This window comes from Saccharibacillus sacchari DSM 19268, from assembly GCF_000585395.1.
GTDB classification, from domain to species: domain Bacteria; phylum Bacillota; class Bacilli; order Paenibacillales; family Paenibacillaceae; genus Saccharibacillus; species Saccharibacillus sacchari.
In genome coordinates, this window is sequence record NZ_KK073875.1 from 2,091,821 (window position 1) to 2,147,742 (window position 55,922).

General features: G+C 53.5%; 57 protein-coding genes and 1 pseudogene. 30 read left to right on the forward strand and 28 right to left on the reverse strand.

From position 1 onward, the window contains the following. The coding region (locus SACSAC_RS08900) for an ATP-binding protein (RefSeq protein ID WP_169833763.1) at positions 1-1,025 on the forward strand (1,025 nt) is incomplete at its 5' end. A 406-nt stretch (positions 1,026-1,431) separates the two neighbouring features. On the opposite strand, the gene SACSAC_RS28295 is transcribed toward SACSAC_RS08900, so the two are convergent. Together SACSAC_RS28295 and SACSAC_RS28760 are read right to left on the reverse strand one after the other, a co-directional pair. Further along, positions 1,432-1,596, reverse strand: coding sequence for a hypothetical protein (locus SACSAC_RS28295; RefSeq protein ID WP_211251335.1), 165 nt, complete (start codon positions 1,594-1,596; stop codon positions 1,432-1,434). 30 nt (positions 1,597-1,626) lie between these two features. Next, positions 1,627-1,851 (reverse strand): annotated as a pseudogene (locus SACSAC_RS28760) (anthrone oxygenase family protein); the annotation flags it as partial. A gap of 241 nt (positions 1,852-2,092) precedes the next feature. Between SACSAC_RS28760 and SACSAC_RS08905 the strand changes: the two are divergent. From SACSAC_RS08905 to SACSAC_RS08915, 3 genes are all read left to right on the forward strand, one after another. Further along, complete coding sequence (locus SACSAC_RS08905; RefSeq protein ID WP_037285426.1) at positions 2,093-2,794, forward strand: response regulator transcription factor; 702 nt, start codon at positions 2,093-2,095, stop codon at positions 2,792-2,794. 89 nt (positions 2,795-2,883) lie between these two features. Continuing rightward, the gene (locus SACSAC_RS08910; protein WP_037285429.1) at positions 2,884-3,306 is read left to right on the forward strand and encodes a MarR family winged helix-turn-helix transcriptional regulator; all 423 of its coding nucleotides are present in this window, start codon (positions 2,884-2,886) and stop codon (positions 3,304-3,306) included. A 41-nt stretch (positions 3,307-3,347) separates the two neighbouring features. Beyond that, the gene (locus SACSAC_RS08915) at positions 3,348-3,701 is read left to right on the forward strand and encodes a DoxX family protein (RefSeq protein ID WP_037285431.1); all 354 of its coding nucleotides are present in this window, start codon (positions 3,348-3,350) and stop codon (positions 3,699-3,701) included. A 53-nt stretch (positions 3,702-3,754) separates the two neighbouring features. On the opposite strand, the gene SACSAC_RS08920 is transcribed toward SACSAC_RS08915, so the two are convergent. Further along, entirely contained in the window at positions 3,755-4,096 is a 342-nt protein-coding gene (locus SACSAC_RS08920; RefSeq protein WP_037285433.1) for a winged helix-turn-helix transcriptional regulator, read from the reverse strand. 139 nt (positions 4,097-4,235) lie between these two features. Between SACSAC_RS08920 and SACSAC_RS08925 the strand changes: the two genes are divergently transcribed. The 4 genes from SACSAC_RS08925 to SACSAC_RS08940 all read left to right on the forward strand — a co-directional run bounded on the left by SACSAC_RS08925 (position 4,236) and on the right by SACSAC_RS08940 (position 7,850). Beyond that, positions 4,236-4,793: an NADPH-dependent FMN reductase gene (locus tag SACSAC_RS08925; protein ID WP_037285435.1), complete on the forward strand. Its 558-nt coding sequence runs from the start codon at positions 4,236-4,238 to the stop codon at positions 4,791-4,793. 36 nt (positions 4,794-4,829) lie between these two features. Further along, positions 4,830-5,735, forward strand: a complete 906-nt coding sequence (locus tag SACSAC_RS08930; RefSeq protein WP_342666453.1) for a DsbA family oxidoreductase — start codon at positions 4,830-4,832, stop codon at positions 5,733-5,735. 41 nt (positions 5,736-5,776) lie between these two features. Beyond that, complete coding sequence (locus SACSAC_RS08935; RefSeq protein ID WP_037285439.1) at positions 5,777-6,079, forward strand: monooxygenase; 303 nt, start codon at positions 5,777-5,779, stop codon at positions 6,077-6,079. 409 nt (positions 6,080-6,488) lie between these two features. Continuing rightward, positions 6,489-7,850, forward strand: a complete 1,362-nt coding sequence (locus tag SACSAC_RS08940; protein ID WP_037285442.1) for a glucoamylase family protein — start codon at positions 6,489-6,491, stop codon at positions 7,848-7,850. A gap of 482 nt (positions 7,851-8,332) precedes the next feature. On the opposite strand, the gene SACSAC_RS08945 is transcribed toward SACSAC_RS08940, so the two are convergent. Further along, positions 8,333-8,590 (reverse strand): DUF6953 family protein, encoded by a 258-nt coding sequence (locus SACSAC_RS08945; protein WP_037285444.1) that lies wholly within the window; start codon positions 8,588-8,590, stop codon positions 8,333-8,335. A gap of 84 nt (positions 8,591-8,674) precedes the next feature. Continuing rightward, positions 8,675-9,022, reverse strand: coding sequence for a DUF4870 domain-containing protein (locus SACSAC_RS08950; RefSeq protein ID WP_037285446.1), 348 nt, complete (start codon positions 9,020-9,022; stop codon positions 8,675-8,677). A 277-nt stretch (positions 9,023-9,299) separates the two neighbouring features. Here SACSAC_RS08950 and SACSAC_RS08955 point away from each other — a divergent pair, with 277 nt between their 5' ends. The 3 genes from SACSAC_RS08955 to SACSAC_RS08965 all read left to right on the forward strand — a co-directional run bounded on the left by SACSAC_RS08955 (position 9,300) and on the right by SACSAC_RS08965 (position 10,868). Next, positions 9,300-9,725: a MarR family winged helix-turn-helix transcriptional regulator gene (locus tag SACSAC_RS08955; protein ID WP_037285448.1), complete on the forward strand. Its 426-nt coding sequence runs from the start codon at positions 9,300-9,302 to the stop codon at positions 9,723-9,725. 132 nt (positions 9,726-9,857) lie between these two features. Then, on the forward strand, positions 9,858-10,496 hold the full coding sequence (locus SACSAC_RS08960; protein WP_037285450.1) for a nitroreductase family protein: 639 nt from the start codon (positions 9,858-9,860) through the stop codon (positions 10,494-10,496). 75 nt (positions 10,497-10,571) lie between these two features. Further along, positions 10,572-10,868 (forward strand): putative quinol monooxygenase, encoded by a 297-nt coding sequence (locus SACSAC_RS08965; RefSeq protein WP_037285452.1) that lies wholly within the window; start codon positions 10,572-10,574, stop codon positions 10,866-10,868. A gap of 136 nt (positions 10,869-11,004) precedes the next feature. Here the strand turns inward: SACSAC_RS08965 and SACSAC_RS08970 are convergent, their stop codons facing one another. From SACSAC_RS08970 to melA, 5 genes are all read right to left on the reverse strand, one after another. Then, a complete protein-coding gene (locus tag SACSAC_RS08970) occupies positions 11,005-11,331 on the reverse strand; it encodes a hypothetical protein (protein ID WP_037285454.1) in 327 nt (108 codons plus the stop codon). Positions 11,332-11,510: 179 nt separating this feature from the next. Next, positions 11,511-12,545, reverse strand: a complete 1,035-nt coding sequence (locus SACSAC_RS08975) for a C40 family peptidase (protein ID WP_037285456.1) — start codon at positions 12,543-12,545, stop codon at positions 11,511-11,513. A 40-nt stretch (positions 12,546-12,585) separates the two neighbouring features. Continuing rightward, the gene (locus SACSAC_RS08980; RefSeq protein ID WP_037285458.1) at positions 12,586-13,350 is read right to left on the reverse strand and encodes a DUF3226 domain-containing protein; all 765 of its coding nucleotides are present in this window, start codon (positions 13,348-13,350) and stop codon (positions 12,586-12,588) included. Beyond that, positions 13,350-14,474: an AAA family ATPase gene (locus tag SACSAC_RS08985; RefSeq protein WP_037285461.1), complete on the reverse strand. Its 1,125-nt coding sequence runs from the start codon at positions 14,472-14,474 to the stop codon at positions 13,350-13,352. Before SACSAC_RS08985 ends, SACSAC_RS08980 begins: the two co-directional genes overlap by 1 nt. Positions 14,475-14,676: 202 nt before the next feature. Further along, a complete protein-coding gene (melA, locus tag SACSAC_RS08990) occupies positions 14,677-16,002 on the reverse strand; it encodes an alpha-glucosidase/alpha-galactosidase (RefSeq protein WP_037285463.1) in 1,326 nt (441 codons plus the stop codon). 288 nt (positions 16,003-16,290) lie between these two features. On the opposite strand from melA, the gene SACSAC_RS08995 reads away from it, so the two are divergent. Further along, entirely contained in the window at positions 16,291-17,130 is an 840-nt protein-coding gene (locus tag SACSAC_RS08995) for an AraC family transcriptional regulator (RefSeq protein WP_037285465.1), read from the forward strand. Positions 17,131-17,665: 535 nt separating this feature from the next. On the opposite strand, the gene SACSAC_RS09000 is transcribed toward SACSAC_RS08995, so the two are convergent. Next, the gene (locus SACSAC_RS09000) at positions 17,666-18,445 is read right to left on the reverse strand and encodes a helix-turn-helix domain-containing protein (RefSeq protein WP_037285467.1); all 780 of its coding nucleotides are present in this window, start codon (positions 18,443-18,445) and stop codon (positions 17,666-17,668) included. Positions 18,446-18,756: 311 nt separating this feature from the next. Here SACSAC_RS09000 and pyk point away from each other — a divergent pair, with 311 nt between their 5' ends. After that, positions 18,757-20,172: a pyruvate kinase gene (gene pyk, locus SACSAC_RS09005; RefSeq protein WP_037285469.1), complete on the forward strand. Its 1,416-nt coding sequence runs from the start codon at positions 18,757-18,759 to the stop codon at positions 20,170-20,172. 298 nt (positions 20,173-20,470) lie between these two features. Further along, entirely contained in the window at positions 20,471-21,763 is a 1,293-nt protein-coding gene (locus tag SACSAC_RS09010; RefSeq protein ID WP_051506996.1) for an N-acetylmuramoyl-L-alanine amidase family protein, read from the forward strand. A 312-nt stretch (positions 21,764-22,075) separates the two neighbouring features. Here SACSAC_RS09010 and SACSAC_RS26990 read toward each other — a convergent pair whose 3' ends face one another. Both SACSAC_RS26990 and SACSAC_RS09020 read right to left on the reverse strand, forming a co-directional pair. After that, entirely contained in the window at positions 22,076-23,746 is a 1,671-nt protein-coding gene (locus SACSAC_RS26990; RefSeq protein WP_051506997.1) for an ATP-binding response regulator, read from the reverse strand. Between the two features lie 223 nt (positions 23,747-23,969). Further along, entirely contained in the window at positions 23,970-25,484 is a 1,515-nt protein-coding gene (locus tag SACSAC_RS09020) for a methyl-accepting chemotaxis protein (RefSeq protein ID WP_037285472.1), read from the reverse strand. A gap of 317 nt (positions 25,485-25,801) precedes the next feature. Between SACSAC_RS09020 and SACSAC_RS09025 the strand changes: the two genes are divergently transcribed. Next, entirely contained in the window at positions 25,802-27,523 is a 1,722-nt protein-coding gene (locus tag SACSAC_RS09025) for a DEAD/DEAH box helicase (protein ID WP_084777984.1), read from the forward strand. A gap of 187 nt (positions 27,524-27,710) precedes the next feature. Here SACSAC_RS09025 and SACSAC_RS09030 read toward each other — a convergent pair whose 3' ends face one another. The 5 genes from SACSAC_RS09030 to nirB form a co-directional block, all read right to left on the reverse strand. Beyond that, positions 27,711-28,199, reverse strand: coding sequence for a DinB family protein (locus SACSAC_RS09030; protein ID WP_037285474.1), 489 nt, complete (start codon positions 28,197-28,199; stop codon positions 27,711-27,713). 153 nt (positions 28,200-28,352) lie between these two features. After that, complete coding sequence (gene cobA, locus SACSAC_RS09035; protein WP_037285477.1) at positions 28,353-29,117, reverse strand: uroporphyrinogen-III C-methyltransferase; 765 nt, start codon at positions 29,115-29,117, stop codon at positions 28,353-28,355. Continuing rightward, positions 29,114-29,977, reverse strand: coding sequence for a formate/nitrite transporter family protein (locus tag SACSAC_RS09040; protein ID WP_037285481.1), 864 nt, complete (start codon positions 29,975-29,977; stop codon positions 29,114-29,116). The genes cobA and SACSAC_RS09040 overlap by 4 nt, the downstream gene beginning before the upstream one ends. A gap of 469 nt (positions 29,978-30,446) precedes the next feature. Then, on the reverse strand, positions 30,447-30,803 hold the full coding sequence (gene nirD, locus SACSAC_RS09045) for a nitrite reductase small subunit NirD (RefSeq protein ID WP_037285484.1): 357 nt from the start codon (positions 30,801-30,803) through the stop codon (positions 30,447-30,449). Beyond that, positions 30,800-33,286 carry a nitrite reductase large subunit NirB gene (nirB, locus tag SACSAC_RS09050; protein ID WP_037285486.1) on the reverse strand — a complete coding sequence of 829 codons (2,487 nt, stop codon included), beginning with the start codon at positions 33,284-33,286 and terminating at the stop codon, positions 30,800-30,802. Before nirB ends, nirD begins: the two co-directional genes overlap by 4 nt. Before the next feature lie 404 nt (positions 33,287-33,690). Here nirB and SACSAC_RS09055 point away from each other — a divergent pair, with 404 nt between their 5' ends. The 6 genes from SACSAC_RS09055 to SACSAC_RS09085 all read left to right on the forward strand — a co-directional run bounded on the left by SACSAC_RS09055 (position 33,691) and on the right by SACSAC_RS09085 (position 38,282). Further along, entirely contained in the window at positions 33,691-34,287 is a 597-nt protein-coding gene (locus tag SACSAC_RS09055) for an ANTAR domain-containing response regulator (protein ID WP_037285488.1), read from the forward strand. Positions 34,288-34,299: 12 nt separating this feature from the next. After that, positions 34,300-35,403, forward strand: a complete 1,104-nt coding sequence (locus SACSAC_RS09060; protein WP_037285491.1) for an anthranilate phosphoribosyltransferase — start codon at positions 34,300-34,302, stop codon at positions 35,401-35,403. Positions 35,404-35,527: 124 nt separating this feature from the next. Continuing rightward, on the forward strand, positions 35,528-35,842 hold the full coding sequence (locus tag SACSAC_RS09065; RefSeq protein ID WP_037292483.1) for an ArsR/SmtB family transcription factor: 315 nt from the start codon (positions 35,528-35,530) through the stop codon (positions 35,840-35,842). A gap of 131 nt (positions 35,843-35,973) precedes the next feature. Then, a complete protein-coding gene (locus SACSAC_RS09070; RefSeq protein WP_037285493.1) occupies positions 35,974-36,402 on the forward strand; it encodes a DMT family transporter in 429 nt (142 codons plus the stop codon). A 78-nt stretch (positions 36,403-36,480) separates the two neighbouring features. Then, a protein-coding gene (locus tag SACSAC_RS27605; protein WP_156950979.1) for an IS630 family transposase occupies positions 36,481-37,604 on the forward strand; the annotation gives its coding sequence in 2 pieces (ribosomal slippage) (positions 36,481-36,904 and positions 36,904-37,604; 1,125 coding nt in all). 207 nt (positions 37,605-37,811) lie between these two features. Continuing rightward, entirely contained in the window at positions 37,812-38,282 is a 471-nt protein-coding gene (locus SACSAC_RS09085; protein WP_037285497.1) for a DMT family transporter, read from the forward strand. Positions 38,283-38,363: 81 nt separating this feature from the next. On the opposite strand, the gene SACSAC_RS09090 is transcribed toward SACSAC_RS09085, so the two are convergent. Continuing rightward, positions 38,364-39,056, reverse strand: coding sequence for an SMI1/KNR4 family protein (locus SACSAC_RS09090; RefSeq protein WP_051506998.1), 693 nt, complete (start codon positions 39,054-39,056; stop codon positions 38,364-38,366). A gap of 360 nt (positions 39,057-39,416) precedes the next feature. On the opposite strand from SACSAC_RS09090, the gene SACSAC_RS09100 reads away from it, so the two are divergent. From SACSAC_RS09100 to SACSAC_RS09115, 4 genes are read left to right on the forward strand one after another with little or no spacing between them, the layout of a single operon-like run. Then, on the forward strand, positions 39,417-40,487 hold the full coding sequence (locus SACSAC_RS09100) for a D-alanine--D-alanine ligase family protein (protein WP_037285500.1): 1,071 nt from the start codon (positions 39,417-39,419) through the stop codon (positions 40,485-40,487). Next, positions 40,484-41,701, forward strand: a complete 1,218-nt coding sequence (alr, locus tag SACSAC_RS09105; RefSeq protein ID WP_037285502.1) for an alanine racemase — start codon at positions 40,484-40,486, stop codon at positions 41,699-41,701. The genes SACSAC_RS09100 and alr overlap by 4 nt, the downstream gene beginning before the upstream one ends. Beyond that, positions 41,668-42,369: a D-alanyl-D-alanine carboxypeptidase family protein gene (locus SACSAC_RS09110; protein WP_051506999.1), complete on the forward strand. Its 702-nt coding sequence runs from the start codon at positions 41,668-41,670 to the stop codon at positions 42,367-42,369. The genes alr and SACSAC_RS09110 overlap by 34 nt, the downstream gene beginning before the upstream one ends. Next, positions 42,359-43,480, forward strand: coding sequence for an acyltransferase family protein (locus SACSAC_RS09115; RefSeq protein ID WP_051507000.1), 1,122 nt, complete (start codon positions 42,359-42,361; stop codon positions 43,478-43,480). Before SACSAC_RS09110 ends, SACSAC_RS09115 begins: the two co-directional genes overlap by 11 nt. Positions 43,481-43,504: 24 nt before the next feature. Here the strand turns inward: SACSAC_RS09115 and SACSAC_RS09120 are convergent, their stop codons facing one another. Beyond that, complete coding sequence (locus SACSAC_RS09120; protein ID WP_245608731.1) at positions 43,505-44,686, reverse strand: AbrB family transcriptional regulator; 1,182 nt, start codon at positions 44,684-44,686, stop codon at positions 43,505-43,507. Positions 44,687-44,906: 220 nt separating this feature from the next. After that, on the reverse strand, positions 44,907-45,356 hold the full coding sequence (locus SACSAC_RS09125; RefSeq protein WP_037285504.1) for an SRPBCC family protein: 450 nt from the start codon (positions 45,354-45,356) through the stop codon (positions 44,907-44,909). A 156-nt stretch (positions 45,357-45,512) separates the two neighbouring features. Between SACSAC_RS09125 and SACSAC_RS09130 the strand changes: the two genes are divergently transcribed. Further along, complete coding sequence (locus tag SACSAC_RS09130) at positions 45,513-46,397, forward strand: AraC family transcriptional regulator (protein ID WP_051507001.1); 885 nt, start codon at positions 45,513-45,515, stop codon at positions 46,395-46,397. A 4-nt stretch (positions 46,398-46,401) separates the two neighbouring features. Here the strand turns inward: SACSAC_RS09130 and SACSAC_RS09135 are convergent, their stop codons facing one another. Both SACSAC_RS09135 and SACSAC_RS09140 read right to left on the reverse strand, forming a co-directional pair. Further along, positions 46,402-47,838, reverse strand: a complete 1,437-nt coding sequence (locus tag SACSAC_RS09135) for a Gfo/Idh/MocA family oxidoreductase (RefSeq protein WP_051507002.1) — start codon at positions 47,836-47,838, stop codon at positions 46,402-46,404. Then, positions 47,835-48,773 carry a LysR family transcriptional regulator gene (locus SACSAC_RS09140; protein ID WP_051507003.1) on the reverse strand — a complete coding sequence of 313 codons (939 nt, stop codon included), beginning with the start codon at positions 48,771-48,773 and terminating at the stop codon, positions 47,835-47,837. The genes SACSAC_RS09135 and SACSAC_RS09140 overlap by 4 nt, the downstream gene beginning before the upstream one ends. 173 nt (positions 48,774-48,946) lie before the next feature. Between SACSAC_RS09140 and SACSAC_RS09145 the strand changes: the two genes are divergently transcribed. Then, entirely contained in the window at positions 48,947-49,954 is a 1,008-nt protein-coding gene (locus SACSAC_RS09145) for an alpha/beta fold hydrolase (protein ID WP_037285505.1), read from the forward strand. Positions 49,955-50,070: 116 nt separating this feature from the next. Here the strand turns inward: SACSAC_RS09145 and SACSAC_RS09150 are convergent, their stop codons facing one another. Further along, complete coding sequence (locus tag SACSAC_RS09150) at positions 50,071-50,613, reverse strand: GNAT family N-acetyltransferase (protein ID WP_037285507.1); 543 nt, start codon at positions 50,611-50,613, stop codon at positions 50,071-50,073. A 124-nt stretch (positions 50,614-50,737) separates the two neighbouring features. On the opposite strand from SACSAC_RS09150, the gene SACSAC_RS28635 reads away from it, so the two are divergent. The 3 genes from SACSAC_RS28635 to SACSAC_RS09160 all read left to right on the forward strand — a co-directional run bounded on the left by SACSAC_RS28635 (position 50,738) and on the right by SACSAC_RS09160 (position 52,113). Next, complete coding sequence (locus SACSAC_RS28635; protein WP_281175769.1) at positions 50,738-51,049, forward strand: LysR substrate-binding domain-containing protein; 312 nt, start codon at positions 50,738-50,740, stop codon at positions 51,047-51,049. A gap of 149 nt (positions 51,050-51,198) precedes the next feature. Continuing rightward, the gene (locus tag SACSAC_RS28765; RefSeq protein WP_084777987.1) at positions 51,199-51,384 is read left to right on the forward strand and encodes a helix-turn-helix domain-containing protein; all 186 of its coding nucleotides are present in this window, start codon (positions 51,199-51,201) and stop codon (positions 51,382-51,384) included. 300 nt (positions 51,385-51,684) lie between these two features. After that, positions 51,685-52,113, forward strand: a complete 429-nt coding sequence (locus tag SACSAC_RS09160; protein WP_037285511.1) for a hypothetical protein — start codon at positions 51,685-51,687, stop codon at positions 52,111-52,113. Positions 52,114-52,245: 132 nt separating this feature from the next. On the opposite strand, the gene SACSAC_RS09165 is transcribed toward SACSAC_RS09160, so the two are convergent. Genes SACSAC_RS09165 through SACSAC_RS09180 form a run of 4 tightly spaced genes read right to left on the reverse strand, consistent with a single transcriptional unit; the run spans position 52,246 to position 55,840 of the window. Further along, a complete protein-coding gene (locus tag SACSAC_RS09165) occupies positions 52,246-53,019 on the reverse strand; it encodes an ABC transporter permease (RefSeq protein ID WP_037285512.1) in 774 nt (257 codons plus the stop codon). Then, positions 53,016-53,951: an ABC transporter ATP-binding protein gene (locus SACSAC_RS09170; protein WP_037285513.1), complete on the reverse strand. Its 936-nt coding sequence runs from the start codon at positions 53,949-53,951 to the stop codon at positions 53,016-53,018. The genes SACSAC_RS09165 and SACSAC_RS09170 overlap by 4 nt, the downstream gene beginning before the upstream one ends. Before the next feature lie 45 nt (positions 53,952-53,996). Continuing rightward, entirely contained in the window at positions 53,997-54,641 is a 645-nt protein-coding gene (locus tag SACSAC_RS26995) for a CPBP family glutamic-type intramembrane protease (protein WP_051507004.1), read from the reverse strand. 50 nt (positions 54,642-54,691) lie between these two features. After that, positions 54,692-55,840 (reverse strand): PdaC/SigV domain-containing protein, encoded by a 1,149-nt coding sequence (locus tag SACSAC_RS09180; RefSeq protein WP_037285514.1) that lies wholly within the window; start codon positions 55,838-55,840, stop codon positions 54,692-54,694. Positions 55,841-55,922 lie beyond the last annotated feature (82 nt).

Here is a 55,922-nt window from a genome sequence, read left to right on the forward strand (position 1 = left end):
CTTCGGAAAACCGATTTGCCGCCATCTTCGCCGCGAGTCCGCATCCGATGCTGATTACCACGCTTGAGGACCGCGAGATTATCGAAGCGAATGACGCTTTTCTGCTGCTGCTCGGCATCACGCGCCTTCAAATGGACACGCAGTACGGCGAGCTGATTCGCGGCAATGAACTGATGCTTCAGATTCCCGAGCCGGACGAACACTCGACGGTTCCCGAAGGGATCAGCCGCGAAGTGACGTTTACGAACCATGCCGGGGACGAGAGGGCCTGCATTTTGCGCACCGTAAGGCTCGACTTTAACGGCGAGTTGCTGCTGCTCACGATGATTAGCGACCTGACGGAGCATAAGCAGTACGAGCACGAACTTCAGCGCCTGTCCCAGCTGCATCTGGTCGGCGAAGTCGCGGCAGGCATCGGGCACGAGGTTCGCAATCCGATGACGACGGTGCGCGGTTTCCTTCAACTGATGCTCATGCAGGGCAAAAACACACTCGAACCCGCCTATCTTCAGGTCATGATCGAGGAGCTGGACCGCGCCAATCAGATCATCACGGAATTCCTGTCGCTGGCCAAAGACCATATGGTCCAGCTCAAGCGCGAGAATCTGAATGATCTGATCCGCAAAATCCTGCCGCTGATCGAAGCCGATGCTTCCGTCACGGGCAAGATCATCACGACACATCTGACCGATGTCGAGTCGATCGAGATGGATAACAAGCAAATTACGCAGCTGATCCTTAATTTCATCCGCAACGCGCTCGAAGCCACCGGGGAAAACGGCTGGATTCAGCTCAAGACGTATATGCAGGACGGACGCGCCGTACTGGTCATCGAGGACAACGGTCCGGGCATCCCGGCCGACGTCGTCGAACAGATCTGGAAGCCGTTCTATACCACGAAAGAAAACGGCTCCGGTCTCGGCCTTGCCGTCTGCTTCAGCATCGCGAACAAGCACGGCGCTTCGATCGACTTGTCGACAGGCAAGGAAGGTACGGCGTTTTACGTGCGGTTCCGAACAACTTGATCATTCATTAGCCTACTACTCTGTATCACCTCAAATAGTAGGTTTACGTTTGGCCGAAACGCACATGGGTCTAGTGCGTTTCGGACGAGCGTAACCGTACCTTCATCTGAGACAGAGTACTACGAAGCTTCCGTCAGAGCGCAAAAAAGCGTTCGAACGGAAGCTTTCTGCGTTCAAACGCTCAACGTTTCGAAGAAATGCACTTCGGGAGCTTATGCTGGTAATTTTCTCGGAGCCTTCTGGCTTCCGCCGCCGAAACAACTTCCTCGACAGCTTTAGCGAGCATTACAACACCTGCTCAAACTTCTCGAACCAGCCGCGACCAGCCCGGCTTCTTTTAAAATTGTTCAGATAAACGGTCACGGCATCCAGATACAGCAGCTTCACAGGACGTTCGCTTCGGGTTTCAGTCAGTTGCAGCTATTGAAGCATGGAAGGAGACGGCGTAATGGCGAACAAGCCCTACTGCCCGGCTTAAAGTGTGTACGCCTTCCGCTTCCTGATAACTTTCCTTGAAAAGCAATTCGTGTTTTTTGAAAATGGGGATTAGATTATTGGCGAGAAAACTCATCTTCCATCTCCCTTCATGATTGGTGTCCGGTCAGGCTACAATACTCCCTAAACAAGTAATCGTTCGAAGGTGGTTCAACAAAATCCAACGCGATTCAAAGTTTATTCGCAACTGTTTCCATGCTTCTGAAGTCGAAGGAATTTCAGCGTTGACAATCATTTTGTTCAGAGGAAAATTGCCTAAAAAAGTGATCTCTAACGTTGCCAAATAGCCGGTTGAAGAAATAATTCCCCATATCGTTCCGCTCTGATCCGCATGATTAGCGCACCATTCGACACAATTAAGGAGACCGGATTACCTACAGAAGCATTCAGAAGCCTCACCTCCAGTCCCATCAAAACTCATCTCCTTTTTTAAATGTTTTGGGACTTTAAGCATCTCTGTGCAGTTGACAAAAATACGATCCCCGCTTTAATATATGCTATAGCATATAAAATCCCAACTTTTGAATGCTTTTTTGATTCAAGCATTGATCTATAAGGAGGAGCGCCATGCAATGACCGTCCGACGCATCTTGATCATCGATAACGAACAGAGAATTCGGGAATTGCTTAGACGTTTGTTGGAAGAAGAAAATTATTCGATCAAAGAAACCGCAAGCGGCAGCGAGGGGCTGACTAACGGGCTTAACGAGCGCTACGACTTAATTCTGCTGAATCCCCTTTTGCCCGACCAAGACGGATTCGATGTATGCCGGGAATTGCGCAAATTCAAGCATACTCCAATCCTGATGATCAGTTCGAGAGCGCAAGAAAAAGACCGAATTCGCGGTTTTGAAGCCGGCGCAGACGATTATGTAAGTAAGCCCTTCAGCCCGCGCGAGCTACTTCACCGGATTCGAGTCATCCTGGACCGCACTCGTCATCGCAAAGAATTGCAGGCTCTCCCCGACAAAAGAATCAAACTTCCCCAGTTCGTAATCGAAGAAAACCATAGAGTCTCGAATGGAAAAGAAAGGGTCATTCTTACCCAAAAAGAGTACGACCTGCTCTATTACCTGGCAGAAAACCCAAACCGAGTTTTCTCGAGAGACCATTTACTGCGATGCGTGTGGAAGCATGAATTCGTTGGAGATATTCGAACCGTAGATACCCATGTCAAACGGATTCGCACCAAGCTAGGAACCCTGTCCTCGGAAGCCATGTCCGTTATCAAAACCGTCTGGGGCGTCGGCTATCGATTCGAGATCGTGGAGTAGGCACTTTTCTTGACAGTCCATTTTGCTTAAATTATGATTCAAGCAAAATTGGACGGCTGCAATGCCTAACAGAAAAGTGAGGGAATCACATGGACTTATATAGCGTGACGGGATTTCTCGTGCACCGGACGGATGTCAAAATGACAAATTACTTCATGAAAAGACTCAAACAATATGCGATCACCCCTGAACAATGGAGTCTGATCAGTTATCTGAACACCGAACATGCCCTAACGCAAAAAGAGCTGGCAATTGCCATCGATCGGGATCAGACGACCATCGTACGCATGATTCACTCGCTCGTCAAAAAAGATATGGTTCGCAAGGTCGTCAACGATGGCGATCGTCGTTCGCATGAATTGTATTTGTCTGAAAAGGGAGCCGCTCTGAAGGAACAATTGATCGAGACCGTGCGTGAAGCACATGAGCATATTACCAGAGGCTTAAGCGAACAAGAGATCGAACAGCTGCATGCCCTTTTGAACCGACTGTACATCAATGCAACGGAATAAGTATTCATACATCGTGATTCTACAGAAGGAAGTGAGTCGTCATCGGTATCGTAATCATTGTTTTGCAACTATTGCTCGGCGGATTTTTCATCATGACCGGGTTTAAGATTGCTTCCGGAAAAATGGCTGACGAGTTCAAACGATTCGGGTTCCCTCCTTTTTTCAATTTGCTGACAGGAAGTTTCGAGTTGATTGGCGCAATCGGCATGATCGTCGGTATCTGGGTTCCGGTCGTGGCTCTGCTTGCAGGGTTGCTGCTCGGCGGAACCATGCTAGTCGCAGCCTTTACGCTGATCGCCATCGCCAAAGACCCTTTTAACAAAGCGATCCCATCGATTGTGTTGACCTTAGTCAGCTTATTTATCGCTTATTATCATTTTGCCTATAGCCTGTAAACGCACAAAAAAGCCGAAGAAGCTCGTATACGCGACTCTTCGGCTTTCTCTATTCAAAATGGTTCAATCTCCGGCATATGCCTTCCGCCCCATGTCACGATCGCTTCGATCAGCGGAACCAGCTCCTTGCCCGACTCCGTCAACGAATACTCCACCCGCAGAGGCACCTCGGCAAAAGCTTCGCGACGAACAACCCCGTGAGCAATCAACTCCTTCAGTGCATTCGTTAGCGTAGTAGCCGTGATGCCGTCCAGCCTTCTTTTCAGATCGTTATATCGAATTGTCTCGTTCTCGGACAAAATCGCCATTAGCGGTAAATGCCACTTTCCTCCGATGACTTGAAAAGAGAACGTTGCCGGACACAGGTTCTTCATATCAAAATCGTACTTCATCATTCTTCGCTCCATTCCTGTAGGTATGTTTTTTGATACTAAGTACAAAAAAAGACAGTAATTGATGTTAAAATCCTAAGTCTTATAATAATACTATGAAACATAAATAAAGTTAATATACTTTAAAAAGGTGGAATAAATCATGTTGAAAATTGGTATCGTAACCGGAAGTACCCGTCAAGGAAGAGTAAGCCTGCAAGTTGCCGATTGGGTGAAACAAATTGCCGACCAACGCGATGATGCTTCTTTTGAAGTTGTCGATATTCTGGATTACGATCTTCCCGCATATAACGAACCTGTGCCTGCCGCTTTTTCCAAAGACTATCAAACTCCGCAAGCAGCAGCTTGGTCACGCAAGATTGAAGAGTTGGACGGTTTTATTTTCGTAACGCCCGAGTATAACCGCGCTATTACCTCTTCCCTAAAAAACGCACTGGATTATCTGCATCTGGAATTCCACAACAAAGCTGCCGGAATCGTGAGCTACGGCTCTGCAGGCGGAACAACAGCAGCAGGTCAACTACGCATGATCCTCTCGGTTCCGCAAGTGGCTGTCGTATCGACGCAACCGGCACTCAACTTGTTCACCGACTTCGAAGCGATGAGCGCGTTCAAGCCGGGCGAACATCATCTGCCAACTGTACAAAACCTGCTGAGCCAAGTTGTATCTTGGTCCGGTGCGCTCAAAACAATTCGCTAATCCGACATTCGTCCGATATCGAAAGGAGACTCAATCATGAGCGACAATCTGTTTTGTGATTTAAAAACGGGCGTTTGCGGGCCTGCAAATGAAGAAGAAACGAACGGTATCATCGATTTCGCGCCGCAAACGCCAAAAATGACACTCTACTACGTAACTGACCCGATCTGCTCGCACTGTTGGGCGCTGGAACCCGTACTGACTCGATTTATTCATCAATACGGTCAACACTTCAATTTCAACATCGTGATGGGCGGATTGCTGCCAAGCTGGAACGGCTTCGGGGACAGCGCCAACGGCATTCAAAAACCTTCCGACGTCGCCGGACATTGGAGAGAAGTCGGCGAGCATTCCCGGATGCCGATCGACGGAAGCGTCTGGCTCGAAAATCCGATCCAGTCTTCTTTCCCTCCTTCCCGTGTTTTCAAAATCATTCAAAGCAAGCATGCGGGCAAAGAACAGGAATTCCTGCGCAAAACGCGCGAGAAGCTGTTTGCCTTTAACGAAAATATTGCCGAAGACAGCGCCATGATCCGTATCGTCGACGAGATCGGCCTGGACGGAAAAGCGATCGTCGAAGAAGCAGCCACCGAAGCCGCTCAGGATCTGCTGGAAGAAGACTTCGCGCTCTCGTCCCGCCTCGGCGTGCGCGGCTTCCCAACGATCATCATCATGAACGAAGAGAATCAGGGCGTAAAAATCGTCGGCGCGCAATCGCTTGATACGTACGTCAAAGGTCTGGAATCGATACTCAAGGAAAAACCGGTTCCGGCCAAAGTCCCTGTTCTTGCAGATTGGTTCTCCGGCAACGAGCGTTTATTCGCCAAAGAAATCGAAGTGATGTACGATCTCCAGCCGGATCACACCGAAGCATTTATCGCCGAACAATTGAGCAACAAACCGCATCAGATTCAACGTGTACTGGGCGAACTGTACATCTGAAAATCATTCAACATGAAATGAACAAGTAAGGGGACATGGATATGAGCTTTGTACTGCAAATCGATTTCAAATTTCCGGGACCGTACGGTGATGAAATGACCAAAGGCTTCACGGAACTGGCCGAAAGCATCAACGAAGTGCCTGGCTTCCAAAAGAAAGTCTGGACCGAGAACGAAAAAATCGGCGAAGCCGGCGGACTTTACTTCTTCGATACCGAAGAAAATGCCGCTAGCTATCTGGATTTTCACCTGAAGCGCCTTTCCGGCTTCGGCATTCAGCAAGCCAATGCTAAAATTTTTAAAGTGAACGCAGCACTATCAGCGATCAATCACTTTAATTTTTAACCTTTTTCCCTCCTGACTTGACCGACCATGGACATGTTTAGCGGAGAAGTTCTATCCGGCGAAGAAGCAGAATCAAGAAAGAAGTTCATTCAAAATGCTGTCTCATCCGGAAAGCTGCCGGGCTGGGATGGCAAGGCGTGACTTTTCTAAAGCATGTACGCAAACTTCGAAGGCAACCAAAGATGCACATCGTCAAGTTTGCGTACGCGTCCTGGTTTGAAGGCGCCTTTTACTGAATGCTCCTTCCGCTTACGTTCTTCGACCGAAAACAGAATTTCCGAAAAACGTCACCGCCCATGGGCGGTTTTTTTTGTAGCCTTACAGATGTTTAGTTTTTAGAAGAAGAGGTTATTAGGTTATGATTACCATAAGAAACGTTTCGATTTCCAATTTGGAAAGGAGAAAAGTGATGAAAAAAGTGAAAATGTTCAGCTTTGTTCTTGCTTTCTGCCTGCTCGCCCATTTGTCGCTGGCGCCTCTCGCTTCTGCTCAAACATCAAACAAACCTGCCGGGTTCACTTCCGAATTGAAAGCGCTATCTAAAAGCACGTACAAGTATTTTAAGGATTTTACCGAAGAAAAGACCGGATTAACGTCCGACGAAGTCCGAATGAAAGGCAAAAACGACAAAGACGCAGAGGAAGCCAAGCGCACCTCGCCGACCAATATTGCCATGTACATGATGAGCACCGTTTCCGCCGAGGAGATGAAGCTTATTACGAAAAAAGAAGCCGTCTCCCGTCTGCAAACGACGCTTGCCACGTTGGAAAAGATGGATAAATGGAACGGCCTGTTCTACAACTGGTACAACACGGAGGACGCCACGGTCAAAAAAGACTGGGGACAGTTTATCTCCCAAGTCGACAACGGATGGATGTCCGCCGGTCTGATCGTGGTCGGGCAGGCTTATCCGGAATTGAACGCCCAGACGAGCAAGCTCGTGGACGACATGAACTATACGACGCTGTACGATCCCGAAGTCGGTCAATTCCGCGGCGGTTACGATGTCGCGAAAGGCGAGCTGACCGAGCACCATTACGGAACGTTCTATACCGAACCGCGCGTCGCCAGCTATATTGCGATCGGCAAAGGCGACGTTCCTCAAGAGCACTGGTGGAAAATGTACCGCACGATGCCGCAGGAATGGGATTGGCAGTCTCAAATTCCCGAAGGGAAGATCGTGAACTACGACGGCGTGGACGTGTTCGAAGGCAGCTACACCTATCAAGGCCAAAAATTTGTCCCAAGTTGGGGCGGCAGCATGTTCGAAGGCTTAATGCCGGGCATCGTGATCAAAGAACAAGATCTGGGCACGCAAGCATTGGGCTTGAACAACCAACGCCACGTCGACCTCCAGATCGCATTCGCCAAGGAAAAAGGCTATCCGGCCTGGGGCTTCTCGCCATCCGCGACCGTTGACGGATACAGCGAGTTCGCCGCCACTCCTCTCGGCATCTCGGGCTACGAAAACAGCTCGACCGTAACCGCTCACGCCAGCTTCTTGGCTTTGGATTACGCGCCGAAAGAAGTCCGCGAAAACATCAAAGCGCTGAAAAAGCTGAACATGTCCGGCAAATACGGCTTGTACGATTCCGTCAATCTGGAAACCGGCGACGTCGCCAAGGCTTACCTGGCCCTGGACCAAGGCATGATCATGGTCTCCATCGCCAACTACGTCAAAGACGGCGTCATCCGAGACTACTTCCATAGCGACCCCATCGCGCAAAAGCCGGAAGAATTGTTGAAAAAAGAAGTGTTCTCGATCCAATAATATTGCCAGCAACCCCGACCCCAAACCACATTGGTCAGAAAAAAGGATTTTCGAGCCATCGAAAATCCTTTTTTTCGTTCAAACCCGACCTCGACCCATTAAAATTTCAAAACGCAAATTCCCAGCACCAAAGCCTCTGTGACCCGTTAGGCTCCAAAAAGCCTGCCCAAGCACCTTGTGTCTTCTTCCCTTCCCGCCTCCCCCCCAACGAAGAATCAGCCTTTTCCCGCCGACTTTTCACTTTGTCTTGGAAAACGTCCCGCCCCCGCTAAACGTGCCTGGGGGCAGAGGGGGAGTTCGTGAAAGGAGCCTTTGCAATGGGGAAGCCTCCTCTTCATAATAATCAAGCTTCCCCATTGCAACACGCGACTGCACGAATTCCCCCGGCGCCCCATGCTCCCAATTGAATCCTTAACCGCAGCCCAGACGTTTTCCGAGACAAAACAAAAAGCCGCCGGGAACCCCCAGCGGCTTTCTTCGTGTCACCCAATCCACGCCCACATAAATCCGTCCCGATCCCAGGCAATCTGCCCGCGATGCAGCTTACGGAATTCCTTTTTCACTTCTTTCTCCAACGAAGCATTCTTGTTCTCATTGACGAAAATGAACGCTTCCCCGAAGTGTTCGCGAACGTCGGCGATCGCTTCTTCTTGCCTCAGGATGCCGCGGAAACGAATTTCCTCAACCATCCATTCGGCTACCTGCTTGGCGGTCGTTTCCGCCTGTTGATCGTCGCTCATGAAGCTCCTCCTGCACCCGTCCGCTGCTTTGTCGCTCGTTACGCTGCGGACGCCTTTTCCCTTTACTATACCAGCTATTCGGGATTACTTCAGAATATCGACTTTAGGCATGAACGGCAGCGGTTGAACTTTGCCGTTTACCGCATTCATGACGCCGATGATGATGTAGATAATACCGGCCAGGTTCAGGATCGGCAGCAGAATCCAACCGATGAAGGGAATGATGCCGAGCACGATATTACCGGCTACGATGGCCAACAGAAGCAGCAAGCCTTGGTTCGCATGATACATCGCGAAACGCGAATTGCGCGCCGCCAGCAAAGGCAGGAAGAACAGGATGTAAGACAGCGCAGCAATCGTCTTGTTCTCCTCGACGTCGCGCGAATGCGGATCGCCTTGAGGGTTGTACGGATTTTGATTTTGGTTTTGCATAATGTAATCTCCTCTCGATTTTGAAATGCTTCATCTGCGGAAGGCCTGGACGCGTAGTACGTTGCTTGGTTCAAGCGCAAGTATGTAGAAACAACGTGATGTTATTAGATCGTCGCCTGTTGTCTAAGCGGATATACGCCCAAATAATGGCATGGTTTCACTTGATCCGCAAGATTTTTTAATAAGGTACTTGCTTTTCTTCAGCAGACCCGTTATATTAATTGACAGATCAATGTTTGACCCGTCAATCATTTTATCAAGAAAGGGGAGGCTGCGAATGTGTTCGGTCACGCCTGAGACGTCCATTGTAGAGAGACTGCAATTGTTAAATAACCGGATCGGTACCGCTTTTTCCGGCTGTGCAGGGATAAGCGCGACTCGGTTCCGTCTGTTGCAAGAATTGTTTGCCGCTGAAGAGGTTGGCCAAACATCCCTTCAAAAGTCGCTCGGGATCGACGGTGCCGCCGTTACTCGCCATCTGAAGCAGCTCGAAGCCAAAGATTTCGTCAGTCGTCGCAATTGTCCTGACGATAACCGCGTGACGTTAGTTCATCTTACCGAACGCGGACGCGAGCATATCGAAGAATTCGTACAGGAAAAGTCGCGTTTGATCGAAGATCTGTTCCGTGGCTTCGACGCTGAAGAGCGCGAGATGCTGGCAACTATGCTGGAACGTATGCATCGCAACGCCGAGACCCTTTAATTCATTGCACGGATCGATACATTCGTCGCAATACGGGCATGTGCGTCAGCGGCGAACACATCGCCGACCCGCGCAGACGCTCAAGTCTTTCAACAAGCACCCATAATTCATTTGAAAAGGAGCTGCCAACCCATGAGCAGTGTACAAAAAACTCAAGATTTTCTGGATGTTCTGAAAAGCCGTCGTTCCGTTCGTTACTATGATTCCTCCGTTAAAATCAGCCGTGAAGAAATGACGCAAATGCTCGAAGAAGCTACTCTGGCTCCTTCTTCCGTGAACATGCAGCCTTGGCGCTTTGCCGTTATCGAAAGCCCGGAAGCCAAAGCCAAATTGCTTCCGCTCGCTAAATTCAACGGCAACCAAGTCGAGACGTCTTCGGCCGTACTGGCTGTATTCGGCGATCTGAACTTTGTCGAATTCGCGGACGAAATCTTCAGCAAAGGCGTAGAGCTGGGCTATATGCCGCAAGAAGTCAAAGACCAACAAATGGCAGCATACATTCCGTTGCTCAGCGGCATGCCGACTGAAATGAAACGCGATTCCGTCCTGATCGACGCAGGTCTGGTTTCGATGCAATTCATGCTGGTTGCTCGTGCACACGGCTACGACACGAACCCGATCGGCGGCTATGACAAAGAAAAAGTAACCGAAGCTTTCGGCTTCGATCCGGCCCGCCACGTTCCGGTTATGCTGATTTCGATCGGTAAAGCCGCTAAAGAAGGTCACTCTTCTTCGCGTCTGGACGTCGCTCGCACGACGGAATGGCACTAAGATTATCGCGATCCGGGACACGTCCCGAATCCAAAGCAATCCGAATTAATGAAATTCGACAAGGAGGAATGTGACATGATTATCATTCACGCAACTTTCCATGTGAATCCGGCCAAAGAAACTGAATTCGTAAACGAACTGGCTCCGCTGGTAAGAGCATCGCAAGCCGAGGAAGGCAACGTCGCTTACGATCTGCACAAAGCCGTAGCCAAAGAAAACGTCTATACGATGGTTGAAGTATGGCGCGATCAAGAAGCGGTCGGCCTGCACAACAGCAGCGCGCATTTCCAAGCCTTCGTGGCCAAAGCGAAGGATTACCTGACGGCTCCGCTTGATGTTCAAGCATTCGAAGGACAACCGCTTAACGCTTAAGCCGGGATGCGGAAAATGCTTTTAACGCAATCAAAAGAATTCCAAAAAAAGCCCCCATCGGCCGTAAATCGGCTGACGGGGGCTTTTCATTGGAATGAACCGTATAAGCGAGCTTTTCGGCCCGCAAGATCAAGTTTTAGTAAAAACGACGCTGCTCGTTGCCGCGAGTTTCACGTTGCTGTCCGCTCAAAGCGTTGATCACCAACACGATACCGCTCGCCAAGTGCATGACCCAACCCAAGATCGGAATCCATGCCAATGCCGAAGTGACCATACCCAAGATCGGGCCGTAAAAAGGGACGCGTTCGCGGGCCGCGAACACCAACGTAACCAGATGGAACAAGAACATAAATCCGAGCGCCGTATATCCAGTTCCCAGTACGAACGCTCCGCCCAAGACCGGAATCGCGAGCAGCAGCTCGAATACGGCTCCGACAAGCAGCAGAATTCTTGACAATTTCATGTGCATTCTCTCCTATCGATATAAAATAGAGTCGTGCGCGGGCGTCGAGTCGACTGACGGTTCCGCGCGCTTCCCAAATGAATGATCGCGACTTTTCATGCTTTCTACTACGAGGCACCGGGAGAAGAGTTTCTTTTTTCTTAAAATTTTATATTTTGCCGAGCCAAGCCGTGCAGCGACTACTCGTTCAGATAACGTCTGGCCCCTGCAAACTCGTTGGCATATCCGGCTGTGGCAATCGGAATGATCTCCACCGTTTTGCCTGCTTTCGGCGAATGCATCATCTTCCCGTCCCCGATATACATCGCGACATGATGAACCTTGCCTTTCCCGTTGTTATGCGCGAAAAACATCAAGTCACCCGGCTGCAAATTGGCCTTTGTTACGGCTTTACCCGCTAATGCTTGCTCCGACGCGTCACGCGGCAGCAAAATCCCGTAATACGCGTAAATCGCCCCCGTAAAGCCGGAACAATCAAACCCGTACGCCGACGTCCCCGCCCATAGATAAGGAAGTCCGAGGAACATCTTCCCCGTCTCGACCAGTTGAGGTCCAGTTGGTTGCGTTTCCGATTTGCCGACGGTTGCAACTTTCACGTCTTCGGCGCGCAGACGAGCAATCCCGTGCTGCGGCGTGCGTACCTCCATCCACTCGCCTTTCTCCGACGTTATGGGAAGACGCGTACCGAAGCTCAGATCCAGCAGCTTACTTTTTCCATCCGTCTTGTATAGGGTTGAGGTCTTCGCGCTCACGACCGCTTCCTTGCCGGAAGTACGCGACCATTCGGAGGCAGGCACGGATTTCAGTTGAACGGTCGGCAACCAACCCGGATAGCCGTAACGGCTTTTGGACGTGGATTGATCGGTCACGACGACCTGCGACCAGCTGCCTTTGGTTTGCACGATCTTGACCTCGCGTCCGTACAACGCTTGCGTCTCGGTCTTGCCCGTCAACCATCTGCGCTTTTCGGTCGTGTTCATCGCGGCGGTCCAGGTCGTCAGATCGACGGGCGCCGCCAAAGAAGGAGCATCCAGCTTGCGCGCGATTCCCGGCGATTTCCACAATGTGGCTACCGAGACGCCGATGACGGTTTTGGTTTTGGCTGAAGAGCTTGCGGATGCTGCCTCGGCAGTTCCGGTACCGGGAGCGGACAAGATCGGTAACAGAAGCAGGATCGCCAGCAGGGACAGGGACATTTTTTTGACGGTGTTCATGGAGTTGAAGTCCTCGTTTCCGGATTGATTTTGAAAAAAGTCATTCCATACCTATCAATTTTTTTAGAAATTGCTCCATTTGTTGAATAGAAGGTACTTGATTTCGCGTAGTTTCGGATATCCAATCATTATCTCCAATAGACACTTGATTGGCTTTACCAGGTTTATGAATGTTTGCGATACACCCTATAACGGCTTTATTTCGATCTGCGGGCTTCCACCCTGCCAATTCTTTGTAAGAAGGATCTGCTTCGTCCACGAACTTCTGTGCCGACTCCAATAAATCAGGATATATGACTTGTGCACCGTCTAATACCATACTTTCAAGCGTACCAGGATGTTCATTATCAGGAAGAACATAGACACCTATTCTGGGACTTCCATCTACTATTTCTCCTGGAGTACCTAATGCTGAAAACGTAAGTTGTTCATCTCCAATGTCTCTTATACATTTTTGGAAAGAGGGGACGAGATCCATATCAGCATCTATAACAACGCCAACAGCATCCAATTTCGTCTCTTTATCCGATTTGTTTAACAAAGTAGCATTTAATATCGCAGGGATTCGAGTCAAACTTCCAGCCGCATGCACTGCCACAGAGACGGATTCATTTTGAAAAAAGGCTGGAACCGGAACTCTTTTCATCAAGTCGCCATCTGGAGGATAATTCTTCGGAATCATATCAATCCAATAGTCTTCTAACTTTTTTAAAAGCTGGACTCTTCGAACCCCGTTCATCTTGAGTATTTTGCCGATCAACTCTACGTCGTGCGGACCTTCGGTTATGATATAGCAAAACTTCATTACCCTCTCACATCCTGACCCAGCTCTACTCTGATCGTATGTAGAGTTTCTCCGGTAAATCTTGTACTTTTTGTTTCTTCGGTATCCCGGTCTTTGTTTAAACGATATACAATTAATTCGCTAAGATGATTTGAATCTGCTGACACAATTCCATCGATCGCTTCAAGACTATGTGTAGTGGCAAACAACTGTACATTAAATTCATGACAACTACTCACTAGCCATTCAAAAAATATGTTTAAACTTTTTGCATGAATCGCGGTCTCGATCTCATCAATTAATAATATGCCATTTCGAGCTTGCAAAATAGCAGTTGCCACGGTTAGGACTCTACGAATCCCGTCACCGTATATAGAAACAGGCAAATATCCTTTGTACTTATGTTTAAAGTAAGGAACAGCCGTACGATCATCAGGCGATAGGATTTCAATGTCTTCAATATTCTCATCAAAGTCTTGAAGAAGTTGGATTAACTTTTCTTTGTTTCCTCCAAGAATGCTATCAGTCAAAGCTTTCGGAGATACAGGGATTAAACGGTGTTCAACAGGGGTGATCATTTTAGTATTATAGATGGGTTTCTTTGAATTACGACGCATGAGGGCCGAGGGGAATGTGACTACTTCTCTCCTAGAGTAGTATTTGCCGTTATTGTTTATATTAAAAATAAGACGTAGCGCACGAGCTTCAACAAATTCCTTCTCAACCTCCTCCGCTTCATCATTTATTAAAACTTTAGGTATTTCTTGATACTTTTCTACGAGAGTTTTAGTATCCTCACATGAGATTTTATAAGAAATATCCCTTTCAAATCCTTTCAATTCAATCACTATATCCGAATGAATTTGCTCATTAGCTTCCACGCCCGAAGAAACAGGAAAAGCCCATAACATTGAATCAAGTGTTAGCAATGAAGAACTAGTCACCAAAGAACGATCCCTTCCTCTGGCTGTCTGAACCATCTGATAAACATCACCCGGTGCAGAAATCAACTCAATAGCTTCCAAAATAGAAGTTTTTCCTGCGTTGTTCCTACCTACAAGAAGGTTAATTGCTCCCGTATTCTCAAGTCGAAGATTTTTTATTCCTCTATAGTTCCCAATATATAATTCATTAATTTGATTCATTACATATACCCTCCTATCATCAATATAGTAGCTTATCTCAAGTTAATAGCTTGATCTATAATCATTTTCGTTTTTAAATTCACGTATATTTTTTGTCGTATATCACCTATAGATACTATATCAAATAGAGTGTTGATTAAAACACGCAACATAAAAAGAGACTACACTCTCGTAGTCTCTTAAACACGATATAAAAATTAGATTAGCGTGAAGAAACCTTCAATCGTTCATCGTCGAATTGCGGCAGCCAGTCGCCGTGGGCTTCGATCAGGTCGTCGCAGAGCGATACGATGTCGTCGATCGACAGTTCGGCGGCCGTATGCGGATCGAGCAGAGCGGCGTGGTAGACATGCTCCCTTTTTCCCGTCAAAGCCGCTTCGATCGTCAGACGCTGCGTGTTGATGTTGGTTTGGTTAAGCGCCGCAAGCTGCGGAGGCAGGGCGCCCACATAGGTCGGATTTACGCCGGAAGCGTCAACCAGGCAAGGCACTTCGACGCACGCGTCCTGCGGCAGATTCGTGATCAGGCCGTTGTTCATAACGTTGCCCGCGATCTTGAACGGCTTGTCCGTCTCCATCGCTTCCAGAATATGCGAAGCGTATTCGAGACTGCGCGTATGCGTTAACGATTCGCTTTCCATCAAGCCGTCGCGCACCTCGCCCCACTCGCGGATCTGATTGATGCAGCGGCGCGGATATTCGTCGAGCGGGATGTTAAAACGTTCGATCAGCTCGGGATAATTCTTTTTGATGAAATACGGATGGTATTCGGCGTTATGCTCGGACGACTCCGTAACATAATAGCCGAACCGGTTCATCAGCTCGTAGCGCACCATGTCGTGATGTTTTTCTTTTTGCTTTTCGGCCGCGCGGCGTTTGATCTCCGGGTACAAATCTTCTCCGTCGCGCGTGACTTCGAGCAGCCAGGCCATATGGTTAATGCCCGCGATTTTGGCCCGTACGTTCGTCGTATCCATATCCAGGTTCTCGAACAAGCCCGGAATGCAGTGCTGAACGCTATGGCACAATCCGACGGTTTTGATGCCGCCTGCCGTGTTCATGACAGTCGTCAGCACTGCCATCGGATTCGTGTAATTCAGGAACCAGGCGTCCGGACACACTTCGCGCATATCGGCAGCGATGTCCAGCATGACCGGGATCGTGCGAAGATTGCGGAAAATGCCTCCGATGCCGAGCGTGTCCGCAATCGTTTGCCGGAGTCCGTATTTTTTCGGCACTTCGAAGTCGGTAATCGTGCAAGGATCGTAACCGCCGACCTGGATCGCGTTGATGACGTATTTCGCGCCTTGCAGCGCCTGCTTCCGATCTGTGTAGGATTTGATTTCGCATTGGCTGTCCGCTGTTTTTTTCATGGCACGAAGCAAGGTTTCGGATTCTTGCAAACGCTGCGGATTAATGTCGTACAGCGCCAATTCGAAATTTTGAAGCGCCGGCGTCAGCATGATATCCCCCAATACATTACGCACAAAAACCGTGCTTCCTGCGCCGATAAACGTAATTTTATTCATTTTCTTCCGCCTCCTTGTTGGTGGTTCGTCGATGTCTTCACTATAACGGTAACGCTTACAGGAAGACATGGAGTAATGGAAGGTTTATTTGTTATAATGTAAGAACAAAGATCGTCACCGCAATTAGCGACTTCAAATAACGAGGATCGAAGGCCGGACGGTCCAACCGGCTTTCGATCCTTTCCCGGGAGCGGATTCAATCAAACGATGTTTGTTCCCAAGTATACGCTTCGTCAAGCTCCCGGGAGCGATTCTAATCGAATTTGGCAAATGAAAGGAGCACCACTCATGCCAGCCGAACAATTCACCCATACTTCCGAGGAAACCCGCATGCAGAGCGAGCTTTCCCTCCTCTTCTACGGTCGCGAGGAATGCGCGCCCGCACATTCTTGGGGGCCCGCGCTGCGCGATGCTTTCATTCTTCACTATATCTATAGCGGCAAAGGCATCTTTCGCTCCGAAGGACGCGAATACCCGCTCTCGGCCGGGCAAGGTTTCCTGATCGTGCCCGATACGCTCGTTCACTACGAGGCGGACGCCGACGATCCGTGGGTCTACGCCTGGATCGGGCTGCGCGGACTGCATGTCCGCGCGCTATTGGAGCGGGCCGGGCTGACGGCCGGTTCGCCGGTATACGCGGCGGCGGACGTGTCGCCGTTCGAGCGCTTTTACGCCGGGCTGCTCGAGGCACGCGAGCAGCCCGGCGGCGACCTGCTGGTGCAGGCGGAGGTCTACCGCCTGCTGGCCGCGCTGGTCGCCGGCGCGCCGAAGCAATCGGCGCGCGCAAATACGCCTCCCCCGGCGAGGGAGGCGCATTTGTCCAAGGCGGCCGCCGTGATCGAGAACGGCTACAGCCGCAAGCTCGGCGCTGAAGATATTGCCAGCGCCGTGGGGCTTGACCGTACGTACCTGTCGAGCCTGTTCAAAAACGCCTACGGCGTTCCGCTCCAGACCTTCCTGCTGCAATACCGCATGCGGCGCGCACGAGAGCTGCTGCGCAATCCGTCGCTTTCCGTCAGCGACGTCGCGAGATCCGTCGGTTATCCGGACCCGTTTCTGTTCTCCAAGATGTTCAAACGCGTCTGCGGCGTGTCGCCGACTGCTTACCGCGAGCAGCCGGAGCCGTAACTCTTCGCAACGACGGCAGATGGATACCTGCAAATATCCATTTATTTTCGTCTTTTCTGTGCATTCACAGAAAATAAAAGCATATATCCATTTAAATAAGCCTTTTTAAACCAGATTGCGATGTATCGCTCTAAATAAATGGACCTATGCAGGTATTTGCTTTTCTCATTCTTATATGTTCGGATTAACTGGATTTTCGTATTTATTTCAACGTTATACGGCGCAGATGCGCATATGTCCGGCAAATGACTCGCACGCTGACCGTGTTTCGATATGAGGTTTACTTTCGAATATAGTCTTTCGGCTTTCAAAAAGGTCAACGGCGTCTGTCGCGGCAACGATAACCCACCTACCCAGCTCGAGTAAATACGCTATTCGTCGAGCCGCCCCGCCTACTCCTTATCAACGCTAAAAGTAAGGTTATGCCCGCCGGAGATTTCGTACCTAACACGTGCACGAAGTCTCCAACGGAAACCCGCCTAAAGCGTGTGGGTTTCCAGCGAACATCATCCTATGATTAAGAGTCGATAATGGACTACTCCCGCCGATCCTTCAACAGTGCCGAAGGCGAATCGCCCGTAATCTTTTTGAACATCCGATAAAAATACGAGGCATCCTTATACCCCAGAAACTCCGCGATCTCCGCCGCATTCAGCCTGGATTCCTCCAACATATAGACGGCGCGCTTCATTCGCTGCCGATGCACGCATTCGCTGATCGTACGTCCGGTCACTTCCTTGAACAGCGAAGCGGCGTAATTCGGCGTGCGGTTGATGACCTCGCCTAGCACTTCTTTCGTGATCTTTTCCCGATAATGCCGCTCCACGTGACGCTTCATATGCTCGACATGCCGCTGCTTCTCGCTCTGAATCAAACCGCGGTCGAATTCCCGGCTAATATCGATCAGCAGTTCCGTGAGAATCGACTGCGCCATCAGCTCGTAGTACGACGGCCGATCATTCCATTGTTCGCGCAAAACACGAATTCGCTCGTGAACCGACTCGTAGCGCCCCAACCGCCTTTTGTAAGGCCGATCGTGTCGAAGCAAGGGGAGCGCGCCGGCATCTTCCGCCGATACCGTGAAGCCGACAACCGTTTTCGTATGCGTCAGCGTCGGTACGCTTTTCCCGTAATAGGGAGTATGCGCCGGGATCAGCAGCACGTCGCCGCGTTCCATAATATTTCGTTCTCCGTCCACCCAGTAGATGCATTTTCCGTATGTCGCCAGTGTAAGCAAATAACAATCTTTTCCCGTCTCGGCTTGTTCGTACCATTCCGCCCCGTTGTCCTGATGCACGTCTTCCACTTTTGGCATAAGCGTTTCCCTCTCGTCGTACTATGTTTCCTACATTGTACTATATGTCATTTCATCCTGCCTGCCCCGGCGGTACAATAACTTTAAAAGGTTGTTGTAAGCGCCAATCAATCCGTGAATAACGGGTATACAATAAAAGAGCGAATCTGGTGCGTATTCCGTGTCGGTTGCTGCGTGCGTCTGTCGACCGCGTGCTTAATCGGACCGAAAACGCTCCAATCTTCCCGACGCCGAGCACGCGATGATCTTCAAGCTTCGGGAGGAACAACAACCCCCAAGCTCAAGAAAACCCGAGGAGGCTTTTACTGACTATGAAAACCAAGATTGTATGTACAATGGGACCTGCTTGCGACACTGTCGAAATGCTGAAGGAAATGATTACATCCGGTATGACCGTTGCCCGCCTGAACATGGCGCACGGCGAACCGGCCGACCATAGCGAACGTATTCGCAAAGTCCGTCAAGCCGCGGCAGAACTGAACACCTTCGTACCGATCATGATGGACATTAAAGGACCGGAAGTACGCATCGGCAAACTGCAAGACGAATTCGTTCAACTGGACGCGGGCAGCGAACTGATCCTCACGACCGAACCGGACGTTCTCGGCACGGCAGATCGCATCGGCGTTAACTATCCGAAGCTGAACGAAGACGTAAAAGTCGGAGACCGCATCCTGATCGACGACGGCCTGATCGCGCTGGACGTACTGAAAATCGAAGGCGGCGAAATCTACTGCACGATCTTGAACGGCGGACGCTTGAAACCTCGCAAAGGCGTGAACCTGCCGGGCGTTAAAACCAGCCTGCCGGGCGTAACCGAGCGCGACGTGATGCATATCAACTACGGCCTGAGCGAAAACGTTGAAATTATCGCGGCTTCCTTCGTGCGTAAAGGCGAAGACATTCGCGAGATCCGCCGCATCCTTGCCGAAAAAGGCGCCGAGCACGTTCAGATCATCTCCAAGATCGAAAACCAAGAAGGCATGGATAACCTGGACGACATCATCGAAGCCTCCGACGGCATCATGGTGGCCCGCGGCGACCTGGGCGTCGAAGTGCCGGTACAGGACGTTCCTGCCGCGCAAAAACTCATGATCGACAAATGTAACCTGGCAGGCAAGCCGGTTATCGTAGCGACCCACATGCTGGAATCGATGCAGGTCAACCCGCGCCCGACGCGTTCCGAAGTCAGCGACGTGGCGAACGCGGTTCTGCAAGGCGCGGACTGCGTGATGTTGTCCGGCGAATCCGCTGCGGGTAAATACCCGCTGGAATCGGTTCGCACAATGGCGGCCGTTGCAGCCAAAGCCGAAACCATGATCGACTACGACGTACAATTCAACAGCAAACGCGCTCTGCACCTGAACGACATCACTGAAGTGGTGAGCCAAAGCTCCGTTAACGCTTCGCTCGTTCTCGACGCGGCAGCCCTGATCATTTCGACGGAGTCGGGCTTTACGGCGCGCATGATCTCCAAATACCGTCCGAAAGCTCCGATCATCGCGGTGTCCCAACATGAAAAAACGCTGCCGAAAATGAGCCTGCTGTACGGCGTTCTTCCGGTCAAAGGCGAAGCCGTGACCAGCACCGACGAAATGTTCGAAGCGGCAACGAAAAATGCGCTCGAAGCGGGCTACATCAAATCCGGCGATACCGTGGTTCTGTCCGCAGGGATTCCGATCGGGCAAACCGGCAACACCAACGTGATGAAAGTTCAACAAGTCTAAGCTTAAACATATAGGTTTGATCCAAAGTCCTGTCGGCGCTTAGCCGATAGGGCTTTTTTTCTGCTGGTTATATCCAAAAAATGAGCGACTCCCGTTAGGATTCCAATTCCTCCTAATCATTCAGCCTCTTTCACACATTTTTTTGAGTATATCGAACCATTTTTGCTGAAAAGCGTATCTTTTCGCGTCGAAATGGGTACTATGAAATGAAACTATGGGCACTGACGATACCTACTTTTATAATCTTTGATTTTTGCGATCAATCCTTAATGAAAATGAACAATGCGGAGGTACATATATGAATTCAATCAAACGTTCGGTGAGCGTAAGGCGAGATATTCAGGCGAACGCGAGAAAAGTCGGCGAGCCGATTCCTGCTTTTCGCCACAAAGGTCTGGCCTCGCTGACGCTGGCAGCCGGTATCGGCGCGGCCGTCTTGGCAGTTGCACCAGGCGAAGCCCACGCAGGCAATGGCTATACCGCCAAAGTCTATACGGACTCACTGAACGTGCGCAGCACGGCAGGACCGGATACGCCGGTCGTCGGCTCGCTGCGCAGTGGCGATGTCGTAACCGTCACCGATGAAAATCTGGGCTGGCTTAAAGTTGAAAATGCTTCGACGTCGGGCTGGGTAGCCGGTTATTATTTGAAGCGCGAAAACGGCTCTTCGGCTTCGGCGACTGTAAACACGGCCTCTTCCACTTCTGCCGCTACAGGTTCGATCGCGGCTTCCAGCAGCGTATCGACCGGCAGCAAGGCCCTTGTAACCGCCAATTCCGTCATTATTCGCAGCGGACCCGGCAAAAGCCACGACCTGCTCGGCTCGGCGAACCGCAACGATGCCGTTACCGTATTGGATCAGCAAAGCGGCTGGTCGCGCATTCAAACGTCTTACGGCGCTTACGGCTGGATTTCCACCAAGTATTTGCAAGGCGGGAGCAGCGCAACGGTCAAGGCCGCCGTTCAAACCCAAAAGGCAGTCAACGTAAGTACGGCCGCAGCCCAAGCTCCAAAAGCCGATACCAGCTCGATTCAATCGGGCAGCCTGCAAGGCAAACTGATCGTACTTGACCCCGGACACGGCGGCAACGATCCCGGCACAATCGGTACCACATACGGACTGGTCGAACAGGAATTAAACCTGCAAACAGCGATGTACGTGCGCGACTATCTCGTTTCGCGCGGCGCCCGCGTCGAAATGACGCGTACCGAAAGCGGACAACGCCCTTCCCTGGCTTCCCGCGCCCAACTTGCCCCTTCATTGGGAGCAGACGCGTTCGTCAGCATCCACTACAATTCGGCGTTGAGCGCCTCGTCCAACGGAACGTTAGTCTGCTTCTATTCCGAATCGAAGGATTTGGAACTGGCCCGCGCTATGGAAGCCCCGCTCAAAGGCGGCACGGGCATCCGCAGCAACGGACTCGCCTTCGGCAACTTCAAAGTCATCCGCGAAAACAGCGTCCCGGCCGTCCTGCTCGAAATGGGCTTCTTGTCCAACGCTTCCGACGAAGCCACCATCTCCAGCGCCGAGTACCAAAAAAACGCCGCCAAAGCCATCGCCGACGGCCTCCAACTCTATTTTTCAAACTAAATAAAACGCCCCCAGCGCATTCTCTGCAAATCAAAAAGCCCGACTCCAAGGAGTCGAGCTTTTTGCGTGTCCCGAAAGCCAAACGTAGCTGGAAGCGAGAAGACGGAGAGAAAAATTCAGTGAAATACAGGATTTCGAAGAAAAACTGCGGTAACATTCAGTTCTATGTTGACGCCTTTGAACTTGGAAAACCTACAACTAAAATTTCAATCCAGTTTTTCAAGTGAGACAGCGTTTTGAACGAATTTTTCTCGCAGTCTGCTCGCTTCCCCGCCCACGTGACTTTCAAGACAAGCCGAAAGCCCGACTCCTTCAAGGAGCCGGGCTTTGTTTGATTGCCGATAATGCGCTGTACAACTGGAATCGGCGCAGCGGCTTGAACACCGTAAAACGCACGTTGTCCAAGTCTTGCAAATCCGGCACCGTTCCGAGCGGAGCCAGCAACGCCACCGGCGGCGCTTCGGGGAGCGCGGCAATTCGGCGGGCCAGATCGAAAAAGTGCACGTCGAGCAGCACCAGATCGAATTTGTCCCGCCCCAACCATTCCAAAGCCGCTTCCGCCGTGCGCACGCCTACGGAAAAAGCGCCCCATTCGGATAATAATCGTTCAAGCACGGACAAGGCCGAAGCGTTATCGTCGACGCTGAGCACGCGGAGTCCGTCCAACCGAAGAGGGGCGGCCGGCCCCATATCGAATTCCGCATACGGGGCAAAAGGCAGCGCGACAAGAAACTCCGTTCCCAGGCCGGATTCGCTGCTCACCGTGATTCTCCCGCCCATCAGTTCGATCAGATTGCGCGTGATGACAAGACCCAGGCCGGTTCCGCCGTAACTCTCTTTGCTGTCGTTTCCGTGCACTTGATAGTAAGTCTGGAACAAGCCGTCCAGCTTGTCCGCCGCAATGCCGATTCCCGTATCCCGTACCGTAATCTCGAGGCGGATCTCGCCGTCCGCGCTCCGGTCGCTTTGACGGACCGCGACGAGAATCTGGCCCTTATGCGTGAATTTCACGGCATTTCCGAGCAGGTTAAGCAAAATTTGCCGCAGCTTGCCGGCATCTCCCTGAACGAACATCGGCAGCCCGTCTTCCACGTCCAAAATCAGTTCCACCCTTTTTTCGATCGCGCGCGGAGCCATCAGCGAAGCCACGTCCTCGATGGTGGAAACGGGATCGAACAAAGACACGTCGATGCTCTGCTTGCCGGCTTCGAGCTTGCTGAAATCCAAAATATTGTTCGCCAGCGTCAACAGGAACTCGTTGCTGGAACGAACCATATCCAGATACTGCTTCTGCTCCTGCGTCAGCTGCGTCGTCGCCAAAAGCTCCGACATCGCAATGCTTCCGTTGAGCGAATTGCGGATCTCGTGCGTCATGAAGGCCAAGAAATCGGCTTTCTGCTGCGTCGACTGCTTGGCGGCCTGCGCCTCCCCGCGATAAGATTCCGCCATCGCTTCGACGTGGCGCTTGTCTTCGGCCAGCCGCCCCAAATCCTGCTGGTCCGATTCGTTGCGGCGTTCCAGCTCCGCGATGTAAGACAGGAACAACGCCATTGACGTTACCAACTCCAGATCCGCATCGGAAAAAGCGCCTTCGGCGCCCAAAGCGGCCAACCCGCCGAACTTTCGCCCGTTGGAATACGAGATCGGGAAGCCGATCAAGCCGTATTCGCCGGCGGCGTCCGTTCCGGTTCGCGTCCGGGATTGATCTTGGGTCAGCGGATGCTTGGACGTTTGCGGAATGACGACCGGCACGTCCCAATGCGCTCCGGTCCAGTCGGCGAAATAAGCCGGATCGAAGCAAATTTCCTGTCCTTCGACGACAAGGACTTTATTGCGGTTGAACACTTTGACGACCGTGCTGACCGAACCTTCGCTGGATACGACCATCACGGAAGCCGCGTCGAGACGATTGCTGAGCAGATCCACGACATGTCCGGCCGCTTCAGCGAAATTCCTAAAAAAATTCCGATTGCCGCCCGCCATTCTGGCACCTCCCGCTGGCCGGAGTAAGTAACTGTATGCCCTCACTATAACTGAAAAGCCAAACAAAAAAAACGCCCGAAGGCGTTATGAATGAATTATTTTCCTCCATCATCATAGATGATGGTTTTTTTCGGTTCTTCAGTTGTCACATTTCCTTACAACCGTTCAAAATCGGCGCGTTTTCGATCATTCAAATACACTCCTTGCATTCGTTCACCGAGGACTATCGCAACGTTTCGGTGAACTCGACCAAGTCGTTTGCTTGAGCGCGTACTTCGACGATCGAGGCATTGACCTGCTGCGTCATCGCCGCCTGCGCCCCCGTCAGCTCGGACATCGCTCCGATATTGTTCAAGATGCGATCGATCTGCTCTTTCATCTCGTTCAAGCTGTTTCCGATATTGCCGGTCGCTTCCGCGCTGTTCACGGCAAGCTTGCGAACTTCGTCGGCAACGACGGAAAAACCGCGGCCGGACTCGCCCGCGCGCGCAGCCTCGATCGCCGCGTTCAATCCGAGCAAATTGGTCTGTTCTGCTACTTCCTTGATAAAACTGGAGATATTCTGCGTTTCGTCGGCGCTCGTTTTGGCGCGATTGGCCGCTTTGGTCGATTTGTTTTGCATATTCACCAAAGCCTGCGCGCCTTCGGCGATCGAGTCGATGCCGGTCACCATGTCTTCGATCGCCCGCGACAGCAGCGCGATTCGTTCGCCGACCCGATCAACCAAAGCCTCTTTGTTTTTCTCCAACGTGATTTCGCGCAGCGTTCCGGCCAAGCGCAGCGGCACGCCGTTCGCGTCGCGAACCGTCGCTCCGCTCGCTTTGTACCACCGGTATTGTCCGTCCTTGTGACGAAGACGATACTCCTGATCGAGATCCGCGCGGCCGCTGTAATCGTTCAGATAATCGGCCAAACCCTGCTGTGCCGCTTCCGCGTCTTCCGGATGCAGATTCGAAGCCCAGCTGTCGAGACGGTTCGGAAGTTCTTCGACGCCGTTGTAACCGAGCATGCGCCGGAATTGGTCCGAGAACCAGATCTCGTTGCGCGGATTCACGGGATCACCCGCGATGACCGTCATGTCCCACGGCGATTCCGTCAGCGCCTGATTGATCAGGTCGTAACGCGTCACCAGCCCGTCGAGCTCGTTCTCGCGCAGCTTTTTGTCGTGGATATCGAACAATGCGCCGACCACGCGAAGCGGAACGCCGCTCTCGTCGCGCATGGTCGTGCCCGTCGCGCGGAACCAGCGGTATTCGCCGTTTTTGAGCATCAGCCGATACTGAACGTCGTAAGGCGTGCGGCCCGAATGATCGTTCAAGTGCGTCGCCAATATGCCGACGACTCGCTCTTGCTCCTCGGGATGCAAACGGGAAGCCCAACTATCAAGAATGTTCGGGAAATCGCGTTCGCCCGAGAATCCGAGCATGCGTCGGAATTCGTCGCTCCATGTGAACGCGTTATTCGGATTGACCGGGTCGCCCGCGATAACGGTCATGTCCCACAGCCCGACCTCGATCGCTTTCGAAACCAGATTCAAGCGAAGCTCGGCATCTGCCGTTCGCAGAGCCGACAGCCCGAGTGTCGCATTCAAATTTTCGGCGATTTCGCGCGCTTCTTCCGAAGCATGCGCCGATTCCAATTGACCGCCTGTAAAGCCTTGCTCAGCCCGCTTTCTGAGTTCCCTGCTTGCTTCAAGCAGCGAGGTAACGGGATTGATTCCGGAAGTTCTAAACAACATTGCGAGTTCCTCCTTGGATGTCCGGCAGCACGGTGCGTAACCCGCAGTTTTTCCGGTCGATATTCGGCAGTTGCCGTTAAGCAAGCCAATAAGCTCTACTATAAACCATGATACCGATCAAACCTAAAATCTTTGCGTCATATCGAAAAGAACGCCCGCCTCCGGATGGATTTACTCGAAAGGGCTCTATTTAAATTTGCGATTCTATGTTAAAGTTGTAAGTTGCATCACTCTGTGATTTTTCGATAAAAAAATTCCCGCATCGACACCAACGACGCGGAATCCCATAGATTTTTTTCATATAAAAAGGAGCCATCATGACATTTAACGATTTGAATCTGATCCCTTCGATCCTCAAAGCCCTGCAAAAAGAAAACTATACATCTCCGACGCCGATTCAACAGCAAGCCATTCCCGTTGCCCTAGAAGGTCGCGACGTGCTGGGCTGTGCCCAAACCGGAACCGGCAAAACGGCTGCATTCTCGCTTCCGATCATTCAACGCCTGTCGGGCGGCGCTAATCCGACGGCGGCCGGAAAACGCCCGATTCGCTCGCTGATCTTGACTCCGACGCGCGAACTGGCGATTCAAATTTACGACAATATCCGGGCTTACAGCCGTTATACGGATCTGCGCAGCCAAGTGATCGTGGGCGGCGTCTCGCAGACTCCGCAAGAGCGCGAACTGAAGCGCGGTACGGACATCTTGATCGCGACGCCGGGTCGTTTGCTCGATCTGATGAACCAAAAGCACGTCAACCTGGACTCCATCGAAATCCTGGTGCTCGACGAAGCGGATCGCATGCTCGATATGGGCTTTATTCGCGACGTGCAGAAAATCATCGCTAAAGTTCCGGCCAAAAAACAAACGCTGTTCTTCTCGGCCACGATGCCTCAAGAGATCGCCGATCTGGTCGATTCGCTGCTGGTCAACCCGGCCAAAGTCGAAATCACGCCGGTCTCGTCGACGGTCGACCGTATTCGCCAAGCCGTTTATTTGGTAGACAAGCCGAACAAACAGAAGCTGCTGAACGATATTTTGAAAGACGCTTCGATCGAATCGGCGCTCGTGTTCACGCGGACCAAGCACGGCGCGAACCGCGTTGCGCGCCTGCTCGACCGTGCCGGCATCTCGGCGCTGGCGATTCACGGCGACAAGTCGCAGAACGCCCGCCAAACGGCATTGAACAACTTCAAAAACGGCACGACGCGCGTTCTCGTCGCGACCGATATCGCCGCGCGCGGCATCGACATCGACGAGCTGTCGCATGTGATCAACTTCAACCTGCCGAACATTCCGGAGACGTATGTCCACCGGATCGGCCGCACCGGCCGCGCCGGACGCGACGGCATCTCGATCTCGTTCTGCGAAACGGAAGAACTGCCATACCTGAAAGATATTCAGAAACTGATCGGCAAAACGATTCCGGAAGTGACCGATCACGCTTATCCGATGACAGGCGAGGCGCCTGCCGCTCCGCAGCCTGCGCAAAAAGGCCAACAACAAGGGCGCGGACGCCGCGGAGGATCACAGCCTGCACAAGATCAAGCCCAAGGACAGTCCCGGCAAAACGCCGCAAAATCTGCGCCAAAGACCAAAGCTCCGCAAAACGGAAGCAGAGCTGCAGTAAAGTCTCCGGCAGCTAAAAACGAGGGGCGTCCGAACGCGCCGAAGAAAACGACGGGGAAGCCTGATACTCCGCAAACGGCGGGCCAAGCTCAAGCCGCTGACAAAGCTCCTGTACCAGCAAGCACCAAGCCGCAGCATGTTCCGAAGAATCGTCCGGCAGGCCAACCTGCACGCGCGAACGGCAGCAAGCCTGCCAATGCTCAAGCAAGCGGCGAAGCCAATCGCAACCGCGCGCCGAAAAACGGACCGCGTTCCGCAGCCGACGGCAAACGGCCGCGCACGGGCGGACGTCCGCAGCCGGGCACGGCAGCTTCGGCACGCGCCAGCGCCAACAAAAAGTGGACGGACGGCCAATGGGCTGCCGATACCCTGTACCGCGCCAGTTACGGCCTTTCGGGCGATAAGGCATAACAAGCTTTGCTTGTTATGATCTTTGCGGCGGTTCGGCAGAAAAGGCTTTGACCTTTTTCGTACTGCTTTTTATTACTTTAATGAATATTCAAAAAGCGCGACGTTTTGCCGCGCTTTTTGTGCTGTCCGAAAGTTTGACTTATGTTGTTCGCCTTGTGCCCGCAACGTGATCCCGGTATTCGGCCCGTTACATGTACAACATCGAAAAATGAAGCTCGTGTCCCAATTGCTTGAGATAGTTGTACAACTGGGAGCGATGATGGAACAAGTGGGTCAACGTCTCGATCTGCCATTGAATCTGGGTATGTCCGGACTCGGCGTAGAACGCTTTGGTGGAACGGGTCATCAGATCTTCAAGGCTCAACGAAGCGATGTAAGCTTTATACTGCTCGAAGCTTTCGCGCAAGGCGGCAGCCAAAAGCTCCGGATCGGTTTCGTTGTCCAGGCTGCTTTCGATCGCACCGACTTCTTCCGCATTGCCTTCTTGCATGATTTTCAAGTCGCTCCGCGGCACCAAGGCCAAATGACGAACCAATTCAGGCAGCGAGCGCATATTGTCCTGCGGGCGGTAACTCCAGTCTTCCGGACGGATGAGACGGATCAACGCTTCTCCGGTACGCACGCCCGTTTCGAGTTCAGTCAGCAAGTGATCACGGATTTGCAAAGCTTCGTTCATATTATCTTCTCCTCTTTTTGGGAAATGGACATTGTCTTCAGTATAAAGGGAATCTTCATTGCGAACAAGTGTTTGTTTTTGTACCATAAAAAAGCCCGGCTTTATGCAAGCCAGGCTTTTAAAGCTATAAAAAGACAACTTCTTCGCACCGGTTCACACGATATTCCGGTTCTCCCATTCCGACGGCCGCAGCATCTCTCGCACGCCGACGGTATCGCCGATTAGCAGCATGGCCGGATTGCCCACGTTCAGGGCAACAGCCAGCCTTGCGATGCTGCCCAATGTCCCGGTGACCACGCGTTCGGCTTCCGTCGTCGCGTTTTCGATCAAGGCGGCAGGCGTACTCGCATCGCGGCCGTGCCGGATCAGTTCGCCGCTGATTTCTTCCAGGCGCGAAACGCCCATATAGACGGCCAAGGTATCCGCGCCTTGCGCCAGCAGATCCCAGCGAACCGGAGCATCGGCTTCGCCGCAGCGGCTTCCGGTGACGACGGCGAACGAAGCGGCCGTACCCCGGTGGGTGAGCGGAATGCCTGCCGATGCGGATGCGCCGGAAGCCGAAGTCACGCCGGGCACGATCTCGAACTCGATTCCCGCCTTCGACGCCGCCAACGCTTCTTCCCCTCCGCGCCCGAACACGAACGGGTCGCCTCCTTTCAACCGTACGACTTGATGTCCCACTTTCGCGTAATCGACGATCAGGCGGTCAATCTCGCTTTGCGTGAGCGCGTGGCGCCCGGGAGCCTTGCCGCAGTAGATTTTGAGCGTTCCCGGCGGGCAATGCTCCAGCAGCTTATCGCTAACAAGGCGGTCGTACAGCACGACGTCGGCCTGTTCCAGGCGACGCAGCGCTTTGACCGTAATCAGTTCCGGATCGCCCGGTCCCGCACCGACGATTGAAATTTTTCCACGGCTCATACGCTTTTCCTCCAAGCAGGCAGATTTAAAGGCTTTTGTTCGGTTTCGACGGATGACGCAGGAACCGCTTCGCCTCGTCCTTGCTTCAATCCCCAATACAACAGCAGGCCCGTAAACAAAGCACCGCCCGCGAAGTTGCCGAGCAATACCGGAATGCCGCTCCAGACCAACCAATCCATGCCGCTGACGTTCGCGCCGAGCAGCATGCCTGCCGGGACGACGAACATGTTGACGACCGTATGCTCGAACCCTTGTCCGAAAAAGATCAGGATCGGCAGCCACATCGCGAATATTTTGCCGCCGGTCGATCTGGACGTCATCGCCATGACCGCGCCGAGCGTGACCATCCAGTTGCAAAGAATCGCCTTGACGAATACGAGCAGCATGCCGGACGCGCCGAGCGTCTGATAGGCGAGCGTTTTCGCTTCGGCCGTGCCGACGAGGGTCGCGATTAACGGATTGGATAGATCCGTTCCGGCTTTGGTCGCGACGAACGCGTAGGCGAGGGCATACAGACCGCAGCCGAGCAGATGACCGACGATGACCCAGAAATAGTTTTTGAGCATCGCGGAGACGGTTGTCTTTTTCTCCAGGACGGCCAGCGGAATCAGGGCGAAGCTGCCCGTGACCAATTCCAGGCCGAGCAGTACGATAATAACGAAACCGACGGGAAACAGGAGCGCGCCTACTATCGGGATACCGGTTTGGCCGGACGCCGTCATCGCCAGAGTAGTGGCGCAAGCGAGGATCGCTCCTGCCAAGCCGCTGCGAATCAACAACTGCGCGGCGGACAGTTCGGCTTTGGTCTTGCCCGCGTCGATCATGGTTTGCAGCACTTCGGTTGGTTTGACGTAGTCCATAAGGCATCGGCTCGCTTCCTGCAAATTTGGGAGACAGGGGGTGGCGGCTAGGAATAGATGAAATACCGGCCCCCGAAGCTCAAAGATTGTGTTTGAGTTGCATATTATGCAAGATTTTGTAGTCAAAAAGGGAATCTACAGGTACGAAGTTGCAAAAAACACAACAATTTTGCTCAATTCGCCGGAAGTCGCTTCGTTTTAACAAAAGAATATTGTATTTCGTACAGTTCGGGACAAGAAAATGGCGAAATAGAGCGATTAGCTTGCACTTTTTGCAACTTGCTTCAGCTTCATTGACGAAACGGCAGCGTAGCCTTACGAATTAGCTTCTTGCGGCACGCTTCGTTGATCATTCAGCAGCGTGAGGGTCTTAATCAAGCAAAATCAAGGTCTCAGACGCTTCTACATTGCTTTTTGGGACATGCAAGACAAAGATTAGTCTCAAATCGAATATCCGGAACGGCTCAGATCAGGCGATATGCGTATCGGTGCCGGAGGCGCCGAGCAGGGAAGCCGGTACAGTCAGGTAGATGGTGCCGTCGGCTCGGACTTCGGTCGGGAAGGTCTCGATGCAGCCTTTGTCGGGATCGAGGGCTTCGCCGCTGCGGAGGTCGATGCGCCAATCGTGCAGCGGGCAATGGACCACCGGGCCGCAGACCATGCCTTCGGAGAGCACGCCGCCCTTGTGGGGGCAGCGGTTTTCGACGGCCAGGATCTCGCCGTCGGACAGGCGGAACAGCGCGATTTCGAGACCGTTGACGTTGAGGCGGCGCGAGCCCAAAGGATCGATGTCGGTTAGCTTGCCTACTTTTACTTGTTGGCTCATGCGGATTCCTCCTCTTTGCGGTCGTTACGGTCAGCTGCGGATACGGATACCACTTCGGCGGCCGGGAGGCGTTCGAAGTTTTTGCGCAGTTCCGGTTCGTTGACGATTTGCTTCCACGGATCGACGGTGCGGTCCAGCGTGTCGCGCAGTCTCTTATGCAGCGCTTTGCGTTCGGCTTCGTCGCTGAGCACTTGTTTGACATGATCGAGGCCGACGCGTTCCACCCAAGGGGCGGTACGCTCGTTCCAGGTCGCGTTTTCCCGGTAGTATTGCAGGAACGCGCTGGCCCATTCTTCCACTTCGTCGTCCGTTTTGACGAAGCCCAGCAAGTCGGTTGCCCGAACGTGGATGCCTGCGTTACCGCCGACATGCAGTTCCCAGCCGCCGTCCACGGCGACGACGCCGAAGTCTTTGACGGTCGCTTCCGCGCAGTTACGCGGGCAGCCGGAGACGGCGAGTTTCACTTTGGCAGGGGCGTTCATGCGCTCGAAGGCTTTTTCCAAGCGCACCCCCATGCCCATCGCGTCCTGCGTGCCGAAGCGGCAGAAGGTGGAGCCGACGCACGTTTTGACGGTGCGGAGCGCTTTGCCGTAGCCGTGGCCGGAAGGCATGTCGAGCGCTTCCCAGACGCCGGGCAGGTCTTCTTTTTTCACGCCGAGCAGATCGAGACGCTGTCCGCCCGTGAACTTGACCAACGGAACGTCGAACTTCTCCGCGACTTCGGCGATGCGCTTGAGTTCGGTCGGTGAAGTGACGCCGCCGTAGATGCGCGGGATAACCGAATACGTGCCGTCTTTTTGAATATTGGCATGGTAGCGTTCATTGGCGAAACGGGATTCTTTCTCGTCCTTGTATTCCGCAGGGAACAGCATGCCCAGATAGTAGTTCAGCGAAGGACGGCATTTGGAGCAGCCTTCGTCGTTGTTCCATTCCAGCACGTTCATGACTTCTTTGACCGTTTTCAGGCCCATGCGCTTGATGTCGGCCACGATCTCGTCGCGGCTTAAGGTGGTGCATCCGCAGATGCCTTCTTTGACCGTCACGACGTCGTCGCCCGCATAGATTTGCAGCAATCCTTCGACCAGAGGCTTACAGCCGCCGCAGGAAGCTGAAGCTTTGGTGCAGCCTTTGATTTGGCCGAGACTGGTGCAGCCGCCTTCGATCGCGGAGACGATGTCGCCTTTAGAGACGCCGTTGCAGCCGCAGACGATCTCGTCGACCGGCATGGCTTCCAATCGCGCCGTGCCGCTTCCGCCGCCGCCCGATGCCAGCGCGTCGGCAGGCAGGCCGAGCAGCAGCTCTTTTTCGCGTCCGGCGATGCTTTCCCCGCTTTTGATCAGGGAGAACAACGAAGCGCCTTCCCCCGTCTCGCCGAACAACACCGCGCCGATCAGCTTGTTTTCCATAATGACGAGCTTCTTATATACGCCTTCGATCTCGTCCTGATACCGAAGCGCCCGAGCGCCTTCCGGTTCGACGAAAATGCCGCCCGAGAACACGTCGACGCCGGATACTTTGAGTTTGGTCGACGTGACCGAGCCTGCGTAACCGTCGACCGGAACGCCGGCGAGGCTTTTCGCCAGCACGGCGCCCTGCTCATACAGCGGCGCGACCAATCCGTAAGCGATGCCCCGGTGCTGCGCGCATTCGCCGACCGAGTAGATGCCGGGCACGTTCGTCCGCATATAATCGTCCACGACGATCCCGCGCTCTACGGCAAGCCCGCTGCGCTGCGCCAAAGCGACGTTCGGACGGATGCCGACCGCCATGACGACGAGGTCCGCTTCGAGCATGCTGCCGTCTTTGAACAGCAATCCTTTGGCGCGCTGCTTGCCGAGCACCGCTTCCGTTTGCTTTTTGAGCAGGAATTTCATGCCTTGGGCTTCCAGCTCTTTTTGCAGCATGATCGAAGCGGGACGGTCGAGCTGGCGCTCCATCAGGTATTCGTTGATATGAATAACGGTAACGTCCATGCCCAAGTTCAGCAGGCCTCGCGCCGCTTCGAGTCCGAGCAATCCGCCGCCGATGACCGCCGCTTTTTTGTGCTTGCGGGACGCTTCCTGCATGGCGACGCAGTCTTTGATATCGCGGAAGCCGATAACGCCTTCTTTGTCCGCGCCGGGAATCGGCAGGATGAACGCGTCGGAGCCCGTGGCGACGATCAGTTCGTCATAGTCCGCTTCGATGCCGCCTTCGGCGTAGACCCGGCGATTGTCGCTGTCGATCTTCGATACGGCCTGGCCGAGATGCAGCGTGATCCCGTTTTCCCGGTACCAGTCCAGGTCGTTGATCACGATCTCTTCCATGCTTGCGCCGCCGGCCAACACGGACGACAACATGATGCGGTTATAGTTCGGATGCGGTTCTGCGCCGAATATCGTAATATCGTACAGGTCCGGCGCCAATTTGAGCAGATGTTCGATCGTGCGGACGCCTGCCATGCCGTTGCCGACGAGAACCAATTTTTTGCGTTTGTTTGCCATATGGAATCGCTCCTTTTCGGGTCAGAGGGAGTATCGGAAAACACAAACAGCCCGCATCACCCGCTTCGGAAATCTTGCTTCTTCCGTTGCTGTTTAAGGTGAGCAGGCGCCATTGCCGCTTCAGTCGGACACATCTTTGTATCCGCGTCGTTTCTTGAGACCGACTATACCGGAATATCATTTATGTGTCAACAATTTTGACATTTAATTTTTGATAATTTAAAATAATCGACAAATCAACCCTTTTCATGTTATATAAATTAACACAAATAAATAATAGCGACAGGAGTCGTCGGCTGATTTTGGTTTGGCCTGTACGCTATCCGGAGTCGAGCGAGCGCTATCGGCGGTCGGCTCGCCCAACGCAATCAACGAACGGATTCTGAATATAAGGAGCGTCGTTCATGCACAGCTTACTGATCGTGCACCACTCTTCCGATCCGCCGACCGGCGCAGCGAAAACCGAAAGCGATCCTGCCCGGTTGCTCGGCGAATGCGGCTATATCATTGAATCGGCACATACCCGCGAAGAAGCATTCGAACGCGTAGGCGAAACCGATGCCGCCGTGCTGGCCCTTCCCATTACCGAAATGAACGACTGGGCGGGCGTGCTCATGTCGCGCAAAAACGTCCCTGTCCTCTGGTGGTGTACGGCAGAGACCGCTACGCTGTCCGTGTCCGCATGTGAAGACGACGTGCGGATCGACGGCGTTCTTTCCCCTCATATGAAGCCGTCCGAAATCCATTGGATTTTGCACTTCAGCTCCAGGCGATGCTACGAGCGGGTTCAGTGGGCCAAAGAACGGGAAAAGCTGCTCGCCCGGCTCGAAGAACGCAAATGGATCGATATGGCGAAAGGCATTTTGTCCAAAACGAAAAACATTTCCGAGTCCGAAGCGTATGATCTGCTGCGCAAGCAGGCCATGAACGAACGCAAGCGCATGGTCGACGTCGCTACATCCATCGTGAAAGTCTATCAGCTGCTGCATGAACCATCCTGAGGAGGCCCAGCCATGATCGATCTGTTAAAAGAAGTCGCCCGCGGCAAACGCGGCGCGCGGGACTTGAACTACGGGGAATCGTTGGAGGCCGCGGAAGCGATTCTCGGCGGGCGCTCCACTCCGGCCCAGACCGGAGCTTTTCTGATCGCGCAGCGGCTGAAATTGGAGAGCGCCGAGGAGTTGGAAGCGTTCGTGTCCGTAGCGAGGAGACAAGCTTACCGGGAATGCCGCAAGCCGGGCATCGATTTCGCGGGACCGTACGACGGCCGGCAAAAAACGTTCTGGGCTTCGCTGCCGACAGCCTTCGTCGTGGCGGCAGCCGGAGTTCCGGTTACGCTGCACGGTTCCGCGCCGCTGCCGCCGAAATACGGCGTCGTGCTGCATGATATCCTGCGCGCGGCCGGTATCGATCCGCTCGCGCTGAGCCGCGCGTCGGCGATCGCGGCAGCCGACATGAACACATCGGCAGGAGCGGACGGACATGGCGGCGTCCTGTTCGCCGACTCCGCCAAATGGTGCCCGCCGTTAGGAAAGTTGCACGACATCCGCGAGGAATTGGGCATGCGCACGCTGCTGAACACGGCTGAAAAGCTGATCGATTATTCCTGCTCGCCTTACCTCGTACTGAGCGTGTTCCATAATACGGTGATCGATCGGCTGGCGCGTCTGGTCACGCGGCTCGGCTATCGGAAAACGTTGATCGTGCAGGGCGTCGAAGGTTCGGAGGACGTGTTCATCCATCGGCCGACGCGTATCCATACGGTCGAAGACGGACACTGCGAATTGGATCTGCTCGATCCCGAAATGTACGGTCTGGACACGGAACTTCCCGACGATGAGTCCGCATGGACCGCGCGCAAGCAACTCGATATGCTTGAAGCGGTTCTGCAAGGCGGCGGACATATGGCGTATTATAATCAGACGCTGCTGAATACGGCGGTTCGCCTGCATTTGTCGGGAGCGGTCGGTTCGGTGGAGGAAGGGATCTACACGGCGAAGCCCCTCTTGGATAACGGAGCCGCATGGAAGGTTTACCTGACATGGAAAAAGGCGCTGCAGGAAGCCGCTCCGCTCGGCGAACCGGCGGAACGCGAGACCGCGGTTCGAAAAATTTGAAGCGTCAAACACTGTCGATCCGGCGCGGCTTGCGCAAAGTTCGGAACGGCTTCTATGCGAATCAGCCCAAGCCTCGATGCGTTCTGGGTTGACGTATCGGGAAATCTCGATATACAATATCGGTATGAAAACTATCGATATATTCAAAGCCTTATCCAACGAAACGCGGTTGAACATGCTGCTTTGGCTCAGAGAACCGGAAAAGCATTTCCCTGCGCAGGGCGCGCATATTCCGAAAGGCGTGAATTTCGCGGGCGGCGTATGCGTCGGCGATATTCAGGAGAAAGCCGGCTTGTCGCAATCCACGGTGTCCAGCTACCTGAACATGATGCAAAAAGCAGGATTGCTGGAGTCTTTCCGCCATGGGCAATGGACGTATTACCGCCGAAACGAAGCTTCGATTCAAGCCTTGGCCGAAGAAATCCGCACGAGTCTGTAAACCGCCGTCCGCGAGGGTTGTCCGGACGGCCGACTTTTGCGCGCACTTGCGAAAATCAGCGAAATCCGCATTTTTCAGGCCGATATATCGTTTTTTCTAGATATTTAATTATTGGAAAAAGGGGAAATTATATGCGCCCCGTTTACTATCTGCTGGCTCTTCTAGCCGGTGCCGCCCTCAGCTTCGAAGGGGCGATTTACGCCGAACTCGGCAAGTCGATCGGCCAAGTCGAGACGAGCTTTTACAATTTTGCGGCGGGCACCATCATCGTCGGCCTGCTGTGGCTGTTTTTCGGAAAAGGAGAAATATCGCAGATCAAGCGCGCGCCCAAGTGGTCGCTGCTCGGCGGTCTGCTCGGCGTCGTCTATCTGACTTCGATCGTGATCAGCGTGCCTTTCGTCGGCGTAGGCGTCACGATGGTCGCGGTCATTATCGGCCAGATGGTCATGAGCATGGTCATCGAACATTACGGCTGGCTCGGCAGCGAACCGACGCCGGTCAACAAAGAAAAAATACTCGCGGTCGTCGCCATGACCGCCGCGCTGCTGCTTATCAACTAGTACTGCGTATCCATAGAAATTAATAGTTGAAGTCTTAAAAGCCGATAAATCTAATCAAACAGATTTGAGGTGCTGAAGATGCAAAAAAGATGGGTTGTCGAATTAAGCCAAGATGAACGGACACAACTTGAACAATTGATTCAAACCGGTAAAGTTGCCGGTTATAAAATCAGACACGCTCACATGCTACTCCAAGCCGACGAAAGCGAACGGGGTCCTTGCTGGTCAGATACCCAAATTGCTGAAGCTTATCATACGAGTGTCACTACTGTTCGGAATTTACGAAAACGATTGGTCGAAAAAGGCTTTGAAACCGCGTTGGAGCGCGAAAAACAAACGAATCGCAAGATCAAGTTCGATGGAGACACGGAAGCCAAATTGATTGCTCTAGCTTGTAGCGAAGCTCCCGAAGGCTACAGCAAATGGTCGGTTCGACTGCTCGCCAATCGAATGGTTGAATGTGAAATCGTGGATGAGATTTCGCCGATGACTGTTCAACGAATGCTAAAAAAAATCAACTTAAGCCTTGGCTGAAGAAGCAGTGGTGCATCCCGGAAGCCTCTGGCGAATTTGTGGCTCACATGGAGGACGTTCTGGACGTATACCGACGTTCCTATGATCTCAAACGTCCGGTGATCTGTTTAGACGAAACGAATCGACAGCTCACTTTGGAAATTCGGCCTTCCACGCCAGCCGCGCCGGGTTCGCCAAAGCGAGTTGATTATGAATACAAGCGAAATGGCGTTGTGAATCTATTCATGATGTTTGCTCCACTTGAAGCCAAGCGCTATGTACGCGTGAGTGACCACCGTAAACGCGTCGATTTTGCCGCGTGTATTCAGGAGCTCGTGGACGTCCATTATCCCGATGCAGAGCGAATTGTTCTGGTCATGGATAACTTGAACACGCATAGTTTGGGTTCGCTCTATGAAGCTTTTGAGCCTGCCGAAGCCAAACGTCTGGCAAGCAAACTGGAGATTCATTACACGCCTAAACATGGAAGTTGGTTAAACATGGCTGAAATCGAAATTGGCGTATTAAGTCGACAAGCATTGTCCGGTTATGTCGAGACCAAGGCCGATATGATCTCGCGTATAGCCGCTTGGCAATCTGACCGAAATGCCGCACAGGCGACTGTAGATTGGCGATTTACCACCCAAGACGCCCGAATCCGACTCAAACGATTGTACCCTAAAATTTAAGTGATACAGAGTACTAGGGCGTGTACGCAAACTTCGAAGGCAGCAGATTTGGCTGAATTTTCGATCTATGCAAGGAACGATTTCGAAGGCGTGCCGGGGCACGTCGAGAAATTGTGACGCGGCAGAGGACGAAAAGACAGGCAAAGATGCACTTCAGTAAGTTTGCGTACACGAACTAAAACCTTATCAACATTAAAGGAGGCCTTTATGGGATCATTCATGATTTTGTTTACCCTGCTCGGCGGCATTACGCTCAGCGCGCAGTCTTCCATCAACGGAACATTGGGCCGAAAAGCCGGTTCGCTCGAAACGACGCTGCTTACATTCGTAACCGGCACGCTGTTTTTGGCGCTTTATCTCCTGTTTTTCGGAAACGGAAATCTGGGCGCTTTGTTCGACGCGCCGAAGTGGCAGCTCAGCGCGGCTTTTCTGGGCACGGTCTATCTGCTGTTGACCGTGATCGCCGTGCCGAAAATCGGCGTGATCGCGGCCAATATCGCAGGAATCGCGGGGCAGCTCGTCGCCGGCATGCTGATCGACCACTTCGGTTGGTTCAACAGCCTGGAAATTCATCTCGACGGCAAGCGAATATTGGCGCTCGGATTCATGGCGCTGGCGCTTTATTTGATTTATAGAGGGAATAAACGCTCTGCGGCTCAAGCCGAAGCGGCGGCGTAACGCGAAGCAACCTCAAACCGCATGAAAAAGGACTGTCCCGCCGCCGCTCTTCGGCTTTCGGACAGTCCTTTTTGCTTTGTTTCAAACAACCGGAACTTCTTCCCCGCCCAACAAAATCGCCTTCATGTCCTCGAACGAATCGGCGATCTGCCTGACGTGCGGCTCTACGTTCTTCCGCATCGACACGCCGTCCTCGCCGAGATTGAACAGATCGTCGTGCAGGATCCAGATCACCGGACAGTCTCCGTCTTCGCCTTTTTGCTTCAAATCGAAGCAAATCGGCCCCTGGCCGTCTTCGCCGATCGCGAACGGCAGATAACCTGCCGCGATCAGCGGACCCCAATCTTCCGCAGCGTTGCGCTCCAGCTCCGCAAGCCCGGTTTGCGTATCGAGTGCCGGAAGCGTGAAAAATATGCACCCGCCGACATACCCTCCCCGACCGTCGCCCATCCCCGCGGACGTCCAGCTTACCAGATGGTACGCTTGCAGCAGCGCGCGAAAGCCCGGAGGAAAAGCCGCGCGCAACCTAGCTTCCAGCGCATTGAGCGCTTCGCCGGAGATCGTCGACGGAACCGGCTTCCAGAACTTCCACTCGCCGTCGTCTTCGTCTTGAAGCTCTTCCGGAACCTCGCGCTCCGTATCCAGCATGTCTGCCGGGATATTGTCCCCCAAGTCGTAAAACAGCATCCGGAACCGCTCGTTTCCGTAACGTGCGTCGATTCTTCGGCGGATGTCCTCGATCTCCGCGACAAATTTCTTTTCCCGTTCGTCCATTTTTGCTTTTCCCCTTTCCTGTCCAGCCCGCGGCTGCGAAAAATTCCGCGGCCGCAGGGTTTACGCTTTCTGTTCCAACTTTAACAGACGTACGGCTTGCGGAAAAGACTGACGAAACCGACGCGCGCTTCAAGCCTTAGCAGGCGTTTTGCGCCGGAAAAGCCGAATTTCTTTTTCCGTATTTTTTTGCCACCCTTCGGTCTTTGGCTGCATCTAAACAACAGATCGGATTTTCGGTTTTCCGTAATCGCTCGCGGACGAAATTTCGGAAAGGCGATATAAATTTCGGCGTTGCCCCGTCTTTTCGTGTACCCGGGGCAAGAATCGAACATCCAGAATAACCGAAGGAGCTGAACCCCCATGATCGTTTACGTTCTGTACGGAGGCCAATCGCCCGAGCATAAAGTGTCGCTGAAAACGGCGGCCACGGTGCTGAAGGCGCTGAATACGCAAAAGCACGAGGTTTATCCGATTTACATTTCCCGCGAAGGTCTATGGACCGGACTGGGCCGGATGCCGGAAGACGGATTGAACGAGGAAAACCTGATGCCCGTATCCCGACACGCCGACGCGGCTTCTTCGCTCGGCGAAGTCCTGAAGGCCGAATTTTCTTTTGCCGGCGAAAAAGTCGCCCTGCCGCTGCTGCACGGAGCCAACGGCGAAGACGGCACGGTGCAGGGACTGCTGGAACTGCTCGGCATTCCTTACGTCGGCAACGGCGTCCTGTCGGCGGCCATGACGCTGGACAAAGACGTGACCCACCGGCTCGCCGGACTCGCCGGCATCCGGCAAACGGCATACGAGATCGTCACGCGCCGCGAATGGGAAGAAGATCAAGCGGGCGTGATGAGTCGCCTGAAGAAGCGCGGCCTTCTGCCGGGCTACGTCAAGCCGGCGACGCTCGGCTCCTCGATCGGCATCAGCCGCTGCGAAGACGAGGCCGCGCTGGAAGCCGGCATCGAAGAGGCGCTGCGCCACGACGTCAAGCTCGTGATCGAGCGGGAAGTTCCCGGCCGCGAGATTCAAGTCGCGGTCATGGGCAACGACCGCCCGCAAGCTTCGCTGCCGGGCGAGTTCCTCCACGGCGTGAAGTTTTTCGACTTCCGCGCCAAATACGCCGATCCGACGCTTCGCATGTCGATTCCGGCCGAGATCCCGGCTGCGGCCGCCGAAGAGATCCGTGAATCGGCAATCCGCGCTTATGAAGCGCTTTGCTGCTCGGGACTGGCGCGGGTGGACTTTTTCCTCGGCGAAGACGGACGGGTCTACCTGAACGAGATCAACGCGCTGCCGGGCTTTACCGGCACCAGCATGTATCCCGTCATGTGGGAGCGCACGGACGGTACGACCCACGCGGCTCTGATCGAAAAGCTGATGGACTACGCGCTGGAGCGCGGCCGCACGCGAGCAGCCGTCGGCGGCGCGCGATGAGCGCCGCGTACCGCGATACCCGGGCGGACGTCGATACGGCGGCGATTCGGCGCAACCTGTCGAAGATTCGCCGCCGCTTCCCCGCTTCGGTTCGACTGATGGCGGTCGTCAAAGCTGACGGCTACGGGCACGGCGCGATCGAGAGCGCCGAGGCAGCCCTAGCGGCCGGCGCCGACATGCTCGGCGTCGCGCTGCTCGAAGAAGCCGTCGAACTTCGCGAGCGCGGCATCCGGCTGCCGATCCTGGTATTGGCGCCGGTTCCGCCGCGTTACGCGGAACTCGCGGCCGCGCTGGATATCCGGCTGACCGTCACGGAAGCCGATTGGTTCCGGCAGCGCGAAGAGTTTCGACGGCAGTCGGGCGCGCCGCGCGGCGGCGGAACCCGAACGCCGAACGGCCCTCCGCTGCGCGTGCACGTCAAGCTCGATACCGGTCTCGGCCGGATCGGACTGAGAACCCGGGAGGAATGGGAGCAGATCGTTCCCTGGTTGAAAAGGGAAGACGTCGTCGCGGAAGGGCTGTTCACCCATTTCGCGACGGCGGGTTGGGCGGATGCGTCGTTCGTTAAGAAGCAATACGAACGCTTCATACGCATGACGGAATGGGCGCGTTCATCCGGGATTCACTCTGCACTTTTGCATTGCTGCGGGAGCGCGTCGTCGCTGCGATTTCCGGAAATGTCGCTCGATATGATACGGATCGGCGCGGCCGCTTACGGCTTCTACCCTTCCGCGCTCGCTCCCCAATGGGAGCTGGAGCCCGCGCTGACGCTGCGCAGCGCGTTGATCCAGGCCAAGCGGGTATCTGCCGGAGACACGATCGGCTACGACCGCGCCTATACGGCGCGGGGCGAGGAATGGATCGGTACCGTCCCGATCGGCTACGCCGACGGATGGTCGCAGATCATGCAGGGCGGTGAAGTGCTCGTCGGCGGCAGACGCGCCAAGATCGTCGGCCGGATCGGCATGGACCAACTGACCGTCCGGCTGCCGGGCCCTTGCCGGGCCGGCGACCCGGTCGTCCTGATCGGCAGCCAGGGCGGCGAAAAGATCTCCTGCGCGGAAGCCGCGTCGCGCGCCGGCATCGTCCCGCAGGAAATCACCGCCTCCTTGACCGGAAGAATGCAGAGAAACTACGAACCGGAATTCGGCAGCGAAGCTTTGACGAAGGAGGAATACGCATGGAAACCGAAACAAAACGTCTTGCGAAGATAAACGGGTATAGCAACGAAATGAAGGAGCAGCCGAATCCGGTGCATCAACCGGAATCCGCCCCTGTCCTGGTCAACCGGCACCATCCCTGGACCGAAAGCCCCGAGGATACGGAAAGCCGGCTTGCTCCGGTAAGCACCTTTGCGGACATCCAGGCGCTGGACGCCGATATCCGCCTTGAACGAACCTGCCTGGAAAGGCTGGACGCGCTGCTGGACGCCGTCGGCGGCAAAAACGGCATCGTCGTCGTCAGCGGTTACCGCGACCTGGCCGAACAGACGGAGATTTATTATTCTTCGCTGCGGGAAAACGGCGCGGCATACACCGCCAAATTCGTGGCGCTGCCGGGATGCAGCGAACATCATACCGGATTGGCCGTGGACGTCGGTTCGGCGGCGGGCGGATTGGACTTTATCGCGCCGGAATTTCCGGACGACGGCGCCTGCGGCGCGTTCAAAGCGAGAGCGGCCGAATTCGGCTTCGTCCAGCGCTACAAAGCGCACAAAGAGTATCTGACCGGCATTTCCTGCGAACCGTGGCATTTCCGTTACGTCGGCGCGCCGCATGCCGCGATCATGGAAGAGCGCGACCTGTGCCTCGAGGAATATGTCGAGATTCTGCGGCAGGAGCGCGCGAAAGCCGGGCACGGCGAGGCTTCCTATGGGAACTGATCGGTCCGCGGCACGATCCTCCCGGAATATCGGCGGCACGGATTGGCTGAAATTCATGGCCGCGCTGCTCGTGATCGCCAACCACACGTCTCCGCTGGCGAGCGTCAGCCCGCAGGCCGACTTTTGGGTCGCCGGGCTGATCTCGAGGGTAGCCGTGCCGATCTTCTTTATCGGGTCCGGATTTTTCCTGTTCCGAAAATTCGCCGACGACGCTTCCGCGAACCGCTCCGCCGTCGTTCGCTACACGAACAAGATCGCACTGCTGTACGGATTGTCGATTCTGATCTATCTGCCGCTCAACGCGTACAAAGGCGATTTCGCGCAGGGCTTCCACGTCGGCTCCGTTCTGCGGGATATCGTGCTGGACGGCACCTTTTACCATCTGTGGTTTTTCCCGGCGCTTTGGATCGGCGTCTGGTTGATTTATTTCCTGAGCCGTCTGCCTTCGATGGCTTGGGCTTGGACGGCCGCGATCGCTTTGTACGCGTTCGGCCTGCTGGGCGACGGCTATTACGGCTTCGCCGCAAACACCCTGCATCTGAAACCGGCCTATGATGCGCTTTACGCCTGGATGGATTATACGCGCAACGGCCTGTTTTTCGCGCCGCTGCCTATTTTGGCAGGCGCGACGTTAGCCCGGCGGGGCCTGCCGAAGTCCGCGCCTTCGCGCTCCGCCGGAATTCGGCTCGGCGCAGCGGCGATCATCGCTCTGCTTCTGCTGATCGCCGAAGGCGAATGGCTGCGCGGCCTCGACCTGCCCCGGCACGGCAGCCTGTACCTGCTATCGATTCCTGCCGCCTTCCTGCTGTTCCTTTGGTCGACGACCTGGAACATGCGCGGTTCCAAGCCTCTTCGCGCTTGGAGAACGTGGATTTACATTTTGCATCCTTGGGCGATCGTCCTGGTGCGCGGCGCCGCCGAAGCCGTAAACGGCGAACGGCTGCTGATCGCGAACAGCCCGGTACATTACGTTGCCGTCTGCCTAGCGTCGATCGCGCTGTCCGCGCTCGCGGCTGCCGCGATGGGCAAAGCGGGGAAAATTCGCTTGTTCGCGCATGCCAAAAAGCGCGGAGAAGATTCTTCCTCCGCGCCTTCGCGACGAATTTTCTGAACTTTTGCGCCGAGTCCGCGTTTTCTATCGCCGACCTGCGTTTCCGTCGGCTCCGCGTCTCCGCACCTTCCCTTCTCCAGATTCAGGAGAAACTTCCGCCTTCCTTTCGGATCTCCGATCCGTATAATTGAACAATAATCGCAGCAGGGAAGGAATGGCAAAGAAAATGAAAAACGTTCGAAACAGCTGATACCCCGACACGATGGACAGATCCGCGCCGATCGAATGGGCAATGACTCCCATCTGATCCATGCCGCCCGGCGCGAGACTCAGCAATGCCGTCGGCGCCGTCACGGGCTGCAAACGCGTTAACAACACGGTCAAGCCGAAAGAACCGGCAATCAACAGCACTCCGCTGAGCAGGGACAGCGATAACGTGCGGACTTTGTTTTGAATCCGGGCAGGCTTGAGCAAGGTTCCGACGTAGGTTCCAAGCGCCAACTGTGCCGCAGCCGTCAGTGCGTGAGGCAGTTCCGGCGCATGGAAGCCCGTCGCTTGCAGCAGCGCGGCGCCGAATGCCGGACAGAGAAGGAACGCCGTCGGAAACCGTACTTTTTTCCCCAGCAAAGCCAGTCCTACGCATAACGGTCCGTATACGAAAATATTCGGGAACAAGCCGCTCCACGGGATCGCTTCTGTCGCCGACACCGCTGTCGCTTCTCCTGCCTGACCCGCGAACAGCGGACTGTAGATCATCAGCGGAATACCGACGATAATCAGCAGCAGCCGCATCACCTGGTTGACCGTGACCAGCGTCAGATCGACGCCTTTCGTTTCCTCCGCCAATACGACCATCTGCGACAATCCGCCGGGTACGCTGCCGAGCAGCGATGTTTTGAAGTCCGTGCCGGACAATTTGCCGATCACGAACGAGATACCCGCACATAATAATAGAAGCAAAAAAGTCATCAGGATCATATACGGCACCTGTGTCCCCATACGCCGCAAAGCTTCGCCCGTCAGCGCAAGTCCGATCGTATAGCCGATCAGGATGAGCGCTCCGTTACGCAGCGGCGACGGCCAGGCGTAAAGATTCTTTTTCAGTACGTTGGAACCGATCAGAGACGCGAGCATCGGCCCGAGCAGCCAGGGAACCGGCAGGTTCAACGCTTGGAACAATAAAGCGCCCGCCACCGAGATCAACGCCGCTATGCACATTCGCAGCCACGTCGGAGCCGTATTCCCCGTTGTTTGCTTATCCATCATACTCACTCATTAGGCATGCCTCGTTTCTTGTGAAACCGTTTGTGTCCGAAAAGTCCGTCCTTCCATTATAAGCCCAGATGCAAGTGGATAAAAATCACGATTTTGAATAACCGCTATCGATAATCTTTTTAGAGAGTCCGCGCATGCGCATAGGAACGCCGAAAAGCCCGGCCGATGGCCGAGCTTCCCTGTTCATTCGTATTGCTTCAAACTTTGCCTTTTACCAACCGAAGTCGAGCGTTTTGCCCGTCTCGCACCAGGTCTTGATCGAACTGACCACCATCGGCCAAGCTCCTTTTGCGTTATCTACGGCGGGATGGTTCTCGCTCCACTCGTCGTTGACCAGCGTCAGCTTAGTAGTCGTGCCCGCCTCTTCCAACTCGAACGTCACCCGACTCGTAAGCTCGGCATGCCGCTCGCGGTAAGACGGGCCCGGATGTTCGAGATAGGCCAACTTTTTCCCGGGCTCATAAGCTTGAATAGTTCCGTACACGTGCACCGTCGCATCGCCCTCGCTGCCCGGACCGACATACTCGAACGGAGCGCCGACTTCAAACGAAGACTTCAACTCCGATCCGAAAAAGGCGACCTTCGTCCCTTCCGGCGATACCAGCGCTTCCCAGACCTTCTCCGGCTTGGCATCGATATAAATCGCGTATTCCAGTTTCATGATTGAACCTCCCTGTAATGGATTCGAATACCGCTTTTCTTGGATGACCGTCTCGCGTCGATGCGGCTTCCGTGTTACAATCAGCTTAACTTAAGGAACGTATATTCGCATTGTAAAAACGCGACAGCGATTTAAATAAAAAAACCGGAGGATCGTATGGATCACTTTCCTGAAAATGAACGGGCAAAAGATTATGCGTCGACGCGAACCCACGCTCCGCGCTCCCCTTTTTTCGATTCGTCCGAACCCCGCCTCGGCGTGCTCAATCCCGAGATCGGCAAAGATCATTTTCGGCTGCTTCGTTACGGTCCCGCGCCGGAACTTGCGAACTTCGTCCGCCATTATTGGACCGTCGAGTGGGATCTGAGCGGGGCGAAGCCGTATCAGCAAGAAGTCGTGCCGAATCCTTGCGTCAATCTCGTCATCGAGCCGGGACGTACCGCTGGTTATATGCCGTCGACCTCACGCTTTGCCTATCTGCTTCAAGGAAAAGGCAAAGTGTTCGGCGTCAAGTTCCGGCCCGGCGGCTTTTACCCTTTTTACCGAGAATCGCTGTCGGAATTGGAGGGACGTCCGCTTCCGGTCGATCGCTTCCTGAACACGACGGCCGAATCGCTGGAACAAGCGTTGCATACGCAGGATAACGCCGCATTATGCGAACTTCTCGACCGGCTGCTGCTGGATGCTTGTCCGGAAAAGGATGCGGAGACGCAGCTGCTGCATCGGATCACCGCTGCCATTGCCAACGAGCGGGAACTGACGAAGGTCGACGCGTTATGCGAATCGATCGATATGGAAAAACGCACGCTGCAACGTCTGTTCAGTCGCCGAATCGGACTCAGCCCCAAATGGGTCATTCGGCTGCATCGTCTGCAAGAAGCCGCCGAAGCCTTGGATCGTGGCAGCGCGCAAGGCACGGGATCTAAACTTCTGCATCTGTCGCACGACCTGGGCTACCACGATCAAGCGCATTTTATCAAAGACTTCAAAGCCGTGATCGGCGTAACGCCGGAAGCTTATGCGTCCGGAGCAAGGGGATGAAGGATCAGATCGTGGCACACGGAAACGCGGGAACCTGTCGGTTCAGCACTTTGCTTAACGCGCGAATCACCAGCTCATGATCCCGTCCTTCGCGCAAGCCGCTTAAGGAGAGCGTCGCCGCCCATTCCCCGCTCGCGCGAATCGGGAAAGCGCCGCCTGACGGAACGAAGTGCGGCATATTCGCCATTTCTTCGCTCCATTTTCCGTTCAGCTCGTGATCGACGTGCATCCATACGCTGGAATGTCCCGTCGACAGGGCCGCCCTGCGTTTCCCTTCCATGTAACCGATATTGCGCGCGGCTTTGCTGTCCATGACGTATTGGAAAATGACCAGCCCGTCGCTCTCCCGGAAGATCGAAACGGCAATCTCGCGGTCATATTCCTTCGCCAATTCCACGATCGTATTTCCCAACTCCAAGGCTTCCTTCGATCCGAACGCCTCATATTGTAGAAGCTCCTCCTGCTCGGCCAATACCTCCAGACACTCCGGCGTATACGTCAGTCCCGCGCGAACCGCGTCGAGAATTTCGGCGCAGCGCAAAGAAGCGGATAACGGCATAATATCGCTCTCGGTACGTCCCTGCTGCAAACACTTCGCAAAATGATGCACTTCGCTGTAAAAATCATCGATCTCGTACGGAACATTCACCTGCTCGGGCTCTTGTCCGTCCCGGTAAACGGTCATGCTCACCGGACGATGGAGATCCTGAACGACGATGCGCCCGTTCTCGCCTTGCAGCACGGCAACGCGTTCTTTTTGCCGATCGAATGCGCATTCCAGTCTGGCTTTTACGTCGCCGGCATGCAGCTTGGCATCGATGTAGTAATCGACGGAATCCTGCTGATTGGCGGCGACGGTTTCCAATGTAAGGCTGCCGGCGGAAAAATCTTCGATCCAGCTTGCGCAGTATGTACCGACATCCAGCAGCGAACCGCCGTGACCGGGCTGCATATGGTAGGTGTTCAGACCTTGCGGCATTTCGTTGCACAGGCTGGCATAGATCGAAGTGATTTTGCCGATCTCGCCCGTATTCACTCTGCGCCGGAGTTCGCGGTAAAGCGGCACGAACCGCTGCTTCATCGCTTCCATAAACAGCACGTTGCGGCTCCGGGCCGCTTCGGAGATATCCTGCATCTCTTGGAGATTGAGCGATGCCGGTTTTTCGCACAGGACGGCTTTTCCCGCATGGATGGCTTTAATCGCCCATTCATGATGCAGCTGGTGCGGCAGCGCCAGATAGATCGCATCAATATCGGGATCAGCCAATAGCTCTTCGTGCGACAGATAGAGCTTGTCGGCCGGATGCTTGTCGGTAAACGTCTTCAGCTTATTCTCGTCGCGCCCGCTAATTGCGTGCAGCGTACTATTCGGCTCATGCCCCACGGCAGCGGCAAATCGATGAGCGATATTGCCCGCGCCGAGAATTCCCCATTTGATCATGAAATCCACTCCTTCGCGATGGTTGTCGTCTTGATTGTACCATCTCGCCGCTCACCCAGCATTTCTCTCGAAACTTCCATGAACGAGGCAATAACGGGCGAAAGCCATTTGTCTTTATGCCATAACATCTGCGTGCGGACGCGAAGATGAGAGGTGTCCAGCGGCAGAGTCACGAGCTCTCCGCGCAGCAGTTCGGCCTGCACGACGATCTCCGGCAAAAAAGCGATCCCGATCCCCGAAACGGCGCACTGCTTGATCGCTTCGGCGCTTTGAAATTCCAGATACGTGATATCGTCGACGCCTTCTTTTTCGAAAGAACGGTCGAACAGCGTCCGGTACGGGCAGCCTTTTTCGTTCGTCAGGAATACTTCGCCGCGAAAATCGTGCGGAGACAGCGACGCGCTCGCGGCCAGCGGATAATCGGGAGCGGCGAACAAGCGGAAATGCTCGTCGATTAGCGGCTCTACCGCCAATCCGTTCGAGCGTACTTCTTCGTCCAAGACGTACACCAGATCCGCGGTTCCTTCAAACAGCGCCTGCTTCAGCTCACCGTTCGGCACGGAACGGAAGATCAGGCGCACGCCGGGATGCAGCGAACGGAATTTGCGAAAAACGGCCGGAAGCCGATACGCGCAAATGACTTCGTTGGCGCTGACCGTCAACGTACCGCTCAACCCTGCGCCGCCCTGCACGTCGCCGCGCGCTTCGTCCAGCTTTTCGAACACGCCCCGGACATGGTTCAAAAAGCGCCTGCCCGCTTCGGTCAGCACCAGCTGCTTGCCCAAACGGTCGAACAACGGGACGCCGAGTTCTTCTTCCAGCGCTTTGATCTGCATCGTGACGTTGGACGGCACGTAATTGAGCGCTTCGGCGGCACGCGTGAAATTCAAAGTGTAAGCGACCGTGCGAAACGTGTTCAACTGCCGGAGTTCCATAGCGTTCCGTCTCCTTTTATCTTCATTTTATTTGAGTATAGAGTTCAATTACGTTCACTTTTATTGAACATGCAACAGCTCTATACTACCACTGGAAGACGCGCCGGGCCTACTCGCGGAGATCATGCCGTCCACGTGCCCGACCGTTTTATCATGAAAGGAGCGATACCTAAATGGACTACGAGATTTTCAATCTGGGCGACGCGAAGCTGCAATCGGGAACGACGCTGCCGGGCGCTTTTCTCGCTTATAAGACTTACGGACGTTTGAACGAGGAAAAAGATAACGTCATTGTGTATCCGACCGCTTTCGGCGATACGCATGCGCAGAACGAATGGCTGATCGGCAGCGGGAAGGCGCTTGATCCGGACAAGTATTTCATCATCGTGCCGAATTTGTTGGGAAACGGGCTGTCTTCTTCGCCGAGCAATATGCCCGCGCCGTACGACCGGTCCCGTTTTCCTCGGGTCAGCGTCTACGACAACGTGGCTTTTCAATACCGGCTGATCCGCGAAAAATTCGGCATCGACCGGATCGCGCTCGTCGTCGGCTGGTCGCTGGGCGGCATTCAAGCGTTCCAATGGGGAGCCAGCTATCCGGAAACGGTACAGCGAATCGCGCCGTTTGCCGGAATCGCAAAGCCGTGGCCGCATACGTTCGTGGTGCTGGACAGCTTGAAAGCCGCGCTGCTCGCCTCCGTCGGCTTCGATCCCGGCAGAACGGACGACTTGACCTCCTCGGATATGCGCGCCGTCGGCAAGGTGTATGCGGGGTGGGGACTGTCGCATGCTTTTTACCGGGAAAAGATGTACGGGCAGATGGGCTTTGACTCGTTGGAATCTTTCGTGAGCGGCGTGTGGGAAAACAGCTTTATGAACATGGACCCGCATAACGTGCTGGCGATGCTGGCGACGGGGCAAAGCGCGGATATCAGCGATAACGGGATGTACGGAGGAGACTTCGACCTTGCGCTGCGGAGCATCACGGCCCGCGCCTGCCTCATGCCGGGAAGCACGGATTTGTTTTGCCGGGCGGAAGACAATGAATATGAAGTTGCGCGAATGCCGAATGCCGTTTGCAGCCCGATTGTATCGGATTGGGGGCATTTCGCGGGGCGGGGAATCAATCAGGAGGATAATGCGTTTATCGACGGGCAGTTGAAGTCTTTATTGGAGTCTTAAGCAGAAAGATGCGCGGCAGATTAAACGCGCATCGGCTAAACATCCATGCAAAAACCGCCGTTGAAGGCTTTGGGCCCGCGGCGGTTTTTCGTGTGCGGTTCGCCGGCCGATTCTTCTCAAGACTCTCGGCGGCTCGACCATTCTTTTTTCAGCAGCGCGTACAGGAACGTATTCTCGTATTTCGGCGTCCCGTCTTCGTTTGTCGTGAACGAAACGAATTCCTTCATGCAACCTTCTTGGCGCATGCCGAGCTTCTCGCACAGCTTTTGGGATCTGAAATTGTTATCCTCGACGTAGGCGTACAATCTTCTCGCTTCTTTTTCCTCGAACAAATGATGCAGCAGCGCTTCCGCGCTCTCCCTCGCCAGCCCTTTGCCTTCGTAAGCCGCGTTGAAATTCCAGCCGATGCTGAACGTATCCGGTTCTTCTTTCATGCAGAACAGTTCGCCGATCAGCATATTGTCTTCTTTGAGCGCGACCGCAATCTGGGAGTCGTCTTCGCTTCGCTTGCGGACTTCCGTCAAAGCTTCTTCCGGCGTATTGATCCGGCCGTCCAAAAAGCAGTTTACTCGGGGAGCAGACATGTAGGCGAGCAGTCCGGGAGCGTCCGACTCGGAGAAATTGCGCAGGATCAAGCGATTCGTTTCGATATTTTTCATGGGCTCGTTCACTTCCTTCTATTTAAAATAATAAGCATGGGTTCAAAAACTGCGGTTTTCGCTTCCCGAAGACTCGGCTTCGTTTAGCGACGTTCGGGCTTTCTGCTTCAAGTGTAACGGAAGGTTGTGTTTTCGGTATGTTTTTTATCGGGATGTCAGATCCAAATATCGTTGGCCGCGGTGCGGTCCGATTCCGTATCGCCGGTATTTAATACCCCTTTCGGCGCCGAGCGGACTGCTGCGGATCGGCGCAATGGAATCGACGGCCTCTACGCATCTGCCGCTTATTTTCGCGCGCTACCATGAGCGCTTTCCCGAAGTGGAATTAAGCATGCGCATGACGCCTACCGCGGATCAGATCGAAGATATCTTCACATACAAAGCGGACGGCGCGTTCGTGGACGGACCTGTTTTGCATCCCGAAATCGTCGAATAACCGGTGCTGGAAGACCCTTACCGGATGGTGCCTACGGTGTTTATCCGGCGTCGGGATACGTACAGGACGGCCGCGCTTTCGCGGTTTATGAAGGAGGCGGGAATCGTCGTGTTTTGAAAAGCGGGTGCAGCGAACATACCTCTTACTAAATGGAATATGTAACGGAGTATCGGCTATCTATGGCTACGATCATACTGATCATTACGGAACGGACAGTCTCCGACATTGCTTCTTCTTGCGGTTTTTCTACACTCAGCTGCTTTTGCAAAGTGTTTCGGGAGCAGTGCGGCGTATCGCCTAAAAAATACAGAAAACAAACCTGTGCTAAGGTGTAAAGGTTAGAGCAACAGATCCGAATAGTGCCTTCAAACCTAATAAAGCAAAAAATTAGAGACTGTTCATACTCTACAAATTCGCAATTAAATAGTGCGAACATGAAGAACCCTAAGCTAAGATCGTTAATGAGGCTTAGGGTTCTTTTATATACTATTCAAAAAAGCATGCTTTTTAGTACAAAAAAACTTGCCACATATTTTAGGTACTTTTGTGTCCACAATTTAGATTAGCGTTTTCTAGAAACTCGATTTTGTTTACGTCATACGTGTTAAACTAGTCGAAAAAGGAGACCGTTCACCATGAAGCAGACAACAATAACCCGAATCAAAATCTGCAATGCTGCTTTGTTTTTCATTAGTTGGATGGCTATTATTGCTAGTCTCTCGTCTTGGCCTCCGCAGGCAGGAATTTATTGGATGTTCCTTTTGATTTTAATTTTATCCGTCTTTCTTTACATTTACCTTCAAGAGTTTTTACTCGAAATGATTAACCGTTCTTCCGGATTATTCCGAAGAAATGTATTCGTATTCGTCTTTATTGGAGTCAGCATCAGCTTGTTGTCTGCAGTCGTTTTAATCAATATTGGCCCCGAAGTGGTGCCTTTCGATATTCTCGTTTGGGTAGGGTTTCTGTTTCTGCTGGCTCTTATGAATGGAATGATCTTTTACATATTCAACAAGATTATCGTATATCGATTTAGCAAGCGTCAGAATGGTCCGGCAAAATAACGTTTGCGACGGACCGGCGGCGATTGAATAAAAAGGCAGCCGTGCATGAATTTCATGCCTGACTGCCTTTTTATTGTAAGCCTGCAGCATTCGATCACGCAGCTGCGCAAATTGTATCTCTTCGATAAAACGTTATCCGGCAACGTCGCGCTTACGAAATACGTAAGCGGCAATGAACAGAAAAGCCACGAAGTATACTGCCAGTACCGTAAGCGAAAAGCTCAAAGACGTGACTCCGTATCTTCCTAGCGGACTGCCCGTGTATTGATCCAGATCCATATTTACGAATAGCAAATATTTGCCAATCGCATATTTTTCGGGACTGACGAGACTGGTCACAACGCTACCCATAAACTCGAAAATGACCGTCAATGCCAAAGCCAGCATGCTGCTGCGGAACACGGCCGAAATCGCGAACGCGATCGTCGTGTACAGCAGACCGTCCACCATAGTGTAGATAACGCTGAGCCAAATACCTTGAGCTTGAATTGCCGTCGGCGCGCTTCCTGCCACTCCCGTTCCGAGCAGCACGTAGGAAACCAGCAAACCGATGCCGAAGAACGCAACACTGACGGCAAGCAGGAACAGAAGAACGGCAATGAACTTGGAAGCCAATATTTTGATTCGGCTCCACGGCCGAATCAACAGCAGTTTGATCGTACCGCCCGTGAACTCGCTCGCAACCGACTCGGCGGCAATAACAGCCGAGAAGATGATAGGCAGGAAATTGAAGTACATCAATATCCCGACTCCCCCCCATACACCCATATCTCCTCCACCTTGTGCGGCAATGAATGATGGAATGCCGATCGCAAGTACAATCAGGATGCCCAATAAAATCCAGGTGCGCTTCCGAATATAAATCTTAATATTTTCATTGTGTACAAGCTTCAGGAAATTCATCATGACTTAACGCCTCCCGTTACTTCCAGGAATTGATCTTCGAGGGACCGCTTCAGCACACGTATACCGGAGACCGGAATTCCCGCTTCAACCAACCTTGCATTAATTTTGGCGATGTCCGAATGTTCGATCCGAATGACAAGATGGCCGCCTTTCGCTTCTCCGGCACCGAGCTTTTGAACGGCGATTGCAGCGTCGCCGACTTCGAATTCGACCTCGACTTCGGTTTTTTCGGTACCTTCTCCCGTATCGCCCTGCACCTTCTGAACCTCGATCAATTTGCCGTTTTGGATGATTGCGACTCTGTCGCACATCAATTCCATTTCCGTAAGCAGGTGACTCGATACGAATACGGCGGTTCCTTCTTTATGAGCCAACGCCCGCAGGTAGTCGCGCAGCTCCCGTATGCCCTGCGGATCGAGCCCATTTGTCGGTTCGTCGAGAATCAGCAGCTTTGGACGGTGCAAAATCGCTTGAGCCACGCCGAGACGCTGCCGCATGCCGAGCGAATACGTGCGCACTTTATCTTGAATGCGTTCGGTCAAGCCCACGAATGCGACAACCTCGTCGATGCGCTCTTTGGAGACGTTCGAACGCATTCTCGCATACTGCATCAGATTGCCGTATCCGCTCATGTAACTGTACAATTCCGGATTTTCGACGATCGCGCCGACCGATTCGATCGCGTTTTCGAAGTCTGTCGTAATGCTCTTGCCGCAGATCTGAATATCGCCCGTGCTCATAGAGATCAAGCCGACCAGCATCCGAATTGTGGTCGTTTTGCCCGCTCCGTTCGGCCCGAGAAACCCGAATACTTCGCCGGGCTGCACGTCCAACGTCAGATTGTCCACGAGTGTTTTGCCGCCAATGATTTTACTGACTTCTCGAAAACGAACGACGGGCCCTGCACTGCTCTTTGCATCTGTCTGATTCATCTTCAATCCTCCGTTCTGAAAATCCTTCTTCTTCTGAACACTCGCTTAACGTAAGGACATCGCGATGGAAACGAACAGCAGCGTAACCACATCGTAAGCCCAGTGCGCGGTGCCGTTGACCAGCAGATTGCGATTGCTCTTATACCAGAGGTAAGTGAAAGGAAGACGAATCATCCCGATTACGATTACCGCCTGCCATACGTTCCAGTCGTACGTGCTCAAGTGGAGGGCACCGAAAATCAGTGAGCTCATTAACGCCGCTATGATCAGACCGGTTCTGTTTTTAGGCAGAAACTTTTCGAAAATAGTCAGCAGAACGACCACCAACATTTCCTCGCCGAACAAAAATCCGATCATCATAAATGCCATAGCCAGATTGAGAGACCCGGACGAGGCCGGGTTCGCGGATACGGCAAAACCGAACAGATGCGTACCGATAAAAGCCAGTACGGCTCCGATTGCAAACGTCGCGATCATTGCCAGTGGGATCATGCCGACTTCTTTCAGACGCATAGGACGGATAAGGGTGCGAAGATTGCCGCCCAGCAGCCAATATCCGATCAGACCGGCGACCAGCAGGTATACGCAGGATAAATTCCCTCCGACCCCTTCGACCAAGCCGTAAAACCCGAGTGCCAATAAAGCTAATGAAATCAAACTGGTCATCCAATTTACTTGTTTGATTGCCATGATAATTCCCTGCTTTCTACGTTCTTTTTTTCACTTGCTTCTTTTTACACCTACATACGGTAAGCATCGAGCGGGTTGCTGTTATTTTTCAAAAGCTGCTGCCACGAGAACGAGAATTCGAGCACGTTTAGAGCGGAAGGAGCACTGCTGCCAAGAGGCACAAGGATCGTTACGCCGCTGCTGTTCAGATAGAAATGATCCAGATAAGAAGTCGTGCCTTGCGTCCAGGATTTGAAGTTTTCCAGCGTATACCCTTTTGCGGCGGCATCGCGTTTGACTTGGGACTCGATCAATCCTTTAACAGTGGAATCGGCCTGTTTGTTCGACTGCAATAGATCGCCCAAAGTTATCGTCTTCCCGTCTTTCAATGAAAAAGTCATCCCTGTTTGCCCACTGGTGCCGTTTGCTCCTCCCAAGTATGTGTAATTCCCGAGCAGGAAGCTGACGACGCCATCTTTATTGAACGTGACTTGATAATCGGTATAAAACTCGTACGTATCGCCCTTCGCCGGACCGTTCGATTTAGCGATTGCGGCTTCGGCCGTTTTCAGGAACTGCTGTGCCTGGCCTTTCAGCGCGGCGTTGATTGCCTGCTCGGATTCGTTTTTTTCGAGACCAGATACGACCGGATAGACGATGTTGACCTTGGTCGATCCATTCGCAAGCGTGGACGAAAGCTTTCCGGCCGCGATCGACAGATCATTTTGTCCTTCGCTGCTCAACGTCACGCTTCCTGAGGCCATATTGGTAGAGACCTCGTAACCGAACGGTACGGCCAGTGCATCTACAGCGATATAACTGACGCCTTTGATGATTTTGGCTTCGTAACGTTCTCCGATGCTGCTTCCATTGAGCTTGACGACGACGCTGTCGCTATCAAGCGCATAAATCGCTTTGTTGGTTCCCTGGCTGAGCGTCACGACACGGGTTTTGGCGTCGTACGTCATCTTCGCTCCGGCGGCTGCGGCTGCGGCGCGCAGGGAAACCAGCGGCATACCGTTCGATCCGGCAAGCGCCTTGACGGTTTTACCGTCGATTTTGACGCTCGAGACGTTGTTCGAGATGACTACAGCTTCGGCGGCATAGGCCGAAGAAGTCAAAGGCATCATAGCGATCGTTCCGACGGAAGCAAGACTAAGTGACAGAAGCACGGCGGATACCTTTTGGAGATTTCGACTTTTCATCATTTCATTGTTCATTTTCTTCACTCCTTAAGATATATGATTGTGTAATTTCCAACAAATGGATTTATTCACCAACGAGTATACACCGATCGGCTTC

Excerpts from the sequence above, each read along its gene's own strand:
- SACSAC_RS08905 (WP_037285426.1), top strand. The coding sequence starts at position 2,093 with ATGACCGTCCGACGCATCTTGATCATCGATAACGAACAGAGAATTCGG.
- SACSAC_RS09180 (WP_037285514.1), bottom strand. The coding sequence starts at position 55,840 with ATGAACAATGAAATGATGAAAAGTCGAAATCTCCAAAAGGTATCCGCC.
- alr (WP_037285502.1), top strand. The coding sequence starts at position 40,484 with ATGAGCGCCGCGTACCGCGATACCCGGGCGGACGTCGATACGGCGGCG.
- SACSAC_RS09085 (WP_037285497.1), top strand. The coding sequence starts at position 37,812 with ATGGGATCATTCATGATTTTGTTTACCCTGCTCGGCGGCATTACGCTC.
- SACSAC_RS08970 (WP_037285454.1), bottom strand. The coding sequence starts at position 11,331 with ATGAAATTGTCAAGAATTCTGCTGCTTGTCGGAGCCGTATTCGAGCTG.
- SACSAC_RS08935 (WP_037285439.1), top strand. The coding sequence starts at position 5,777 with ATGAGCTTTGTACTGCAAATCGATTTCAAATTTCCGGGACCGTACGGT.
- SACSAC_RS09055 (WP_037285488.1), top strand. The coding sequence starts at position 33,691 with ATGCACAGCTTACTGATCGTGCACCACTCTTCCGATCCGCCGACCGGC.
- SACSAC_RS09070 (WP_037285493.1), top strand. The coding sequence starts at position 35,974 with ATGCGCCCCGTTTACTATCTGCTGGCTCTTCTAGCCGGTGCCGCCCTC.
- SACSAC_RS08980 (WP_037285458.1), bottom strand. The coding sequence starts at position 13,350 with ATGAAGTTTTGCTATATCATAACCGAAGGTCCGCACGACGTAGAGTTG.
- cobA (WP_037285477.1), bottom strand. The coding sequence starts at position 29,117 with ATGAGCCGTGGAAAAATTTCAATCGTCGGTGCGGGACCGGGCGATCCG.
- SACSAC_RS09165 (WP_037285512.1), bottom strand. The coding sequence starts at position 53,019 with ATGATGAATTTCCTGAAGCTTGTACACAATGAAAATATTAAGATTTAT.
- SACSAC_RS09115 (WP_051507000.1), top strand. The coding sequence starts at position 42,359 with ATGGGAACTGATCGGTCCGCGGCACGATCCTCCCGGAATATCGGCGGC.
- SACSAC_RS09125 (WP_037285504.1), bottom strand. The coding sequence starts at position 45,356 with ATGAAACTGGAATACGCGATTTATATCGATGCCAAGCCGGAGAAGGTC.
- SACSAC_RS09010 (WP_051506996.1), top strand. The coding sequence starts at position 20,471 with ATGAATTCAATCAAACGTTCGGTGAGCGTAAGGCGAGATATTCAGGCG.
- SACSAC_RS09090 (WP_051506998.1), bottom strand. The coding sequence starts at position 39,056 with ATGGACGAACGGGAAAAGAAATTTGTCGCGGAGATCGAGGACATCCGC.
- SACSAC_RS09040 (WP_037285481.1), bottom strand. The coding sequence starts at position 29,977 with ATGGACTACGTCAAACCAACCGAAGTGCTGCAAACCATGATCGACGCG.
- SACSAC_RS09145 (WP_037285505.1), top strand. The coding sequence starts at position 48,947 with ATGGACTACGAGATTTTCAATCTGGGCGACGCGAAGCTGCAATCGGGA.
- SACSAC_RS09135 (WP_051507002.1), bottom strand. The coding sequence starts at position 47,838 with ATGATCAAATGGGGAATTCTCGGCGCGGGCAATATCGCTCATCGATTT.
- SACSAC_RS09140 (WP_051507003.1), bottom strand. The coding sequence starts at position 48,773 with ATGGAACTCCGGCAGTTGAACACGTTTCGCACGGTCGCTTACACTTTG.
- SACSAC_RS08975 (WP_037285456.1), bottom strand. The coding sequence starts at position 12,545 with ATGAACACCGTCAAAAAAATGTCCCTGTCCCTGCTGGCGATCCTGCTT.
- SACSAC_RS09150 (WP_037285507.1), bottom strand. The coding sequence starts at position 50,613 with ATGAAAAATATCGAAACGAATCGCTTGATCCTGCGCAATTTCTCCGAG.
- SACSAC_RS09020 (WP_037285472.1), bottom strand. The coding sequence starts at position 25,484 with ATGTTGTTTAGAACTTCCGGAATCAATCCCGTTACCTCGCTGCTTGAA.
- SACSAC_RS08930 (WP_342666453.1), top strand. The coding sequence starts at position 4,830 with ATGAGCGACAATCTGTTTTGTGATTTAAAAACGGGCGTTTGCGGGCCT.
- SACSAC_RS09065 (WP_037292483.1), top strand. The coding sequence starts at position 35,528 with ATGAAAACTATCGATATATTCAAAGCCTTATCCAACGAAACGCGGTTG.
- SACSAC_RS08920 (WP_037285433.1), bottom strand. The coding sequence starts at position 4,096 with ATGATGAAGTACGATTTTGATATGAAGAACCTGTGTCCGGCAACGTTC.
- SACSAC_RS26990 (WP_051506997.1), bottom strand. The coding sequence starts at position 23,746 with ATGGCGGGCGGCAATCGGAATTTTTTTAGGAATTTCGCTGAAGCGGCC.
- SACSAC_RS08965 (WP_037285452.1), top strand. The coding sequence starts at position 10,572 with ATGATTATCATTCACGCAACTTTCCATGTGAATCCGGCCAAAGAAACT.
- nirD (WP_037285484.1), bottom strand. The coding sequence starts at position 30,803 with ATGAGCCAACAAGTAAAAGTAGGCAAGCTAACCGACATCGATCCTTTG.
- SACSAC_RS09160 (WP_037285511.1), top strand. The coding sequence starts at position 51,685 with ATGAAGCAGACAACAATAACCCGAATCAAAATCTGCAATGCTGCTTTG.
- SACSAC_RS09060 (WP_037285491.1), top strand. The coding sequence starts at position 34,300 with ATGATCGATCTGTTAAAAGAAGTCGCCCGCGGCAAACGCGGCGCGCGG.
- SACSAC_RS08985 (WP_037285461.1), bottom strand. The coding sequence starts at position 14,474 with ATGAATCAAATTAATGAATTATATATTGGGAACTATAGAGGAATAAAA.
- melA (WP_037285463.1), bottom strand. The coding sequence starts at position 16,002 with ATGAATAAAATTACGTTTATCGGCGCAGGAAGCACGGTTTTTGTGCGT.
- SACSAC_RS09000 (WP_037285467.1), bottom strand. The coding sequence starts at position 18,445 with ATGCCAAAAGTGGAAGACGTGCATCAGGACAACGGGGCGGAATGGTAC.
- SACSAC_RS08910 (WP_037285429.1), top strand. The coding sequence starts at position 2,884 with ATGGACTTATATAGCGTGACGGGATTTCTCGTGCACCGGACGGATGTC.
- SACSAC_RS08945 (WP_037285444.1), bottom strand. The coding sequence starts at position 8,590 with ATGAGCGACGATCAACAGGCGGAAACGACCGCCAAGCAGGTAGCCGAA.
- SACSAC_RS09030 (WP_037285474.1), bottom strand. The coding sequence starts at position 28,199 with ATGAACGAAGCTTTGCAAATCCGTGATCACTTGCTGACTGAACTCGAA.
- SACSAC_RS08955 (WP_037285448.1), top strand. The coding sequence starts at position 9,300 with ATGTGTTCGGTCACGCCTGAGACGTCCATTGTAGAGAGACTGCAATTG.
- SACSAC_RS09100 (WP_037285500.1), top strand. The coding sequence starts at position 39,417 with ATGATCGTTTACGTTCTGTACGGAGGCCAATCGCCCGAGCATAAAGTG.
- SACSAC_RS08940 (WP_037285442.1), top strand. The coding sequence starts at position 6,489 with ATGAAAAAAGTGAAAATGTTCAGCTTTGTTCTTGCTTTCTGCCTGCTC.
- SACSAC_RS09110 (WP_051506999.1), top strand. The coding sequence starts at position 41,668 with ATGGAAACCGAAACAAAACGTCTTGCGAAGATAAACGGGTATAGCAAC.
- SACSAC_RS08960 (WP_037285450.1), top strand. The coding sequence starts at position 9,858 with ATGAGCAGTGTACAAAAAACTCAAGATTTTCTGGATGTTCTGAAAAGC.
- SACSAC_RS28295 (WP_211251335.1), bottom strand. The coding sequence starts at position 1,596 with ATGAGTTTTCTCGCCAATAATCTAATCCCCATTTTCAAAAAACACGAA.
- SACSAC_RS09170 (WP_037285513.1), bottom strand. The coding sequence starts at position 53,951 with ATGAATCAGACAGATGCAAAGAGCAGTGCAGGGCCCGTCGTTCGTTTT.
- SACSAC_RS09025 (WP_084777984.1), top strand. The coding sequence starts at position 25,802 with ATGACATTTAACGATTTGAATCTGATCCCTTCGATCCTCAAAGCCCTG.
- SACSAC_RS26995 (WP_051507004.1), bottom strand. The coding sequence starts at position 54,641 with ATGGCAATCAAACAAGTAAATTGGATGACCAGTTTGATTTCATTAGCT.
- SACSAC_RS09120 (WP_245608731.1), bottom strand. The coding sequence starts at position 44,686 with ATGATGGATAAGCAAACAACGGGGAATACGGCTCCGACGTGGCTGCGA.
- SACSAC_RS28765 (WP_084777987.1), top strand. The coding sequence starts at position 51,199 with ATGGAATATGTAACGGAGTATCGGCTATCTATGGCTACGATCATACTG.
- nirB (WP_037285486.1), bottom strand. The coding sequence starts at position 33,286 with ATGGCAAACAAACGCAAAAAATTGGTTCTCGTCGGCAACGGCATGGCA.
- SACSAC_RS09130 (WP_051507001.1), top strand. The coding sequence starts at position 45,513 with ATGGATCACTTTCCTGAAAATGAACGGGCAAAAGATTATGCGTCGACG.
- SACSAC_RS08950 (WP_037285446.1), bottom strand. The coding sequence starts at position 9,022 with ATGCAAAACCAAAATCAAAATCCGTACAACCCTCAAGGCGATCCGCAT.
- SACSAC_RS08995 (WP_037285465.1), top strand. The coding sequence starts at position 16,291 with ATGCCAGCCGAACAATTCACCCATACTTCCGAGGAAACCCGCATGCAG.
- SACSAC_RS08925 (WP_037285435.1), top strand. The coding sequence starts at position 4,236 with ATGTTGAAAATTGGTATCGTAACCGGAAGTACCCGTCAAGGAAGAGTA.
- pyk (WP_037285469.1), top strand. The coding sequence starts at position 18,757 with ATGAAAACCAAGATTGTATGTACAATGGGACCTGCTTGCGACACTGTC.